At 68.0% G+C, this 55,448-nt stretch carries 56 protein-coding genes, 4 tRNA genes, 3 pseudogenes and 1 riboswitch (2 of these 64 only partly in view); of the genes and pseudogenes, 34 read left to right on the top strand and 29 right to left on the bottom strand.

Annotated features, from left to right (window positions below; all coding sequences use genetic code 11):
• Nucleotides 1–523, bottom strand: the 5' portion of a protein-coding gene (locus G6N07_RS15890) for an MBL fold metallo-hydrolase (protein ID WP_085188601.1). It extends 131 nt beyond the left edge of the window; 523 of the gene's 654 nt are visible here — the first part of the coding sequence; the start codon lies at nt 521–523; its stop codon lies off the left edge, out of view.
• Nucleotides 524–638: 115 nt separating this feature from the next.
• Between G6N07_RS15890 and purS the strand changes: the two genes are divergently transcribed.
• Both purS and purQ read left to right on the top strand, forming a co-directional pair.
• On the top strand, nt 639–878 hold the full coding sequence (gene purS / locus G6N07_RS15885; protein ID WP_085188472.1) for a phosphoribosylformylglycinamidine synthase subunit PurS: 240 nt from the start codon (nt 639–641) through the stop codon (nt 876–878).
• The gene (purQ, locus tag G6N07_RS15880; protein WP_085188474.1) at nt 875–1,549 is read left to right on the top strand and encodes a phosphoribosylformylglycinamidine synthase subunit PurQ; all 675 of its coding nucleotides are present in this window, start codon (nt 875–877) and stop codon (nt 1,547–1,549) included. Before purS ends, purQ begins: the two co-directional genes overlap by 4 nt.
• 47 nt (nt 1,550–1,596) lie before the next feature.
• On the opposite strand, the gene G6N07_RS15875 is transcribed toward purQ, so the two are convergent.
• Nucleotides 1,597–1,830 (bottom strand): hypothetical protein, encoded by a 234-nt coding sequence (locus tag G6N07_RS15875; RefSeq protein WP_085188476.1) that lies wholly within the window; start codon nt 1,828–1,830, stop codon nt 1,597–1,599.
• 37 nt (nt 1,831–1,867) lie between these two features.
• Here G6N07_RS15875 and G6N07_RS20510 point away from each other — a divergent pair.
• The 9 genes and pseudogenes from G6N07_RS20510 to purF all read left to right on the top strand — a co-directional run.
• Nucleotides 1,868–2,010: pseudogene (locus G6N07_RS20510) on the top strand (dicarboxylate/amino acid:cation symporter); the annotation flags it as partial.
• 75 nt (nt 2,011–2,085) lie between these two features.
• Nucleotides 2,086–3,348, top strand: a complete 1,263-nt coding sequence (locus G6N07_RS15865) for a M18 family aminopeptidase (protein ID WP_085188478.1) — start codon at nt 2,086–2,088, stop codon at nt 3,346–3,348.
• Between the two features lie 15 nt (nt 3,349–3,363).
• On the top strand, nt 3,364–3,711 hold the full coding sequence (locus G6N07_RS15860; protein ID WP_085188480.1) for a VOC family protein: 348 nt from the start codon (nt 3,364–3,366) through the stop codon (nt 3,709–3,711).
• 444 nt (nt 3,712–4,155) lie between these two features.
• Entirely contained in the window at nt 4,156–4,293 is a 138-nt protein-coding gene (locus tag G6N07_RS15855; protein WP_163784230.1) for a hypothetical protein, read from the top strand.
• Nucleotides 4,294–4,582: 289 nt separating this feature from the next.
• Nucleotides 4,583–5,815: a cation:proton antiporter gene (locus G6N07_RS15850; protein WP_085188482.1), complete on the top strand. Its 1,233-nt coding sequence runs from the start codon at nt 4,583–4,585 to the stop codon at nt 5,813–5,815.
• A gap of 9 nt (nt 5,816–5,824) precedes the next feature.
• Nucleotides 5,825–8,170 carry a phosphoribosylformylglycinamidine synthase subunit PurL gene (purL, locus tag G6N07_RS15845; protein ID WP_085188484.1) on the top strand — a complete coding sequence of 782 codons (2,346 nt, stop codon included), beginning with the start codon at nt 5,825–5,827 and terminating at the stop codon, nt 8,168–8,170.
• Entirely contained in the window at nt 8,167–9,924 is a 1,758-nt protein-coding gene (locus G6N07_RS15840; protein ID WP_085188486.1) for an alpha/beta hydrolase, read from the top strand. The genes purL and G6N07_RS15840 overlap by 4 nt, the downstream gene beginning before the upstream one ends.
• A gap of 123 nt (nt 9,925–10,047) precedes the next feature.
• Nucleotides 10,048–10,440: a sterol carrier family protein gene (locus tag G6N07_RS15835; RefSeq protein WP_085188488.1), complete on the top strand. Its 393-nt coding sequence runs from the start codon at nt 10,048–10,050 to the stop codon at nt 10,438–10,440.
• Nucleotides 10,441–10,542: 102 nt separating this feature from the next.
• Nucleotides 10,543–12,108 (top strand): amidophosphoribosyltransferase, encoded by a 1,566-nt coding sequence (gene purF / locus G6N07_RS15830; protein WP_085188490.1) that lies wholly within the window; start codon nt 10,543–10,545, stop codon nt 12,106–12,108.
• 37 nt (nt 12,109–12,145) lie between these two features.
• Here the strand turns inward: purF and G6N07_RS15825 are convergent.
• A pseudogene (locus tag G6N07_RS15825) lies at nt 12,146–12,830 on the bottom strand (NAD(P)H-binding protein); the annotation flags it as partial.
• Between the two features lie 254 nt (nt 12,831–13,084).
• Between G6N07_RS15825 and purM the strand changes: the two are divergent.
• Nucleotides 13,085–14,158, top strand: a complete 1,074-nt coding sequence (gene purM / locus G6N07_RS15820; RefSeq protein WP_085188492.1) for a phosphoribosylformylglycinamidine cyclo-ligase — start codon at nt 13,085–13,087, stop codon at nt 14,156–14,158.
• A 13-nt stretch (nt 14,159–14,171) separates the two neighbouring features.
• Here the strand turns inward: purM and G6N07_RS15815 are convergent, their stop codons facing one another.
• Nucleotides 14,172–14,351: a DUF3073 domain-containing protein gene (locus tag G6N07_RS15815; protein ID WP_085188494.1), complete on the bottom strand. Its 180-nt coding sequence runs from the start codon at nt 14,349–14,351 to the stop codon at nt 14,172–14,174.
• A 137-nt stretch (nt 14,352–14,488) separates the two neighbouring features.
• Nucleotides 14,489–15,559, bottom strand: a complete 1,071-nt coding sequence (ygfZ, locus tag G6N07_RS15810; protein ID WP_085188496.1) for a CAF17-like 4Fe-4S cluster assembly/insertion protein YgfZ — start codon at nt 15,557–15,559, stop codon at nt 14,489–14,491.
• A 32-nt stretch (nt 15,560–15,591) separates the two neighbouring features.
• On the opposite strand from ygfZ, the gene G6N07_RS15805 reads away from it, so the two are divergent.
• Nucleotides 15,592–16,470: an aminodeoxychorismate lyase gene (locus G6N07_RS15805; protein WP_085188499.1), complete on the top strand. Its 879-nt coding sequence runs from the start codon at nt 15,592–15,594 to the stop codon at nt 16,468–16,470.
• Nucleotides 16,471–16,742: 272 nt separating this feature from the next.
• Here the strand turns inward: G6N07_RS15805 and G6N07_RS20505 are convergent, their stop codons facing one another.
• The 8 genes from G6N07_RS20505 to lmeA form a co-directional block, all read right to left on the bottom strand.
• Nucleotides 16,743–16,997, bottom strand: coding sequence for a hypothetical protein (locus G6N07_RS20505; protein ID WP_085188501.1), 255 nt, complete (start codon nt 16,995–16,997; stop codon nt 16,743–16,745).
• Nucleotides 16,997–17,671, bottom strand: coding sequence for a heme-binding beta-barrel domain-containing protein (locus tag G6N07_RS15795; RefSeq protein WP_085188503.1), 675 nt, complete (start codon nt 17,669–17,671; stop codon nt 16,997–16,999). Before G6N07_RS15795 ends, G6N07_RS20505 begins: the two co-directional genes overlap by 1 nt.
• A 140-nt stretch (nt 17,672–17,811) precedes the next feature.
• Entirely contained in the window at nt 17,812–17,919 is a 108-nt protein-coding gene (locus tag G6N07_RS20500; RefSeq protein ID WP_235849565.1) for a DUF732 domain-containing protein, read from the bottom strand.
• A 376-nt stretch (nt 17,920–18,295) separates the two neighbouring features.
• A complete protein-coding gene (locus tag G6N07_RS15785; RefSeq protein WP_085188505.1) occupies nt 18,296–18,598 on the bottom strand; it encodes a DUF1416 domain-containing protein in 303 nt (100 codons plus the stop codon).
• Between the two features lie 4 nt (nt 18,599–18,602).
• Nucleotides 18,603–19,436, bottom strand: coding sequence for a sulfurtransferase (locus G6N07_RS15780; RefSeq protein ID WP_085188507.1), 834 nt, complete (start codon nt 19,434–19,436; stop codon nt 18,603–18,605).
• A 130-nt stretch (nt 19,437–19,566) separates the two neighbouring features.
• Nucleotides 19,567–19,656, bottom strand: coding sequence for an Ms5788A family Cys-rich leader peptide (locus G6N07_RS21090; RefSeq protein WP_372507538.1), 90 nt, complete (start codon nt 19,654–19,656; stop codon nt 19,567–19,569).
• Between the two features lie 28 nt (nt 19,657–19,684).
• Complete coding sequence (locus G6N07_RS15775) at nt 19,685–20,107, bottom strand: thioredoxin family protein (RefSeq protein WP_085188509.1); 423 nt, start codon at nt 20,105–20,107, stop codon at nt 19,685–19,687.
• Nucleotides 20,104–20,901, bottom strand: coding sequence for a mannan chain length control protein LmeA (lmeA, locus tag G6N07_RS15770; protein WP_085188603.1), 798 nt, complete (start codon nt 20,899–20,901; stop codon nt 20,104–20,106). The genes G6N07_RS15775 and lmeA overlap by 4 nt, the downstream gene beginning before the upstream one ends.
• A gap of 172 nt (nt 20,902–21,073) precedes the next feature.
• Here lmeA and G6N07_RS15765 point away from each other — a divergent pair, with 172 nt between their 5' ends.
• The 6 genes from G6N07_RS15765 to pstB all read left to right on the top strand — a co-directional run bounded on the left by G6N07_RS15765 (nt 21,074) and on the right by pstB (nt 27,138).
• A complete protein-coding gene (locus G6N07_RS15765) occupies nt 21,074–21,847 on the top strand; it encodes a winged helix-turn-helix transcriptional regulator (RefSeq protein ID WP_085188511.1) in 774 nt (257 codons plus the stop codon).
• Nucleotides 21,844–22,740 carry a mycothiol synthase gene (gene mshD / locus G6N07_RS15760; protein WP_085188513.1) on the top strand — a complete coding sequence of 299 codons (897 nt, stop codon included), beginning with the start codon at nt 21,844–21,846 and terminating at the stop codon, nt 22,738–22,740. The genes G6N07_RS15765 and mshD overlap by 4 nt, the downstream gene beginning before the upstream one ends.
• Nucleotides 22,741–23,237: 497 nt before the next feature.
• On the top strand, nt 23,238–24,380 hold the full coding sequence (gene pstS, locus G6N07_RS15755) for a phosphate ABC transporter substrate-binding protein PstS (protein WP_085188515.1): 1,143 nt from the start codon (nt 23,238–23,240) through the stop codon (nt 24,378–24,380).
• Nucleotides 24,381–24,465: 85 nt separating this feature from the next.
• Nucleotides 24,466–25,434 (top strand): phosphate ABC transporter permease subunit PstC, encoded by a 969-nt coding sequence (pstC, locus tag G6N07_RS15750; RefSeq protein ID WP_085188605.1) that lies wholly within the window; start codon nt 24,466–24,468, stop codon nt 25,432–25,434.
• A complete protein-coding gene (gene pstA, locus G6N07_RS15745; protein WP_085188517.1) occupies nt 25,431–26,333 on the top strand; it encodes a phosphate ABC transporter permease PstA in 903 nt (300 codons plus the stop codon). Before pstC ends, pstA begins: the two co-directional genes overlap by 4 nt.
• Before the next feature lie 28 nt (nt 26,334–26,361).
• Complete coding sequence (gene pstB / locus G6N07_RS15740) at nt 26,362–27,138, top strand: phosphate ABC transporter ATP-binding protein PstB (protein ID WP_085188519.1); 777 nt, start codon at nt 26,362–26,364, stop codon at nt 27,136–27,138.
• Nucleotides 27,139–27,197: 59 nt separating this feature from the next.
• Here the strand turns inward: pstB and phoU are convergent, their stop codons facing one another.
• From phoU to G6N07_RS15710, 6 genes and pseudogenes are all read right to left on the bottom strand, one after another.
• Entirely contained in the window at nt 27,198–27,866 is a 669-nt protein-coding gene (gene phoU, locus G6N07_RS15735) for a phosphate signaling complex protein PhoU (RefSeq protein WP_085188520.1), read from the bottom strand.
• 90 nt (nt 27,867–27,956) lie between these two features.
• A complete protein-coding gene (locus tag G6N07_RS15730) occupies nt 27,957–30,068 on the bottom strand; it encodes an LCP family protein (protein WP_085188522.1) in 2,112 nt (703 codons plus the stop codon).
• 206 nt (nt 30,069–30,274) lie between these two features.
• Nucleotides 30,275–31,450: a tRNA dihydrouridine synthase DusB gene (gene dusB, locus G6N07_RS15725; protein WP_179960047.1), complete on the bottom strand. Its 1,176-nt coding sequence runs from the start codon at nt 31,448–31,450 to the stop codon at nt 30,275–30,277.
• A complete protein-coding gene (locus G6N07_RS15720; RefSeq protein ID WP_085188526.1) occupies nt 31,438–32,433 on the bottom strand; it encodes an acyl-ACP desaturase in 996 nt (331 codons plus the stop codon). The genes dusB and G6N07_RS15720 overlap by 13 nt, the downstream gene beginning before the upstream one ends.
• Before the next feature lie 212 nt (nt 32,434–32,645).
• A pseudogene (locus tag G6N07_RS15715) lies at nt 32,646–32,850 on the bottom strand (TetR/AcrR family transcriptional regulator); the annotation flags it as partial.
• Between the two features lie 162 nt (nt 32,851–33,012).
• Nucleotides 33,013–33,085: transfer RNA gene (locus G6N07_RS15710), tRNA-Lys, on the bottom strand.
• Nucleotides 33,086–33,218: 133 nt separating this feature from the next.
• On the opposite strand from G6N07_RS15710, the gene G6N07_RS15705 reads away from it, so the two are divergent.
• The 3 genes from G6N07_RS15705 (at nt 33,219) to G6N07_RS15695 (ending at nt 33,518) form a co-directional block, all read left to right on the top strand.
• Nucleotides 33,219–33,291: transfer RNA gene (locus G6N07_RS15705), tRNA-Glu, on the top strand.
• Between the two features lie 32 nt (nt 33,292–33,323).
• Nucleotides 33,324–33,400, top strand: a tRNA-Asp gene (locus G6N07_RS15700).
• A gap of 41 nt (nt 33,401–33,441) precedes the next feature.
• Nucleotides 33,442–33,518, top strand: a tRNA-Phe gene (locus tag G6N07_RS15695).
• A 132-nt stretch (nt 33,519–33,650) separates the two neighbouring features.
• Here G6N07_RS15695 and G6N07_RS15690 read toward each other — a convergent pair.
• The gene (locus G6N07_RS15690; RefSeq protein ID WP_085188607.1) at nt 33,651–35,015 is read right to left on the bottom strand and encodes a WS/DGAT/MGAT family O-acyltransferase; all 1,365 of its coding nucleotides are present in this window, start codon (nt 35,013–35,015) and stop codon (nt 33,651–33,653) included.
• A 199-nt stretch (nt 35,016–35,214) separates the two neighbouring features.
• Between G6N07_RS15690 and G6N07_RS15685 the strand changes: the two genes are divergently transcribed.
• Nucleotides 35,215–35,661 (top strand): SRPBCC family protein, encoded by a 447-nt coding sequence (locus tag G6N07_RS15685; protein WP_085188609.1) that lies wholly within the window; start codon nt 35,215–35,217, stop codon nt 35,659–35,661.
• Between the two features lie 35 nt (nt 35,662–35,696).
• On the top strand, nt 35,697–36,143 hold the full coding sequence (locus tag G6N07_RS15680) for an SRPBCC family protein (RefSeq protein WP_085188528.1): 447 nt from the start codon (nt 35,697–35,699) through the stop codon (nt 36,141–36,143).
• Nucleotides 36,144–36,183: 40 nt separating this feature from the next.
• Here G6N07_RS15680 and G6N07_RS15675 read toward each other — a convergent pair whose 3' ends face one another.
• On the bottom strand, nt 36,184–37,362 hold the full coding sequence (locus G6N07_RS15675) for a pyridoxal phosphate-dependent aminotransferase (protein WP_085188530.1): 1,179 nt from the start codon (nt 37,360–37,362) through the stop codon (nt 36,184–36,186).
• 27 nt (nt 37,363–37,389) lie between these two features.
• Here G6N07_RS15675 and G6N07_RS15670 point away from each other — a divergent pair, with 27 nt between their 5' ends.
• The 3 genes from G6N07_RS15670 to G6N07_RS15660 are packed head-to-tail and all read left to right on the top strand — an operon-like array spanning nt 37,390 to nt 41,959.
• Nucleotides 37,390–38,529 carry an alkene reductase gene (locus G6N07_RS15670; protein ID WP_275990559.1) on the top strand — a complete coding sequence of 380 codons (1,140 nt, stop codon included), beginning with the start codon at nt 37,390–37,392 and terminating at the stop codon, nt 38,527–38,529.
• A 49-nt stretch (nt 38,530–38,578) separates the two neighbouring features.
• Nucleotides 38,579–39,790 carry an acetyl-CoA C-acetyltransferase gene (locus G6N07_RS15665; RefSeq protein WP_085188532.1) on the top strand — a complete coding sequence of 404 codons (1,212 nt, stop codon included), beginning with the start codon at nt 38,579–38,581 and terminating at the stop codon, nt 39,788–39,790.
• Between the two features lie 18 nt (nt 39,791–39,808).
• Entirely contained in the window at nt 39,809–41,959 is a 2,151-nt protein-coding gene (locus tag G6N07_RS15660) for a 3-hydroxyacyl-CoA dehydrogenase NAD-binding domain-containing protein (protein WP_085188534.1), read from the top strand.
• 381 nt (nt 41,960–42,340) lie between these two features.
• Here G6N07_RS15660 and G6N07_RS15655 read toward each other — a convergent pair whose 3' ends face one another.
• Nucleotides 42,341–42,766 (bottom strand): pyridoxamine 5'-phosphate oxidase family protein, encoded by a 426-nt coding sequence (locus G6N07_RS15655; protein ID WP_085188538.1) that lies wholly within the window; start codon nt 42,764–42,766, stop codon nt 42,341–42,343.
• Nucleotides 42,767–42,846: 80 nt separating this feature from the next.
• Between G6N07_RS15655 and G6N07_RS15650 the strand changes: the two genes are divergently transcribed.
• Both G6N07_RS15650 and G6N07_RS15645 read left to right on the top strand, forming a co-directional pair.
• A complete protein-coding gene (locus G6N07_RS15650; RefSeq protein WP_085188540.1) occupies nt 42,847–43,836 on the top strand; it encodes an LLM class F420-dependent oxidoreductase in 990 nt (329 codons plus the stop codon).
• A 51-nt stretch (nt 43,837–43,887) separates the two neighbouring features.
• Nucleotides 43,888–44,232 carry a cupin domain-containing protein gene (locus G6N07_RS15645; RefSeq protein ID WP_085188542.1) on the top strand — a complete coding sequence of 115 codons (345 nt, stop codon included), beginning with the start codon at nt 43,888–43,890 and terminating at the stop codon, nt 44,230–44,232.
• Between the two features lie 18 nt (nt 44,233–44,250).
• Here the strand turns inward: G6N07_RS15645 and G6N07_RS15640 are convergent, their stop codons facing one another.
• Nucleotides 44,251–44,805: a hypothetical protein gene (locus G6N07_RS15640; protein WP_085188544.1), complete on the bottom strand. Its 555-nt coding sequence runs from the start codon at nt 44,803–44,805 to the stop codon at nt 44,251–44,253.
• 161 nt (nt 44,806–44,966) lie between these two features.
• On the opposite strand from G6N07_RS15640, the gene eat reads away from it, so the two are divergent.
• On the top strand, nt 44,967–46,370 hold the full coding sequence (eat, locus tag G6N07_RS15635) for an ethanolamine permease (protein ID WP_085188546.1): 1,404 nt from the start codon (nt 44,967–44,969) through the stop codon (nt 46,368–46,370).
• Nucleotides 46,371–46,400: 30 nt separating this feature from the next.
• On the opposite strand, the gene G6N07_RS15630 is transcribed toward eat, so the two are convergent.
• Together G6N07_RS15630 and G6N07_RS15625 are read right to left on the bottom strand one after the other, a co-directional pair.
• Nucleotides 46,401–48,050, bottom strand: coding sequence for a DNA repair helicase XPB (locus G6N07_RS15630; RefSeq protein ID WP_085188548.1), 1,650 nt, complete (start codon nt 48,048–48,050; stop codon nt 46,401–46,403).
• 41 nt (nt 48,051–48,091) lie between these two features.
• The gene (locus G6N07_RS15625; protein ID WP_085188550.1) at nt 48,092–50,347 is read right to left on the bottom strand and encodes a helicase-associated domain-containing protein; all 2,256 of its coding nucleotides are present in this window, start codon (nt 50,345–50,347) and stop codon (nt 48,092–48,094) included.
• A 35-nt stretch (nt 50,348–50,382) separates the two neighbouring features.
• Between G6N07_RS15625 and G6N07_RS15620 the strand changes: the two genes are divergently transcribed.
• Genes G6N07_RS15620 through G6N07_RS15605 form a run of 4 tightly spaced genes read left to right on the top strand, consistent with a single transcriptional unit; the run spans nt 50,383 to nt 51,990 of the window.
• Nucleotides 50,383–50,604 (top strand): hypothetical protein, encoded by a 222-nt coding sequence (locus G6N07_RS15620; RefSeq protein ID WP_085188552.1) that lies wholly within the window; start codon nt 50,383–50,385, stop codon nt 50,602–50,604.
• Nucleotides 50,604–51,089, top strand: coding sequence for a cyclic pyranopterin monophosphate synthase MoaC (gene moaC, locus G6N07_RS15615; RefSeq protein WP_263858045.1), 486 nt, complete (start codon nt 50,604–50,606; stop codon nt 51,087–51,089). The genes G6N07_RS15620 and moaC overlap by 1 nt, the downstream gene beginning before the upstream one ends.
• The gene (locus G6N07_RS15610) at nt 51,086–51,565 is read left to right on the top strand and encodes a MogA/MoaB family molybdenum cofactor biosynthesis protein (protein ID WP_085188556.1); all 480 of its coding nucleotides are present in this window, start codon (nt 51,086–51,088) and stop codon (nt 51,563–51,565) included. The genes moaC and G6N07_RS15610 overlap by 4 nt, the downstream gene beginning before the upstream one ends.
• Nucleotides 51,562–51,990, top strand: coding sequence for a molybdenum cofactor biosynthesis protein MoaE (locus tag G6N07_RS15605; RefSeq protein ID WP_085188558.1), 429 nt, complete (start codon nt 51,562–51,564; stop codon nt 51,988–51,990). The genes G6N07_RS15610 and G6N07_RS15605 overlap by 4 nt, the downstream gene beginning before the upstream one ends.
• Before the next feature lie 6 nt (nt 51,991–51,996).
• Here the strand turns inward: G6N07_RS15605 and G6N07_RS15600 are convergent, their stop codons facing one another.
• The 4 genes from G6N07_RS15600 to G6N07_RS15585 form a co-directional block, all read right to left on the bottom strand.
• Nucleotides 51,997–53,415, bottom strand: a complete 1,419-nt coding sequence (locus tag G6N07_RS15600; protein ID WP_163784228.1) for a transglycosylase family protein — start codon at nt 53,413–53,415, stop codon at nt 51,997–51,999.
• A gap of 9 nt (nt 53,416–53,424) precedes the next feature.
• Nucleotides 53,425–53,592, bottom strand: a riboswitch (cyclic di-AMP (ydaO/yuaA leader).
• Nucleotides 53,593–53,844: 252 nt separating this feature from the next.
• On the bottom strand, nt 53,845–54,111 hold the full coding sequence (locus G6N07_RS15595) for a MoaD/ThiS family protein (protein ID WP_085192582.1): 267 nt from the start codon (nt 54,109–54,111) through the stop codon (nt 53,845–53,847).
• A 1-nt stretch (nt 54,112) separates the two neighbouring features.
• A complete protein-coding gene (gene moaA / locus G6N07_RS15590) occupies nt 54,113–55,165 on the bottom strand; it encodes a GTP 3',8-cyclase MoaA (RefSeq protein ID WP_085192583.1) in 1,053 nt (350 codons plus the stop codon).
• A protein-coding gene (locus G6N07_RS15585) for a YccF domain-containing protein (RefSeq protein WP_085192584.1) crosses the window boundary here: on the bottom strand, nt 55,162–55,448 show its 3' portion. Its footprint extends 118 nt past the window's final position; the window shows 287 of its 405 coding nt (coding positions 119–405); the start codon falls outside the window, past its right edge — the gene reads right to left on this strand; its stop codon occupies nt 55,162–55,164. The genes moaA and G6N07_RS15585 overlap by 4 nt, the downstream gene beginning before the upstream one ends.

The following is a 55,448-nucleotide window of genomic DNA, read 5'->3' as shown; positions in this document are numbered from 1 at the left end:
GTGCGACTGCCCTGAGATAGTCGACCGCTTCGGAGATCTTCAGCCACGGCGCCGCCGCGGGAGTGGCCAACACGTCGACCGGTTCACCCGGTTCGAACAGGGCGTCGCCGGGGTGCATCAGCCGCGCCGGATGGTCACCGTCGCCGACGAGGTACGAGATGTTGTCGATCTCAGGGAGTTCGGGATGGATGATCGCGTGATGGCCGCCGACCCCGCGAACGGTCAGGTGGCCGATCGTGAGCTCGTCCCCGGCGTGCACGGCGCACCACGAGCCCCCCAGCTGCTGGGCAGTCTGCGGATCGCAGTACAGCGAGGCCTGCGGGTTCGCGTCGAGCAGCCCGGGTAGCCGATTGACGTCGGCGTGGTCGGGATGCTGATGGGTGATCAGGATCGCCGACAGCCCCGTGATGCCCTCGAATCCGTGGGAGAACGTACCCGGATCGAACAACACCGTTGTCTCGGACGCGGAACCGTCGGGAAAGCTCGCCAGTAGGCACGAATGGCCGAAATGGGTCAATTGCATGGCTACATTGTTGCGCTCCGGCGCGGCCGGGGGTGCGGTTCGAACGTGGTTGCTGGTGGACAGCGGCTCATTCCGGTAGACGGCGAAGCGCCACGACACCGGTAAAGTCGTCGTCGTGGCGAAGGTGGTGGTGCACGTGATGCCCAAGGCGGAGATCCTCGACCCCCAGGGTCAGGCCATCGTCGGCGCCTTGAGGCGCCTCGGTGTGACCGGTGTCTTAGATGTCCGGCAAGGCAAACGATTCGAATTGGAGATCGACGGCGACGTCACAGACGAGACGGTGGCCGAGATGGCCGAATCGCTCCTGGCGAACACCGTCATCGAGGACTGGTCGGTCACGAGGGAGGGTGCATGAACGTGCGGGTAGGGGTCATCACCTTCCCGGGATCGCTCGACGACATCGACGCCGCCCGTGCGGTGCGGCGGGTCGGGGGTGAGCCGGTCAGCCTGTGGCACGCCGACGCCGACCTCAAGGGTGTCGACGCGGTCATCGTGCCCGGGGGCTTCTCTTACGGCGACTACCTGCGGGCGGGCGCGATCGCCAAGTTCGCGCCGGTCATGGGTGAGGTCGTCCGCGCCGCCCAGGGTGGCATGCCGGTGCTGGGGATCTGCAACGGCTTCCAGGTGCTCTGCGAAGCAGGCCTGCTGCCCGGGGCGTTGACCCGCAACATCGGTCTGCACTTCATCTGCCGCGATACCTGGCTGCAGGTGGCCTCGAACACCTCGGCGTGGACGACGCGGTACGAGGACGGCGCCGACCTGCTGATCCCGCTGAAGTCGGGCGAGGGCCGCTACGTCGCCAGCGAGAACGTGCTCGACGAGCTCGAAGGTGACGGCCGGGTGGTATTCCGCTACCGCGAGAACCTCAACGGCTCGATGCGGGACATCGCCGGCGTCAGTTCGGCCAACGGACGTGTCGTCGGCCTCATGCCGCACCCCGAACACGCCACCGAGGCGCTCACCGGTCCCTCCGACGACGGGCTCGGACTGTTCTACTCGGCGCTCGACGCGGTGCTCACCGTCTGAATTCCGTGCGCTGGAGCCATCCGGACCGGTGTTCGGTTCGAGCGGTGTTAGTCGATCCTGAGGTGCTGCGCGCCGTTGCGGTCCTCACACGTCAAATACCGGCAGCGCGTCGAGCGGCGCTGGTTGAACCGGAACCTGAACCCGTCGCACAGCCAGCCCACCACCTCATCCGGGTCGGTCGACCACACAGGGCGCCCGCGTCCATCCGGCGCCGTGACATCGCCGAGATGTACCGGGCTGCCGTGCAGCCGGGCGCGGGTGATCTTGACCTGTTGACTCACGATGCCAGCACCGCATCCCACTGGTGTTCGATGTAGCGGCGCACACGGGGCCGTGCTCAACTACATGATCGTCGTCATGTTCCTCGCCCAGGCACGTGGCATCGAGCTGAGTTTCGGTCAGATCGCGCTCGGCATGGGGGTCTCGCGATCCTGCTCAACATGGCCACGATCACCGTTCCTCTCCGCTGAGACCTCGCCGGCGGTGAACACGCCCCTCGTTCACGATGAGCCGGTTCGCTGCGTCAAGATGAAACGATGCCAGCCAGCCCGCAAAGCCTGTGCGCCTTCATCGATGCCTCGCCGTCACCGTTCCATGTGTGCGGCACCGTCGCGGATCGACTGCGCGCCGCCGGGTTCACCGAACTCTCCGAAGGCGACCAGTGGCCGTCGGAGGCCGGTGACTATTTCACCGTGCGCGCCGGGTCGCTGGTCGCGTGGCGGGCCGGTGCGGATCCACGCGTGCCCTTCCGCATCGTCGGCGGTCACACCGACAGCCCGAATCTGCGCGTCAAGCAGCACCCTGACCGTTTCGTAACCGGTTGGCGCATCGTAGCTTTGCAGCCCTACGGCGGTGCGTGGCTGAATTCGTGGCTGGACCGGGACCTGGGAATCAGCGGTCGGCTGTCGGTTCGGGTGGGGGACCGGATCGAACATCGGCTGATCCGCATCGACGAGCCGATCCTGCGGGTGCCGCAGTTGGCGATTCACCTGTCCGACGACCGCAAAGGGGTCAGCCTGGACCCGCAGCGGCATGTGAACGCGGTGTGGGGTGTGGGAGCTTCGGCCGCGTCGTTCATGGGTTGGGTCGCCGAGCGGGCGGGCGTGGCCGCGGACGCTGTGCTCGCCGCGGATCTGATGACCAACGATCTGACACCGTCGACGTTGGTCGGCGCGGACCGGGAATTGGTCAGTGCGCCACGCCTCGACAATCAGGCGACGTGTTATGCGGGACTGGAGGCGTTGTTGGCCGCGCGGCCGGGCGACCACGTGGTTCCGGTGCTGGCGCTGTTCGACCACGAAGAGGTGGGCTCCACCTCCGATCACGGCGCGCAGTCGGAGCTGCTGCCGACGGTGTTGGAGCGGATCACCTTGGCGGCAGGCGGACACCGAGAACACCTGTTGCGCAGGATGTCCGGTTCGGTGGTCGCCTCCGGGGACATGGCGCACGCGACGCATCCGAACTACCCGGAGCGGCACGAACCCGGGCACCTGATCGAGGTGAACGCCGGTCCGGTACTCAAGGTGCAGCCCAATCTGCGCTACGCCACCGACGGACGCACGGCGGCGGCGTTCGCGCTGGCCTGCGCGCAGGCCGGTGTGCCGATGCAGCGCTACGAGCATCGGGCTGACCTGCCGTGTGGGTCGACGATCGGGCCGATGACCTCGGCGCGCACCGGTATCCCCACGGTGGATGTCGGCGCGGCGCAGCTGGCCATGCATTCGGCGCGCGAGCTCATGGGCGCGGCCGACGTCGCGGCGTACTCCGCAGCGTTGCAGGCGTTTTTGTCGCCGGCCTGACTTAGGGTCGGTTTCATGGCGATGACTGTGGAGATGATCACCTTCGACTGCACCGACCCCGACGCGCTGGCTCAGTGGTGGGCCGAGGCGCTCGGCGGCGAGGTGACTCCTTTTGCCCCGGGTGAGTTCGTCGTCGTCATCCGGAATGACCGACCGCGGCTCGGTTTCCAGAAGGTGTCGGACGTGACGCCGGGGAAGAATCGTGTGCACATCGACTTCACCGCGGGCGATGTCGTGGCAGAAGTGACCCGACTGATCGGGATGGGCGCCTCGGAGAGGGGCGCGCACAGCTTCGGCGACGACTTCAGCTGGGTCGTGCTGGCCGACCCCGCGGGCAACGAGTTCTGCATCGCCGGTGCATGATCTTTGCTGTATGCCGCCTCTGGGTACTTTTCCGTTGCGGAAGTGTGTTTGGCTGGCTCTCGGCTCTCACTGTCGGTTCCATTCGTGAGCGTTCATGGACAGGGGTTCAGCGAAGCCGCTGAAGAATGCTCAATATTGCCCATCGCGTAGGTATGCCCATCGCGTAGGTATGCCCATCGCGTAGGTAATTGCGAGTGGCCGCGGTGGATTGGCGCGCCGTGAGCCTGACGAAGTCGCTGAGCTGCGCGCGCAAGGATCATGAGGGCCTCTGGTGTGCGCATTCGCGAGCACTCTCTGAGCGTGCGCGGCCGATAGAGGTTGGCACGTCGCGATGACGATGGGCCTCACGGCTCCGTCGGCCAGCGCGCTGCCTCTTATCGAAGCGAGGGCGGGTACCGCCGAGGTGCAGAACTTCGCGTTGACCGACCCGCTGAACCTCGGTATGTGCCGGCATTCCCGTCGCTCATCGTCGATGAGGTGACGTTCACCGACACGGTGGTCGACGGCGCTGCGCTGACCGCGTCCTCGGTCCGCTGCTGTCGCAACTCCTCGGCCCGGAAGGTGCCGCGTTGGCGCCCGTGATCGGTGGGCTTCTCGGGGGCGCACGTGTTCCGATCGTGGTCGGCTTCGGTCTCGGGCCGCGATACCGGCACGCAGGACAACAGTGACACCAGTACCAGTGACACCAAGTACCGGTGACACCAAGTACCAGTGACACCAGTAACAGTTACATCAGCAACAACGCGGCGGCGCAGCCGCCTCCGCGAGGCACCAGGGCCTCCTGCCACCGACTCGGGGGAAGAGTCGGACCGGCAGGAGGCCTTGTCGCGTTCCGGTCGACAACCGTGCTCCTCCTGGAAAGATCGCCGTCGTGCTGCTGTCCCTGATCGCCGTATCGGCGGTGCTGGCCGGGTGGGGGGTGCTGGCCAGCCGCATGGAGCGGTGGCGCGTCACCGCACCCATGGGGATCGTCCTGGCCGGCGTGGTGATCGGACTGGCCACCTCCGATCGCGTCGCGGACGGACTCAACACCGAGGTCGCCGAACACGTCGCGGAGATCATCCTGGCCATCCTGCTTTTCGTCGACGCCACCGACGTCCGCGGCGGGCTGTTCGGCTACGAACCCAAGGCCGCCATGCGGATCCTGTTCGTCGCGCTGCCGCTGGGTGTCGCCCTCGCCCTGGTGTTCGGACTGTGGCTGCTGCCCGGTTCGTCGTGGGCGGTGCTGCTGGTCATCGCATGCATCGTCGTGCCGATCGACTTCGCGCCGGTGTCGTCGATCCTGCGGGACCGCCGGGTGCCCGAACGTGTGCGTGACCTGCTCAACGTCGAGGCCGGCTACAACGACGGCATCATCTCGCCGCTGTTCATCTTCGCCCTCGTGCTCGCCGACCAGCAATCCCGCGCCGACACTCCGCTGCAGGCCCTCGAAGCGGCGATACCGCAGGCCGCCAAGGCCATCACCGTCGGCCTGGTGGTCGGCACCCTCCTCGCCCTCGCCGCCAACACCGCGCAACGGCGGGCCTGGGCCACCCACCAGTCCAATCGACTGGTCCTGGTCGCCGCGCCGCTGCTGGCTTTCGGCCTGAGCCTGTCCATCGACGGCAACGGCTTCGTGTCGGCGTTCGTCTGCGGCATCGCCTTCAAATTCCTGCGGCACTCCCACGACATCCGCCGGGATCTCGAACTCGTCGACGACGTCGGCTTCCTGCTCACCGTTGGCATGTGGTTCGCCTTCGGCGTGGCCGCGGTGGCGATCTTCGAAGTCGGCATCACCCTGGGCGCCGTCGTGTTCAGCCTGCTGGCGCTCACGGTGGTCCGCATCGTCCCGGTCCTTATCGGCATGCTCGGCACCCGCTTCAACCGGCCCGAACGCCTCCTGGTCGGCGCACTCGGACCCCGGGGGACCACCACGATCGTGTTCGGCCTGCTGGCGTTCAACGTGCTGGATCAACCCGATGAACACACTGTCGGCCTGGTCGTCGTGCTGTGCGTCCTTGGCAGCGTCATCCTGCACGGCGTCGCCGCACCGGCGATCGCCCATGCCTATGCCGCGCGGCGCCCGTCCTCCCGCGACGCGGAGCACAGTGGCCCGGGGAAATAGACTGTCTGCGTGACGCAGGAGCTTGCCCCCACGCTGGACACCGTCGAGCGTGCCGCAGCCACCCCCGACCAGCCCCAACCATTCCGCGAACTCGGCCTCAAGGACGACGAGTACCAGCGTATCCGCGAGATCCTCGGCCGTAGGCCCACCGACGCCGAACTGGCGATGTACTCGGTGATGTGGAGCGAGCACTGCTCGTACAAGTCCTCGAAGGTGCATCTGCGCTATTTCGGGGAAACCACCACCGAGAAGATGCGCGCGACGATGCTCGCCGGCATCGGCGAGAACGCCGGGGTCGTGGACATCGGCGACGGCTGGGCGGTGACCTTCAAGGTCGAGTCCCACAACCACCCGTCCTACGTCGAGCCCTATCAGGGCGCGGCCACCGGCGTCGGCGGCATCGTGCGCGACATCATGGCGATGGGCGCGCGCCCGGTCGCGGTGATGGATCAGCTCCGCTTCGGCGCCGCCGACGCCCCCGACACCAAGCGGGTGCTCGACGGCGTGGTGCGCGGTGTAGGCGGATACGGCAACTCGCTGGGCCTGCCGAACATCGGTGGCGAGACCGTCTTCGACCCCTCTTACGCCGGCAACCCACTCGTCAACGCGCTGTGCGTCGGCGCCATGCGCAAGGAAGACCTGCACCTGGCGTTCGCGTCCGGGGCGGGCAACAAGATCATCCTGTTCGGGGCGCGCACTGGGCTCGACGGCATCGGTGGGGTGTCCGTACTGGCCAGCGAGACGTTCGGCGGCGACGAAGGCGACGGACACGAAGCCGGAGGCGGAGCTGGACCGTCGAGGGCGCCGGGTCGCAAAAAACTCCCCTCCGTGCAGGTCGGTGACCCCTTCATGGAGAAGGTGCTCATCGAGTGCTGCCTCGAGCTCTACGCCGCGGATCTGGTGGTCGGCATCCAGGATTTGGGTGGCGCCGGCTTGTCTTGCGCCACATCTGAACTCGCATCGGCCGGCGACGGTGGCATGCATGTCGAACTCGACCAGGTCCCGCTGCGTGCGGCCAATATGACTCCCGCCGAGATCCTGTCGAGCGAGTCACAGGAACGGATGTGCGCGGTCGTCACGCCCGACAACGTCGACGCGTTCCTCGAGGTATGCCGTAAGTGGGACGTGCTCGCCAAGGTGATCGGCGAGGTCACCGATGGGGACCGACTCGTGATCACCTGGCACGGCGACACCGTCGTCGACGTCCCCCCGCGCACCGTCGCGCATGAAGGACCGGTCTACGAGCGCCCCGTCGCCCGCCCCGACAGCCAGGACGCCCTCAACGCCGACAGCTCCGCCAATCTGCCGCGACCTGCCACCGGCGATGAACTGCGCGCCACCCTGCTCGCCATGGTCGGCAGTCCGCACCTGTGCAGCCGCAGCTACATCACCGAGCAGTACGATCGCTATGTGCGCGGCAACACCGTGCTCGCCGAACAGGCCGACGGCGGTGTGCTGCGCATCGACGAGGCCACCGGTCGCGGTATTGCGGTCTCGACCGACGCCTCCGGCCGCTATACCGCACTCGATCCGTACACCGGCGCACAGCTCGCGCTGGCGGAGGCTTACCGCAACGTCGCGGTCACCGGCGCGACACCCGTCGCGGTGACGAACTGCCTGAACTTCGGCTCCCCCGAGGATCCTGGTGTGATGTGGCAGTTCAGCCAGGCGGTGCGCGGCCTGGCCGACGGCTGTACCGCCCTTGGTATCCCGGTCACCGGCGGCAATGTCAGCTTCTACAACCAGACTGGGACGACCGCGATTCTGCCCACCCCGGTCGTCGGTGTGCTGGGAGTGCTCGACGACGTCAAGCGGCGTGTTCCCACCGGCTTGGGCACCGAACCGGGCGAGACGCTGATCCTGCTGGGCGAAACCCGCGACGAATTCGACGGCTCGATCTGGGCGCAGGTCACCGCCGGGCACCTGGGCGGGCTTCCTCCCAAGGTGGATCTCGAGCGGGAGAAGCTGCTGGCCGATGTGCTCACTGCCGCGTCTCGTGACGGGTTGATCAGCGCGGCACACGATCTCAGTGAGGGCGGGCTGATCCAGGCGGTCGTCGAGGCCGCCCTGGCCGGTGAAACGGGTTGCCGCATCCTCATTCCCGAGAACGTGCAGGACGGCACAGGTCCGTTCACGTTCCTCTTCAGTGAGTCCGCCGGCCGCGTGGTCGTCGCGGTGCCCCGCACCGAGGAGAGCCGCTTCCGCTCGATGTGCGAGGCCCGCGGCCTGCCCACCACCCGAATCGGTGTGGTGGACCCCGGAAGCGACGCGATCGAGGTGCAGGGCCACTTCACGGTGTCGCTGGCGGAGCTGCGCACGACCTCCGAGGGCGTGCTGCCCGGACTGTTCGGGTGAGAGCGCAGACCCACCACATCGTCGGTGACACCGTCACCGACACCCCCGAACCCCAGCGCCGCCGGCCCGTGTTCCTCTGGGCGTGGGACCTGATCCGGCTCGACTTCGCCGGCGTCACCGTCGGTGCCCTGTTCTTCTGCCTGTCCCTGACTCCGTCGCTGTTACCGCGGGACTGGCTGTTCCAAGGCCTCATCGGCGGGGTGAACGCCGCAATCGGATACGGCATCGGCGTCTTCATCGCCAAGATCACGGCGCGGTTCGTCTTACGAGGCAGACGCTCGTGGCGGCCGTCGCAACGGAGGCCGTACCTGCTCGAGGCGGGCATCGTCGGGCTGGCGATTGCCGCGTGCGTCCTCATGCTGGTGCCCGCCGCTGCCTGGCAACGGCAGATCTCGACGGAGATGGGTCTACCGGGCCCGGAGATCTCCGGTTACCTCCGTGTGCTGGTTGTCTCGGCGCTGGTCGGCGGGGTGTGCGTGGCGGTCAGCCGGGTGCTCCTCGCCATCGTCAAGACGCTGGCCCGCTGGCTGATCCGCCGGTGGCGGTTGAGCGACGAGATGGCGTTGCTGATCGGCACCGTCGTGATCGTGGTGCTGCTCGTCACCTTGATCAACGGCGTCCTGATGCAGGGGTTCCTGGCCGCCGCCGGCCGCGTTTTCCAGCCGCAGAACTCCACGACCCGCGAGGGCGTCAGCCAGCCCGTCGAGCCCGAACGATCCGGCAGCCCGGCGTCGTTGGCGGCGTGGGACAGCCTCGGCTACCAGGGCCGCAACTTCGTCGCCAGCGGCCCCGACGCAGAGGATATCGAGCGGGTGAACGGCAGGCCCGCACAGGAACCGATCCGGGTCTACGCCGGTCTGCAGACGGCCGACACCGACGAACAGCGAATCGCCGTGCTGCTCAGTGAACTGGAGCGGACCAGGGCCTTCGACCGTGAGCTCTTGGTGATCGTGCCGACCACGGGGACCGGATGGGTCAACCCCGTCGCCGCCCGCGCCATCGAGCTGATGTACGACGGTGACACCGCCATGGTGGCGATGCAGTATTCCTATCTGCCGAGCTGGATCTCGTTCCTCGTCGATCAACAGCGGTCGATGGAGTCGGGTCGCATGCTGATCGACGCGGTCCAGCAGCGATGGTCGCAACGGCCGCCGCACCAGCGGCCGAAACTCGCCCTCTACGGCGAGAGTCTGGGTTCGATGGCCGGCCAGGCCGCGTTCGCGTGGCTACCAGATATCGCCGACATGGGATTCTCCTCGGTGCTGTGGGTGGGACCGCCCAACGCCAGCCCGCTGTGGAAGGCCATCACGGAGCGTCGCGATCCCGGCACCCCGGAGGTCGAGCCACGCTACGACGGGGGCCGCACCGTGCGGTTTTCCCAGGCGTCCGATCCGGACGAGATCGCGCGCGACACAGCCGCTCCGTGGGAGGGCACCCGCGTGCTGTTCCTGCAGCATGCGTCCGACCCGATCGTCTGGTACTCACCGGATCTGCTCACCGCCCGCCCCGACTGGCTGCGCGAGCCGGCGGGTTCCGACCGCACCGCGTCGATGCGCTGGTACCCCATCGTGACGTTCTGGCAGGTCGGTGCGGATATGACCAATGCGTCCAGCGTGCCAGGCGGACACGGCCACAACTACGGCGAATCGGTGCTCGACGGGTGGGCCGCCGTGGCACCGCCGCGGGGGTGGACCCCAGACGACACTGCACGTATCCGCGCGGTCCTCCGGGAATCGGACGGCCCGGAATACTGATGCTGGGCAACCTACCGCGTTCGCACTCGCCACTGCGCTGGTCGCGTTGCCGCGGTGATCCTCGGCAGTCTTCCCGGGCCACACGGTCGGCGGCGGTGGCTGTCGGCTTTGCGACACTGAGGTATGGCAGCCCGCCGCAACACCGATCCTGCGCAGACCCGCGCGGCGGTGGCCGCTGTCGTGGACTGGCTGCGTGACGACACCGCGCCGGCCCCCGAACGCAACGGGATCGCCGAGGCGGTCAGATTGACCGCGCGCACCCTGGCCGGCTTGGCCCCCGGCGCCAGCGTGGAGCTGCGGGTTCCGCCGTTCGTCGCCGTGCAGTGCGTCGCGGGGCCCGCTCACACCCGGGGCAATCCGCCCAACGTGGTGGAGACCGACCCGCGCACCTGGCTGCTCGTCGCCACCGGGTTGTTGCCCTTCGACGAGGCAGCGGCGACCGGTGCGCTGCGGCTGTCCGGATCTCGCGCCGCTGAGCTGGGCAATTGGCTGCCTGTGGTGGCCCTGGGAATGTAGTGGCGGAAATAGGTGTTTCATGACGTGGCGCTGATTCCCCTAACCGGGTATGTAGCCGTAGACTCAGCACGTCACCCACAGCCCCTTGGGAGCAGCCATATCGTGAGCGCCCACGACGACATCGAGCCCGAGAACGATCCCCGTGAAGAATGCGGCGTCTTCGGCGTCTGGGCGCCCGGCGAGGATGTGGCCAAGCTCACCTATTACGGCCTTTATGCGCTACAACACCGTGGCCAGGAAGCGGCGGGCATCGCCGTGGCCGACGGCTCGCAGGTTCTGGTGTTCAAGGATCTCGGACTGGTCAGCCAAGTGTTCGATGAACCGACGCTGGCCGCCATGCAGGGTCACGTCGCCATCGGGCACTGCCGCTACTCGACCACGGGATCAACCACCTGGGAGAACGCCCAGCCGGTCTTCCGCAACACCCTCGCCGGCACCGGAGTGGCCGTCGGTCACAACGGCAACCTGGTCAACACCACCGAACTGACCGCCCGCGCGCGCGAGGCAGGCCTGATCAACGGCCGCACTCCCGGCGCGGCGACCACCGACTCGGACATCCTGGGTGCGCTGCTGGCCCACGGCGCCGCCGACGCCACCGTCGAACAGGCGGCGCTGGACCTTCTGCCGACCGTGCGCGGCGCGTTCTGCTTGACCTTCATGGACGAGAACACCCTCTATGCCGCCCGCGACCAGTACGGCGTGCGCCCGCTGTCGCTGGGAAGGCTGGACCGTGGCTGGGTGGTGGCGTCGGAGACCGCTGCGCTCGACATCGTGGGCGCGTCGTTCGTCCGCGACATCGAACCGGGCGAGCTGCTGGCCATCGACGCAGACGGTGTGCGGTCGACCCGCTTCGCCAACCCCACTCCCAAGGGTTGCGTCTTCGAATACGTCTACCTGGCTCGGCCCGACAGCACGCTGGCCGGCCGTTCCGTACACGCCACCCGCGTCGACATCGGCCGCCGGCTGGCCAGCGAGATGCCGGTCGAGGCCGACCTGGTGATCGGCGTCCCCGAATCGGGAACGCCCGCCGCCGTGGGCTACGCGCAGGGCTCGGGTATTCCGTACGGCCAGGGGCTGATGAAGAATGCTTACGTCGGCCGGACGTTCATCCAGCCGTCGCAGACGATCCGCCAGCTCGGCATCCGGCTCAAGCTCAACCCGCTCAAGGAAGTCATCCGCGGTAAGCGGCTGATCGTCGTCGACGATTCGATCGTGCGCGGCAACACCCAGCGTGCGCTGATCCGAATGCTGCGTGAGGCGGGAGCCGTCGAAGTGCACGTCCGGATCGCCTCCCCGCCGGTGCGCTGGCCGTGCTTCTACGGCATCGACTTTGCCACACCCGCCGAGTTGATCGCCAACGGTGCCGAGGACGAGGACCAGATGCTCGATGCCGTCCGCCGCGCGATCGGGGCCGACACCCTGGGCTACATCTCGCAGCAGGGCATGATTGCGGCCACCGAACAGCCTGCGTCACGGTTGTGCTCGGCCTGCTTCGACGGCAACTACCCGATCGAACTTCCGAATGAGTCGGCACTGGGCAAGAACGTCATCGAGCACATGCTCGCAGCGGCCGCCCGCAGTGGCATCCCGCTGGAGAAGGTCGACGACGACAACGCTTCCTATTCGGCCTCCTATTCGGCGACCGCGGGACTGAACCGCACCAGGTGACGCCTGCCGCCCTTCGCCGCTGTTCCAGTCTCCTGGAGCGCATGGCCTCCCCGTACTTGAGCACGTCCGGTCCGCCGATGTCCCACGTCCGCGATGTGGGTACCGCCGCGGTGGCCGCCGCCACCAAGTAGTGCCGCCACCAAGTAGTACAGGGTGTCGTCGATGGAGATCGGCTGAATCTTGTTGTGCACCCACTTCGGTGCGGTCATAACGGGCAGGCGCTCGGTGAGGTGGCGGATCATCTGGAACGAGGCGGAGCCTGATCCGATCACGATGCCGGCCTGTAGCACCACGGTCTCGATGCCCGAGTCGACGAGGATGTCGCCGACTGCAGCATGCGATGCCAGGTGCCGCGAGAGCTCCGCGCCGTCCGGGTGCAGGCCACCCAGGTAAACCACCCGGCGGACCCCCGCGGCACGGGCGGCCCCCACCACGTTGCGGGCGGACTCGGCCTCCTCGGCGACGAAGTTCTTCGACGTGCCCATCGAGTGCACGAGGTAGTAGACGACGTCCATCCCGTCGAATGCCCCCGCCAACGACTCGGGTTCGGTCAGGTCGCCCTGCGCCACCTCCATCTGTGAGCGCCATGCGGCGTCTTCCAGCTTGGCAGGAGTACGAGCCATCGCGCGGACCTGCAAGCCACGGTCGAGCAATGCGGGCACGAGTCGACCGCCGATGTAGCCGGTAGCGCCCGTCACCAAGCACCGGATGTTGTCAGGCACTCCAAATCTCCGTTCGTTGCCGTCTCGTGTGATTCGGACCGGTAGGCGCACGGATGATCGCAGAACCGCTCAGGCAAATCCACACCCGGGATCGGGCGCGTCCACGGCGAGCGGCGCACCGGCCGGTTTGATGTGGAACCTGCAGGACCAGTCGACGGTGTCACACCGGTGGCGCCGTTTCGGGGAAACGCGCTGGCAGGGATGAGGATGGGCGTTTACCCTCGCGAAGGGCGCGACCGGTAGCCTTTCCTTCGATGACCGAGCGCACCGAACAACACGGCTTTTCCTATGCGTCGGCCGGTGTCGACATCGAAGCCGGTGATCGCGCAGTCGAACTGTTCAAACCGCTGGCGGCGAAAGCCACCCGTCCGGAGGTGCGTGGCGGGCTCGGTGGGTTCGCGGGCCTGTTCGCGTTGCGCGGCGGCTACCGCGAACCCGTGCTGGCCTCGTCGACCGACGGTGTCGGCACCAAGCTGGCCGTCGCCCAGGCGATGGACAAGCACGACACGGTCGGTCTCGACCTGGTGGCGATGGTCGTCGACGACCTCGTGGTCTGCGGTGCCGAACCGCTGTTCCTGCAGGACTACATCGCCGTCGGGCGCACGGTCCCCGAACGGGTCAGCCAGCTGGTCTCCGGTATCGCGGAGGGCTGCGTGCTCGCCGGATGCGCGCTGCTGGGCGGCGAGACCGCCGAGCACCCCGGCCTGATGGCCCCGGACCACTACGACATATCGGCAACCGGTGTCGGCGTCGTCGAGGCCGACGACGTGCTGGGCCCCGACCGGGTCCGCCCCGGCGACGTGATCATCGCGATGGGATCGTCGGGCCTGCACTCCAACGGCTACTCACTGGCCCGCAAGGTGCTGCTGGAGATCGATCGGATGAACCTCGCCGGCCATGTCGAGGAATTCGGCCGCACACTCGGCGAGGAACTGCTCGAGCCGACCCGCATCTACGCCAAGGACTGCCTCGCGCTGGCCGCCGAGACCCAGGTGCGCACGTTCTGCCACATCACCGGCGGCGGGCTGGCGGGGAACCTCGTGCGCGTGGTGCCCAACGGCCTGATGGCAGAACTTGACCGCGGGACGTGGACACCGGCGCCGGTGTTCCAGATGATCGCCCAACGCGGCCGCATCGAGCGCAGCGAGATGGAGAAGACGTTCAACATGGGCATCGGCATGGTGGCCGTCGTCGCGCCGGAGGACACCGACCGGGCCCTGGCCATCCTGACGGCCCGCCACATCGACAGTTGGACGCTCGGGACCGTCGAGAAGGGTGGCAAGGACGAGCCGCGGGCAATGCTGGTGGGTCAGCACCCGCGATTCTGATGCGCCAGAACGACTAGCGGCGCCAGTCGTCCTCGGGCGCCCAGGGGTCGTCGGCTACGCCGTCGCTGGGATCCAACTCGTCGGACCCGCCGGCCAGCTCGCGCTGTAGCCGTTCGAAGTCAGTTTGGGGCGAGCTGTACTTCAGGTCACGAGCGACCTTTGTCTGCTTCGCCTTCGCCCGGCCGCGGCCCATAGGGGACCCCCTTGCGCAATAACGGAGCGGCCCTGAGAACTGGCGGCTCCGATTCTCCGATGTCGTTATTGTCCTGCCAACACTTTAGCGTGCCAGCCCGCCAAGTGCTGGCAGGCCCTCGCCAGCGGTGACCAGGTTCACCGACCGCCGCCGCGAAGCCGCTCGACCGCAAGCCGGCCGGCGCGCAGGTGGTCGGCGCTCGGTATGGAGTCGGCGTCGATCACCGCGCTGGCCTCGGCGTCTCCGCCGGTGCTCAGCGGCGTGTCGGCGGGCAGCCCTCGCTTCACGAGTGCGAGCGCCACCGGACCGTCGTCGATGTGTTCGACGACCGTGCCCAGCCGGCCTACTGTGCGACCGCCGGCGAGCACCGGATCACCGGTCGACGGGCGATCGGTGGTCCCGTCGAGTTGCAGCCGGACCAGCATGCGGGGCGGTTTTCCCAGGTTGTGGACCCGGGCAACGGTCTCCTGCCCGCGGTAACAGCCCTTGTCGAGATGCACCGCACTGCCGATCCAGCCGACCTCGTGCGGGATCGTGCGCTCGTCGGTGTCGACCCCCAGCCGGGGCTGCAGCGCCGCCACCCGGTGCGCCTCATAGGCCCACACTCCCGCGGGCCGGACACCTGCGGCGGTGACCCGGTCCTGCCAGTCGGCGGCCTGCGCACGCGGCACCACGAGGTCCAGTTCGAGTCCGTCGGCGGGCAGGCGCTGCGCGAAACCGCCGCCGGGCAGGGGCACCGCGGTCGATTCCGCCGGAAGCGAACCGAGCCGGAGCGCGTCGAGCACCGGCGTGTCGGCCAGCGCGGGACCCAGAAGGGACAGCACCGCGAGGTCGGCAGCCTCGATCGTCACGTCGGCCCAGAACACCATCTTGCGGAGGTAGTCGAGCAGCGGGGCGCCGCGCCAGGGCTCGGTGTCGAGATAGAGGACGCCGCCGAGTTCGGTCTGCCACCAGTGGTCCTCGACCCGCCCCTGACCGTCGAGGCTCAGGTTCTGGGCGACCGTGCCGTCGGGCTGCTCGCTGACGTGCTGGCTGGAGATCGTGTGCAGCCAGGACCGGCGTTCACCGCCCGTCAGGGTGAGGGTGACGCGGTGCGAGCGGTCGACGACCACGGCGTCGTCGGTGGCGGCGCGCTGTTCGCCGAGCGGGTCGCCGTAGTGCCACACCGAGCCGGCGTCCGGTCCTTCGGGCACGGGAACTGCTGACATAGGTCAACTCTACGGGTCTAGGCTGATGGGCCATGGCGAGCGGACCTGCTGTGGTCGTCACCCTCGACGGTGCCGTCCACGACGCGCAGAAACCCCTGTTGTACGCCGACGACCTGGCCGCCGTCCGCGGCGACGGGATCTTCGAGACACTGCTGGTCCGCGACGGCCGTCCCTGCCTGCTGAAGGCGCACCTCGGGCGGCTCACCCATTCGGCGCGACTGATGGATCTGCCCGCCCCGGATCCCGCGCGCTGGCGTTCGGCGGTCACCACCGCGGTGCACCGCTGGGCGGCGGACGGCGGCGGTGAAGGGGTGCTGCGGTTGGTGTACAGCCGCGGCCGCGAAAGCGGGGGAGGCCCAACCGCATACGTCACGATCGGCGCCCTGCCGCCCCGGGTGGCGGCCGCCCGCCGGGACGGGGTGGCGGCGCTGACGTTGGCGCGTGGCTTGCCGACGGCGGCCGCCGAGCTGCCGTGGCTGCTGGCGGGGGCCAAGACGCTGTCGTACGCGGTGAACATGGCCGCGCTGCGGCATGCCGAGAAGCATGGTGCCGGAGATGTCGTCTTCCTCAGCTCCGACGGACACATCCTGGAGGGGCCGCGATCGACCGTGGTGATCGCCGCCGAGATGGAGGGCGGCGGCCTCGGGCTGCTGACCCCGCCACCGTGGTATCCGATCCTGCGTGGCACCACTGCGCGGGCGTTGTTCGAGGTGGCGCGCAACAAGGGTTACGACTGTGACTACCGGGCGCTGCTGCCCGCTGATCTGTTTGCGGCGCAGGGCGTTTGGTTGGTCTCCAGCGTCACCCTGGCGGCCCGCGTGCACACGCTGGACGGGGTGCCGCTGCGGCCGACGCCACTGGCGACGGAGGTGGCGGCGCTGGTCGACGCGGCCATCGTCAGTGATCGCTGATGGCGAACCGAAAATTCCTTGTCGGTGTGGGTGTACGCGGGTACGGTCGCTCGTACACAGGGAAGGAGGTGGTCCGGCAAATTGAGTGACTTATGGACATGTGAGGTGGCTGCCCGCTAGCAGCACCGGGGAAGTCGAGCACCGACCTCAGTGCGCTGGCGAATTCCCCGCAGTCACCCGGCCCCCGAGCCCTTCGGTCCGTCCACCCAGGAACCAACGGCTCGGGGGTCGCCCACATCTAGGGCTTCGTGTATCTGGGGCTTCGTGCCGCGTCAGCCCGGTCCCGGTGCGAGCGAGGCGCAGGATTTCAGCGCCTCGTCCCATGCCGCTCGGTCAACCCCCGCAGGCGGTCCCGTGTTCGGACCCGGCGCGGCGGGCACACCGTGCTCGTTGAGGCACTCCGCGTACGAGCCGTGTCCACTCGGGCTCGACGACGGCGGACCGGTTTCCGGCGGCGACTCTTCGGATGTACAGGCCGCCAACATCCCCGCGGCGGCCAGGGCCGCCGTGACCTTTCGCAAGCCCACTATCCGACATACCTCGACAGTCTCGCCGACAGATGCGGCACCAGCCCCCCGTCGGCGTCCACGCGCTCTTCGACGTAGGCCAGATCGCCGCCCTCGACGATGCCGTAGAGCCTCTTCGCGCCGCCGACCAGCATCCCCGACTTGCTGCGGGCCAGCGCATCGGTGACCAACTCCCACGACGACTGATTGCGTGGGCGACCGTAGAACAATTCGACGTAGCCGGCCGAGTGCGCCAGCAGGAGCTCGATCGCCTGCGATTCGGACGGGTCGGCGGGATCGTCGACGAAACGCCAAAATCCAGTCTCACGCAAGCCCGCCCGGTCGTAGCCGCCGGACTCGGTGAGCCGCCAAGACCGGGCTTCCCAGTTCAGGTAGTCGCCGCCGTCGTGAGAGACGACGATCTGCTGACCGAACCGGTAGTCGCCGTGCGGCCCGCGGCCCTCGCCCTCACCGCGCCATACGCCGACCAGCGGCAGCAGCGCAAGAAGCGCGTCGTTGAAGTCGGCACCCTCGCGCAGATTTGCCGTGTCCTTGGGCATCGGGAGGTCGTCGAAGCCCGGGATGTTGCGTGCGGCAGTGATCTTGGCGCGTTCGGCGGCATCGGCGACGGCGCGGTCACCGGACGTCGAGAAAATGGAACCGGCGGCGTCTTCGGGTTCGTGCGGTGACGTCACGAGTCGTCGGTGACGAGGCGGTAGAGCGCATAGAGCGCAAACCACGTGATCACCAGGGTGCACACCACCAGCAGGATTTCGTAGAACAGGACCACCGGATCAGTCTAACCGCCGGAGGTGCGCGGTTGGCGCCCGGCCGGTCAGCCGATCTTGTTCTCGAACTGGGGACAGAACGCGCCGGTCACCGCACCGATGAAGACGCCGGCCTGATAGTCGGTCCAGTCGGTGACGCCGACGAGATCGGCCACCTCGTCGGCAAAGTGGCGCCGTTGCTCGAGTCGGTGCACACGGCATGGCCGGTGTCGAGGACGGCCGAGGGTCCGCTGGCTCCCACACGATGCCCTCGTTGCCGATGCTGGTGAGGAAGTCCTCCTCGGGCCCCGCAGGCGGCGACGGGGGCGGTTGCCAACGCAACGGCGCCGATTGCGGAAGCGGCCGCGCACACGAACGACACGTTCATGGTCAGTCCTGTTCACCCGCGGTGAACTCCCGGCGAAAAACCCAGGAGCTGACCACATCGTGCTCGACCGCCGTGGGCTGTGCAGCGGATTTCCGGAAAATGCGCACGCCGCCGACGCACACGCCGGGGCGCGGCCGCCTCGGCGTGACCAACGAGCAGCCCGGTCAGGCGACCTTGACGTCGACCTCGTGGATCCCGGCACCTGACGGAGCGACGGTGGCGTCGCCATTGCCCACCTTCGACAGCGCGCGCAGCGTCCAGGTGCCCGGCGCGGCGAAGAACCGGAAGTCGCCGGTGGCCGACGCGACCACCTCGGCGGTGAACTCATCCGAGGCGTCCAGCAGGCGCACGAACGCGCCGCCGACCGCCTGTCCGGAGCCGTCCACCACACGACCGGTGATCACGGTTTCCTTCTCCAGGTCGACACCGGCGGGCAGTGTCTGCCCTTGCTTAGGAGGAGTGCACATGTGTCTAACTTCCCAACTCGATCGGGGCCCCCACCAGGGAACCGTATTCCGTCCAACTGCCGTCGTAGTTCTTGACGTTCTTGTGCCCCAACAGTTCGTGCAGGACGAACCACGTGTGTGAAGAGCGCTCACCGATGCGGCAGTAGGCGATGGTTTCCTTCTCACCGTCCAGCCCGGCGCCGGCGTAGATCTTGGCGAGGTCCTCATCCGACTTGAAGGTGCCGTCCTCGTTGGCGGCCTTGCTCCACGGCACGTTGATGGCCGTGGGGATGTGGCCGGCGCGCTGGCTCTGCTCCTGCGGCAGGTGCGCCGGGGCGAGGATCTTGCCGGAGAACTCGTCGGGGGAGCGCACGTCGACCAGGTTCTTCTCGCCGATCGAGGCGATCACCTCGTCGCGGAAGGCCCGGATGCTGTTGTCGGGCTGCTTGGCGGTGTAGCTGGTCGCGGGGCGGTTCACCGTCTCGCTCGACAGCGGACGTCCCTCGAGTTCCCACTTTTTGCGGCCGCCGTCGAGCAGCTTGACGTTCTCGTGGCCGTAGAGCTTGAAGTACCAGTAGGCGTACGCGGCGAACCAGTTGTTGTTGCCGCCGTAGAGGATCACCGTGTCGTCGCCCGCGATCCCGCGGTCAGACAGCAGCTTCGAGAACTGCTGGGCGTCGACGAAGTCACGACGGACCGGGTCTTGCAGGTCGGTCTTCCAGTCCAGCTTGACCGCGCCTTCGATGTGTCCGGTGTCGTAGGCCGAGGTGTCCTCGTCGACCTCGACGAACACGGTGTTGGGCGCGTCGAGATTGCTCTCGGCCCAGTCAGTGGTGACCAGGACGTCGGAGCGAGCCATCGATGATCCTTTCGTTGCGTTACTGCGAAGTCATGCAGGGATGGGCAAGTCATACTCCTGTTGCGATCAATGTCTGGTTGTGGACAGCCCGCTGGCCCGAGTGAGCGCGACCACGGCGGCGCGACAGCGCTCAGCGACAACAACGACAGCAACAACCCGCGGTGCGGCACAGATCGACTGCGCGGCGCTTGGTGAGCATCAGCTCGAGGCGGGCGAACACGCGGCCAGCCTACCCAATGACAGGGTGCTCAGGCCAACAGCGGTTCCAGCACGGACCGCAGGTCAGCGGCCTTCGGCACGCCGGAGGTGCGATAGCGCGGGCGGCCGTGGGCGTCGAAGACGATCGTTGTCGGCAGGGACAGCACCGAAAGCCGCCTAGCCGCTTCGGGATTGGCGTCCATGTCGATCTCGACATGGGCCACTTCGGGCATCTCTCGGCACACCTGGTCGACCACGCGGCGCACGGCGTCGCAAGGCCCGCACCACACGGCGCTGAAGTGCGCGACGGTGGGGCCGGTCTCGGACAACCCCAGTCCGGAGGTGTCGACGTTCATCGCGGCGGCCTCGGCCTTGCGCAGGCCGGCGCGCAGGTTCATCAGGCGTCCCGCCACGAAGGCGACGCCGAACACTGCGATCAGGACGGCGATCACGACGATCCACGACGAGCTCATGACTGCCTGAACCCGCCGAGTGTGATGGTCATGTCGTCGGTGATGCCCTCGATGATGACATCCGAACCGCGCGCACCCTGGGCGGTCGGTGCGATGCCGAACGGCAGTTTCTGCCCCGGCATGGGCGCGCTGAACGCGTCGAGGACCGCGGCGGTCTTGTCCACGGGCACTGCCTGGCCGGCCGTGCCGGCGCCGGTCAGGATGTCGGTGGCCGTCATCACCAGCGTGGTGTGGTCGGGTCCGCTGATGGACAGGTCCACGGCGACCGACACCCGCTCGTCGAAACCCGCCGACTCCGGGGTGCCGGTGAAGACGACACCCTTGTTGCTGGAGATCCCGGATTCGGTGGTACCGCCCGTCGCGTCGTTGGTCTCCCCGGTCGGGGCTTCGACGAGCAGATCAGGGATGCCGATGAAGCGGCCGACGTGCGTGGAGTTGATGATGATGCGGCTCTCGACCTTTCCGACGGCTATGGGTTCGCCGGGCCGGACCAGCCAGGATGTCTCGCTGACGTCGACGTCGTGCAGGGTCGCTTCCAGCGACGCCTTACCCACCACGGGGTGATCAACACCACTGGCGCGGATTTCCATCTCGCCGTAGTGGTGGTCCATCGCCTGTGGGACGAACGGGAAGCCGATGATGCCCACCCACGGGTCGGCATCCAGGTGTGCGACCTCGCGCAACACCCGTGACCAGCGGTATTCGGCGTAGACGGCCGCGCCGAAATCGACGCCGACCGCGCCGACGACCACTGCGGTCACCGTCGCGAGGAGCCCGATCAGCAGCTTGCGCATCGCCACATTGTGGCTTACCGGTCGTTCCCTGAACCGGCTTGACGCGGCTGATCTGCCGCCGGCGCGCTATCGTTACTTTGCCAACGGTCGGTAACGGCCGTGTGTCAGGCACAAATCTGGGAGATCACCGCACATCGACGTCGGGCGACGCCCCCGGACTGCTGGAGGGCCTGTGGATCTGCTGCTGTTGACCGTCGACCCGCACCCCGAGTCGGTTCTGCCGTCATTGTCGCTGCTCGCGCACAACGTGCGTGCCGCCCCGACCGAGGTCTCTTCGTTGCTGGAAGCCGGTACCGCCGACGTCGCAATCGTCGACGCCCGCACCGACCTGGCCGCCGCCCGTGGCCTGTGCCGGTTGCTGGGAACGACAGGGACGTCGGTTCCCGTGGTCGCGGTAGTCAACGAGGGCGGCCTGGTGGCGGTCAATCACGAGTGGGGCCTCGACGAGATCCTGCTGCCCGCGACGGGTCCCGCCGAGATCGATGCACGCCTGCGGTTGCTGGTCGGGCGTCGCGGTGGTGCCGCGAATCAGGAGAACGCCGGCAAGATCAGCCTCGGCGAACTGGTGATCGACGAGGGCACCTACACGGCCCGGCTGCGGGGTCGCCCGCTCGACCTGACCTACAAGGAATTCGAGCTGCTGAAGTACCTGGCCCAGCACGCCGGCCGGGTGTTCACCCGCGCCCAGCTGCTGCAGGAGGTGTGGGGCTACGACTTCTTCGGCGGCACCCGAACGGTCGACGTGCACGTCCGTCGACTGCGCGCCAAGCTCGGCCCCGAATACGAATCGCTGATCGGCACCGTTCGCAACGTGGGATACAAGGCGGTCCGGCCCGCCCGTGGCCGGCCGCCGGCACCCGAAACTGAACTCTCCGACGACGACGACGACTACGAGACGCCCGACAGCGTGCCGCCGTCGCTGGTGCATCCGTTGCGCGCTCCGTGACGTCGATCGACTGGCGGAGCGCACTGACCGAGGGCGAGCAAGCCGCGATCCGTGACGTCATCGCCGCCGCCACGGACCACGACGGCGTGGCCCCGGTCGGTGATCAGGTGCTCAGGGAGCTTCCCGCCGACCGGACCCGGCACCTGCTGGCCGTCGACCCGGACGCCGCCGACGTCGTCGGCTACCTCAACCTCGCGCCCGCCTCCGACACCGCACCGCCGATGGCCGAACTGGTGGTGCACCCCGACTTCCGGCGGCGCGGTACCGGGGCGGCGATGGCGCGCGCCGGGCTTGCCGAAGGCGGTGCGGCTGCCCGGATTTGGGCCCACGGCAACCTGGAAGCCGCGCAGGCAACCGCCCGCACGCTGGGCCTCCGAGTGGTGCGCGAGCTGCTGCAGATGCGTCGTGGGCTCACCGATCTGCCCCCGGTGACAGTGCCCCGCGGGATACGCCTGGCCAGCTACACCGGGTCACAGGACGATCCTGAGTTGTTGCGGGTCAACAACTCAGCGTTCTCCTGGCATCCCGAGCAGGGCGGCTGGACCGGCGCCGACATCGCCCAACGGCGTGCCGAACCGTGGTTCGATCCCGACGGCTTGTTCCTGGCGTTCGACGACGAATCGGGCAAACTTCTCGGATTTCACTGGACAAAGGTGCACGACACCGATCTCGGTGAGGTCTACGTCGTCGGTGTCGACCCGACGGCCCAGGGCCGCGGACTGGGCGCGACGCTCACGCTGACCGGACTCCATCATCTGGCCGAGCGGCTGTCGACTTCCTCACAGCCGACCGTGATGCTCTATGTCGAAGCCGACAACAACGCGGCGGTCAGAACCTACCGGCGCTTGGGATTCGACATTTTCTCCGTCGACGCCGCGTACGCCGCCGGGTGAGTCATCGAAGGTTTCGCCTGACTCTGCGGCGATCGTCGCGCATGGCGCCACCGGTGTGAGCGCGCTACGCGGTTGCGTAGGACGCGCTACGCGGTTGCGTAGGAAGTGAGCCGGAACCGCTCGATGGTTTCCTCGGCGAACATCACCGAGCAGTTCCCACGGTGACGCGTGACTGTGGCGAAGTCGATCGACGATCGCCGGCTGTGCCCGAACTGCGAGCGCAGAACTTGGATCGTCAGGGCCAGCCACCTCAATCACATCGGGGGTCGATAGTTGCTGAGCTGACGCCGCCAGTGAATCACCGCCGGTGGGGCGGGCCAGGGCCCCATGTCGGGTTCATGTTCCGTTCACCAAGCAGGGGCCGACCGTTCATAGCGGCCGCTTAGGTTCAGCTGCGAGCAGGCAGGGCCCTGCTCGACGGGACGATCGTTCCGACGCTACTGCCCGCGAACACGGTGGTCGATTGTCGATCACCGCCACTTCCTTGAAGGAGCTACGTGAAGCCCAATCGATCCGGCGTTGCGCTTGGCCTGCTGGCCGCCAGCGCCCTGTTCTTGTCGGCATGCGGCAGCGACAACAACGCCTCGTCGGGATCCGGCGGGGACGAGGGCACGGGAGGCACCGCAGGCGACACCGCCGCGGGCATCGAGTGCGCTGGTAAGGAGTCGCTCAAGGCAAGTGGATCCTCGGCCCAGGCAAATGCGATGACCCGCTTCGTGAACGCCTACGAGACCGCCTGCCCCGGTTACACCCTGAACTACACCTCCTCGGGATCCGGCGCCGGTGTTTCCGAGTTCATCGGCGGTCAGACCGACTTCGGTGGCTCCGACTCACCGCTCAGCCAGGAGAAGGGCGAGTACGACAGGGCGAAGGAGCGGTGCGGCGGCAGCGACGCCTGGAACCTGCCGACTGTCTTCGGGCCCATCGCGGTGACCTACAACCTCGCGGGCTTGGACGGGTTGGCGCTCGACGGCCCGACACTCGGCAAGATCTTCAACGGCGCGATCACCAACTGGAACGCCCCTGAGATCGCGGCGCTGAACGAGGGCAAGGCGCTGCCCGACCAGCCGATCCGCGTGCTCTTCCGCAGCGACGAGTCCGGCACGACCGACAACTTCCAGTTGTACCTCGACGCTGCCTCGGACGGCACATGGGGCAAGGGTGCCGGGAAGACGTTCGCCGGCGGTGTCGGCGAAGGCGCCAAGGGCAACGAGGGCACCTCCGCGGCGATCAAGAGCACGCCCGGTTCGATCACCTACAACGAGTGGTCCTACGCCAAGAGTCAGGGGCTGCAGATCGCCGACATCGTCACGTCCGCCGGCCCCGAACCGGTGACGCTGAGCGCCGAGTCGGCCGGTAAGTCGATCGACACGGTGAAGATCCAAGGCCAGGGCAACGACCTCGTCCTGGACACGTCCTCGTTCTACAAGCCGGCCGATGCGGGCGCCTACCCGATCGTGCTGCCGACCTACGAAATCGTCTGCTCGAAGTACCCCGACGCCGCGGTCGCCCCCGCGGTCAAGGCATTCCTGACCGCCGCCGTCGGCCCCGGCCAGCAGGGTCTGGAGGACAACGGGTACATTCCGATCCCTGATCAGTTCAAGGCCAAGCTGACCGACGCGATCAACGCGATCTCGTAGTCGGACGATGACGGTACGACCCGAACCGACTGCTGTGGGCTCGCCGGAGGCGGCGAGCCCACGGCAGACCGGACAAACCACTCAGATGCCTACTAAGCCAACCGGGGGATCTTTGCTCGGCGGTGGCAGCGGTCGATGGGGCGACCGGATCTTCTATTCCGTCGCAGTGGCAGCAGGCGCGACCATCATCGGTGCCATCGCGCTGATGGGCTTGTTCCTGCTCATCAGGGCGATTCCGTCGCTGCAGGCCAACAACGCCGACTTCCTGACCAGCTCGGAATTCGTCACCTCCGATTCCAGTGACCTCAGGTTCGGTATCGCCGACCTGTTCCGGGTCACGGTCCTGAGTTCGATCTTCGCGCTGATCGTCGCGGTGCCGATCGCGATCGGCATTGCGACGTTCCTGACCAATTACGCGCCCAAGGCGATCGCGAAACCGTGTGCCATCCTGGTGGACCTGCTGGCAGCAGTGCCGTCCATCGTCTTCGGCCTGTGGGGCATTTTCGTGCTGGCGCCGCGCCTGGAACCGGTCCAACGTTTCCTGAACGATAACCTCAACTGGATCTTCCTGTTCGCGGACGGGAACGTGTCGATCGCCGGCGGCGGTACTATTTTCACCGCGGGCGTGGTGCTGGCGGTGATGATCCTTCCGATCATCACCTCGGTGGCGCGAGAGGTGTTCAGCCTGACTCCGAAGGGTCATGTCGAGGCCGCGCAGGCGTTGGGCGCCACCAAGTGGGAGGTCGTCCGCATGACGGTGTATCCGTACGGCCGCAGCGGCATGATCGCCGGTTCCATGTTGGGACTCGGCAGGGCGCTGGGCGAGACCATTGCGGTGTTGATCATCCTGCGGACGGCCGCGCAACCGGGGAACTGGTCCCTGTTCGACGGCGGCTACACGTTCGCGTCGAAGATCGCCTCGGCGGCAGCCGAATTCAGCGCACCGCTGCCGACGGGCGCATACATCGCCGCCGGCCTGGTGCTCTTCATCCTGACTTTCATCGTCAATGCGCTCGCCCGTGCGGCGGCCGGAGGGAGGGTGAGCGGCGGATGACCTCGACATTGGAAGCGTCGGTCAAGGGGCCGACATTCCACCCCATCAGCCAAAAACGAAAGCTCACGAACAGCATCGCCATGGTGCTGTTCTGGACCTCATTCGTGATCGCCATGATTCCGCTGGTGTGGCTGCTGTACACAGTGGTATCCCGCGGCTTCAGCGCGGTGATCAGTTCGGCATGGTGGAGCAGGTCGCTCTCGGGGGTATTGCCCGAACAGTTCGGCGGCGGCGTCTACCACGCCATCTACGGCACCATCGTGCAAGCTGCGGCGGCGGCCATCCTCGCCGTCCCGCTGGGCATCTTCGCCGCGATCTACCTCGTCGAGTACGGGCGCGGATGGTTCGCCAAGACCGTGACGTTCATGGTGGACATCCTCGCCGGCGTCCCGTCGATCGTCGCGGCCCTGTTCATCTTCGCGTTGTGGATCGCGACGATGGGTTTCCCGCAGAGTTCGTTCGCGGTGGCGCTGGCGTTGGTGTTGTTGATGCTTCCCGTCGTGGTGCGCAACACCGAGGAGATGCTGAAACTGGTACCCGACGAACTTCGCGAGGCCTCTCTCGCGCTCGGCATTCCGAAGTGGAAAACCATTGCACGGGTGGTTGTTCCGACGGCACTGCCGGGCGTCATCAGCGGGATCATGCTGGCGCTCGCGCGGGTGATCGGTGAGACCGCACCCGTTCTCGTGCTGGTCGGGTACGCGCGGTCCATCAACTACGACGTGCTTGAAGGCAACATGGCGTCGCTGCCACTGCTGATCTATACGGAGTTGGTCAACCCGGAAGAGGCGGGCCGCATGCGGGTATGGGGTGCGGCGCTGACCCTCATCCTGCTGGTGGGGGCGCTGTACGTGGGCGCCGCCTTCTTCACGCGCTGGCTGAACCGCAATCGGGCTTGAGAAGTGACGAGGAATTAGGAGCACAGTCATGGCCAAACGCCTGGATCTCAAAGATCTCAACATCTACTACGGGTCCTTCCATGCGGTCGCCGACGTGGGGTTGGCCGTCCCGCCACGTAGTGTGACCGCGTTCATCGGGCCGTCGGGCTGCGGTAAGTCCACGGTGCTGCGCACACTCAACCGGATGCACGAGGTGCTGCCCGGGGCCAGCGTGAAGGGCTCGGTACTGCTGGACGGAGAGGATATCTACGGCTCCGGCGTCGACCCGGTGAGCGTCCGCAAAACGATCGGCATGGTATTCCAGCGGCCGAACCCGTTCCCGACCATGTCGATTCGAGACAACGTGGTCGCCGGCTTGAAGCTGCAGGGAGTCCGCGGCGGTAAGGCGCTCGACGAGGTGGCGGAGCGCTCGCTCAAAGGTGCCAACCTCTGGAACGAGGTCAAGGATCGGCTGGACAAGCCGGGCGGCGGTCTGTCGGGTGGTCAGCAGCAGCGCCTGTGCATCGCACGCGCCATCGCCGTGCAGCCCGACGTGCTGTTGATGGACGAGCCGTGCTCGGCGCTGGACCCGATCTCCACGCTGGCGATCGAGGATCTGATCGCCGAGCTGAAGCAGGATTACACGATCGTCATCGTGACTCACAACATGCAGCAGGCGGCGCGCGTGAGCGATCAAACGGCGTTCTTCAATCTGGAGGCGACGGGCAAACCGGGCAAGCTGGTCGAGGTCGACGACACCGAGAAGATCTTCTCCAATCCGACCCAGAAGGCCACCGAGGATTACATCTCGGGTCGGTTCGGCTGATCCGACCCAGACGAAAGGCCCCGCCGCGGCGGGGCCTTTCGCTCTCGGCAGCGTGCCGGTCAGCGCGGCGTCGGGACGACTTCCTCGGTCGGGTACACACCGGTCACCTGGAAGATCACCCGGCGCGCCACCTCCACGGCGTGGTCGGCGAACCGCTCGTAGAACCGGCTCAGCAGTGTCACGTCGACCGCCGCAGTCACGCCGTGTTTCCAGTCCCGGTCCATCAGGACGGTGAACAGGTGACGGTGCAGGTCGTCCATCGCATCGTCTTCCTCCTGGATGCGGGCGGCCTTGTCGGGGTCCCGGGACTCGAGCGCCTCCTGTGCGGCGTTGCCGAGCTCGACCGCGACGCGGCCCATCTCGGCGAAGTAGCCGTTGACCTCCTCGGGTAGCGCGTGCTGCGGGTGGCGGCGGCGCGCGATCTTGGCGACGTGGAGTGCCAACGCCCCCATACGGTCGACGTCGGCGACGATCTGAATGGAACTCACCACGGCGCGCAGGTCACCGGCGACCGGCGCCTGCAGCGCAAGCAGGACGAACGCTGCCTCCTCGGCGCGTGCACTCATCGTGGCGATTTGGTCGTGGTCAGAGATGACTTGTTCGGCCAGGACAAGGTCTGCTTGCAGCAGTGCCTGTGTCGCGCACTCCATCGCTTTGCCGGCCAAGCCGCACATCTCGCCGAGCTGACTCGTGAGGGCCTGTAGCTGCTCGTGGTACGCGCTGCGCATAGAGCCAGCCTAGAGCTAATACGGCGCGCCGTCACGGAGTCGGAAGTGAACTCAAGGTGAATGCCGCCTGCCCGGATGCCGCCGGGCGGGTCACTCGCAGGTGGTGTCGGCGGCGTTAGTGACGTTGAGATCCTCCGGCAGGGGAGCGGGCGTGCTGCCGGTGTCGTGCGACACGTTCACCTGGACCGGCGAGCCGCTGGGCGCGGGCGCGCTGACGGCATCGAAATCGGTGCCGAGCACCACTTGGACGACGTCGCCCATACCGGACACTCGTTCGATCGCCGGGTTCGCGAACGAGGATGCGACGGTGGCGGCGGCCTGCTCGTTTCCCGGCGAGAAGAACACCGTCGTCTCGGTCAGCGCACTCGGGTAGTCGTCCGGCGTGGTGACGTCGAAGCCGTATTGCTGCAGTTCATCGGTGGTCGTGGCGCCCAGCGCCGGCTGTCCGGTGGAGTTCGACACCTGCACGGTGACGTCCTGCGGTTCGGTGGTGACCGCGTTGACCAGTTCGGCGTTCGACTCGTCGGCGGGTTCGGTGGCCCCGGCTTCAGGGCCCGCCATCGTCGATTCCGGGGTTCCGGGTACGGGCGTGTTGTCGGCGTTCTTCTCCCCGGGCAGCGGGTCGTCGTTGATGATGGCGGCGAACAGCGCGCGCATGTCGTCGGTGCGTGGGATCTCGTTGCCGTATTCGTCGGCGTAGCCGGTGGTCGGCACCGTGACGAAGGTGATCCGTCCCGCGGTCACGCCCTGGATCGACTGGCCCAGCGTGACCAGATCCCGGGTGTCGATGTTGTCGACGTAGCTGTCGTCGATGAACATGTTGACCACGTTGTCGAGCTTCGACAGCGAGAAGAACACTTCCTTGGAGATCAACGAACGCATCAGCGAGGACAGGAAGCGCTGCTGGCGTTTGATTCGGCCGTAGTCGCCGTTGATCTCCGTGGTGACCTGTCGAGCGCGCACGTAGTTCAGCGCGGTGTGTCCGTCGACCATCTGCCGGCCGGCCGTCGGCAGCACCGTGCCGAGTTCGTAGTCCTCCAACGGCTCGGTGCTGCAGACCTCGACACCACCCAGGGCGTCGACCATCTTGGAGAACCCGGCGAAGTCGACGGCCATGAATCGGTTCACCGACAGGCCCGAAAGCTTCTGCACGACTTTGACCAGACACTTTGGTCCGCCGACCGCGTACGCCGAGTTGAGCTTGTACTCGGTGTAGACGGTGTCGCGCCCGTACATCGGCGACTCCGGGTCGGTGATCGGACCATAGGCACCCGTTTCCGGGTTCCACGGCTCGCATTCCATGGGATCGATGTACAGGTCGCGGGGAAAGGACACCGCCACGACGCGTTCCCGGTTGGCCGGGATGTTGACCAGCATCACGGTGTCCGACCTGGCGCCGGCGGCGTCGTCGGTGGTGCCCGCGCCCATGTCGCTGTTCTCGCCGATGCGGCTGTCCACACCGACGATCAGGAAGTTCTCGTCACCGAACTGGGCGTTGGGATCGACGATGTCGCGGCTGTCCCGATCCAGCGCCGACACCCTGTTCATGAGGCTGTTCTTCGACGACTGCCACTGCCATGCACCGCCGGTGAGCGCCAGCGCGAGTACCGCCAGCAGCGCGGCTGCGGCGCGTCCGGCCAGGATGATCCGGCGGCGCCGGTGCGGCTGCTCCTCGGCGACCACGGTGCCGCCGTTCCCGACCCGGCAGGGTGGCACCCGCTCACCCGGATTCTCGGCAAGGACGGGCAGTTCCCCGGCGTAGGCGCCGGTCGCCGCAGGGATGATCTCGGTGTCCTGGCGGTCGGAATCGGCCGGTTCGCGGATCGCCTCCATGACCTCTGTCGCCGGAGTGGGCGGTTCAGGTTCGGGTTCGGGTTCGGCGCGTCGGCGTTTGGGCGCCAGCTCCGCCGGCGCGGTACCGTCGCCGTTGATTTTGGCGATCAGGTCGGCGACGGTGACGACACCCGCGGCATGACCGCCCCCGGCCTCGCTGGACGCCTCGGCGGCCTCGGCGGCGTCGGTGACACCGGGAGCCGGTTCGGGCTCGCGGCGTTCGAGGGGTCTACTGCGCTCCCACGGCGCGGCATCCGGCGATCGCCGTACCGATCGGGTAAGCCATTCGTTGTCCCAGTCGGACCGTGGGTCGCTTGGACGCCGAGGGTCACGAGTGGCATCAGCTCGCGGGCTGTCGCCGTCACTCATGTCCAACCGGCCTCCGACTTCGTCAAGCGTGGCGCGTCGAGAACGCGCGCAGTGCTCACCCTCTTATGAGTGCTCACCGTCTTGTAGCAGCGCCTCGGTAACTCCGCCACCGGAGCCGGGCTGCGACGAGACCCACATCGTACTGAGCATTCCTGTGAGACGACCAGCCGGAGAACGTCTCGAGAACGTCTCGGTATAGCGACTCGTCAGCCACCGGAGTGCATGACGTCCGCACCCGCTGGCACCGTGCAGTCGTCCGGGTCGGTCAGCCAGCCCTCCGGCAGGGACACCGACGCAGCGGACCCCTGCCGTCCGCGCGGACCCGTCGCCGCCGGCGGGAACGGGACATCGGGGTCGAGCCGGTCGAGCAGTTCGGAGAGCTCACTGCGCGTCTTGACCAGCGCGAGCGCCCGGCGCAGATCCGATCCGGCCGGGAATCCGTGCAGGTACCACGCGATGTGCTTGCGGATGTCTCGCATCGCCTTGTCCTCGCCGAAGTGGTCGGTGAGCAGTTCGCCGTGCCTGCGGATGATGTCGGCCACCTCACCGAGGGTGGGCGGCACCGGCAGCGGGCGGCCGGTGAACTTCGCCGACAGCTCGGCGAACAGCCACGGCCGGCCCAGGCAGCCGCGCCCGATCACGACGCCGTCGCACCCCGTGGCGGCCATCATCGCCAGCGCGTCGTCGGCGTCGAAGATGTCACCGTTGCCAAGAACGGGAACGGAAGTGACGTGCGCTTTCAGTGCGGCGATCTGCGTCCAGTCGGCGGTGCCGGAGTAGCGCTGCGCCGCGGTGCGGGCGTGCAGGGCAACCGCAGCCGCACCTTCCTCGGCGGCGATCCGGCCGGCGTCCAGGTGGGTCTGGTGGGCGTCGTCGATGCCGATGCGGAACTTCACCGTGACGGGGATGCCGGTGCCTTCGGTGGCGCGCACCGCGGCGCCGACGATCTGGCCGAAGAGTTTGCGCTTGTAGGGCAGCGCGGCACCACCCCCGCGCTTCGTCACCTTGGGCACCGGGCAGCCGAAGTTCATGTCGACGTGGTCGGCCATGCCGTCGTCGACGATCATCTTCGCCGCCGCATAGGTGGTGGCGGGGTCGACGGTGTAGAGCTGTAGCGACCGGGGCGACTCGTCGGGGGCGAACGCGGTCATGTGCATGGTGACCGGGTGGCGCTCGACGAGCGCTCGCGCGGTCACCATCTCGCACACGTACATGCCGCTGACGGTGCCTGCCCTGGCCACTTCAAGCTCACGGCACAACGTGCGGAACGCGACGTTGGTCACCCCGGCCATCGGGGCCAGCACCACGGGGCTGGTCAGCGCGAGGCGCCCGATCCGGAGTGCGGATCGGGCCGTGTCGACGGTCGTGGCTACGACGCTGATGACGCCAGGACCTTACCGGCCTTCTTCTCGGCCATCTTGGCTTCGCGTTCCAGACGCTTCTGCTTGGCGGTCTCGAACTTCTCGCAGGCCGCCTCGAGTTCCTCGACCAGCACGCCCAGGTCGTCGCGCATGCGGGCGGCCTCACCGGTGAAGTCCTCGCGCTCGAAGATTCGCCACTTCTTGAGCACCGGCATCACCACGTCGTCGAGGTGGATTCGCGGGTCGTAGACACCGCCGACGGCGATCACGACGGCCTTGCGGCGGAATTCCGGCACGGTGTACCCGGGCATCTTGAAGTTGCGCAGAATCCGGTGCAGCGAGTGCATGGCCTGGTCGGGGGCGATGTCTAAACCAGCCTCGGAGACGTCGCGGTAGAAGATCATGTGCAGGTTCTCGTCGGCCGAGATGCGCTGGAGCAACTGGTCGGCGACCGGCTCCGAACACGCCTTGCCGGTGTTGCGGTGCGAGACGCGGGTGGCGAGCTCCTGGAAGGTCACGTAGATGACCGAGTCGAACAGGCTCTCGGCGAACAGATCGCCCTGCTGGTTCTGGCCCGGCGAGAAGCCGCGGGTCATCTGCTCGACGCGCAGTTCCTCGAGTTCCACCGGGTCGACCGCGCGGGTGACGACAAGGTAGTCGCGCAGCGCGATGCCGTGCCGGTTCTCCTCGGCCGTCCAGCGGTTGACCCACTGACCCCAGGCTCCGTCCATGCTCATGTTCATCGCGATCTCGCGGTGATACGAGGGCAGGTTGTCCTCGGTCAGCAGGTTCTGCACCATCGCGGTCTGCGCGACCTCCGAGAGCTTCGACTGCTCGGGGTCCCAGTCCTGACCGCCCAGTGCGTAGAAATTCTTGCCGTCCGACCACGGAATGTAGTCATGCGGGTTCCAGTCCTTGCGCATCCGCAGATGCCGGTTGAGCAGCTTCTCGACCACCGGTTCCAGCTCGCGCAGCAGGTGTAGGTCGGTCAGGTTCTCGTGCATCGGCGCTCATCCTCCTCGCGGTGCAGGGCTCGTCGGAGTTATCTGTACCTGTTGGTCGCACTCAATATATGTGTGTACCCGAGTGACATTCAAGTTCCGTCCGCGAGTGTCACGCGGGTCAGGACGTCCGGCTCGTGCAGCGGGGACCACCTTTTCGGCCCTCGGTCACGTCCGTTTCGGGTACCCCCGATCGCGGCCGCCCACCCCTCGCGTCAGTGACTGGTGACCCTGCTGAGCAGCATGTCGACGCAGTAGTCGATGGACTGTTCACGGGTGGCGCTCAGTCGGCCGTCGAGGTACGCGGTGAACAGGGCCAGCAGCAGCACCCGCCCGGGTACAGACGTCGTCGTAGGCGGCCCGGACGAATTCGTCGCGGTCTGCGAAGCTCTCGTAGAAGTAGCGCTCGGTCAAACCGGCTGGCACACCCCGGCCCGCAATGTGGCGCCGGTCGAGTGTCGGGACCACTCGAGCCGCTGAACTTACCGAACCAAATCCCCAAGACGGCGGAAGGTCCTCCGAAGCGCTATGTATCGAGTAGCCTCCTTCGAACGGCGAAGGCGCTCACCATGTGATCCGAAGTGCCCCCACCAGGGCTCGAACCTGGGACCTGCGGATTAAAAGTCCGTAGCTCTACCAACTGAGCTATAGGGGCAGTGTGGACGGAGACTACTAGAGGATACCGAGACGGGTAACGGGCCCCTCGTTTGAGGATTCAGGTGTCGGTGCCCTAAGCTATCGAAGCTCCTAACGGAAACGTTGCGAGTACCCCGGAGAGATTCGGCTTGGCCCCCTTCGTCTAGCGGCCTAGGACGCCGCCCTTTCAAGGCGGTAGCGCGGGTTCGAATCCCGTAGGGGGTACCCGTGGCTCGTCTGTTCGGGTCACACAGCAAGGCCCTGTGGCGCAGTTGGTTAGCGCGCCGCCCTGTCACGGCGGAGGTCGCGGGTTCGAGTCCCGTCAGGGTCGCCATCACGGCGAGGCATTGCGGTTCTCACGGGCCGGTGCCTTCCGGCCAGGTAGCTCAGTTGGTACGAGCGTCCGCCTGAAAAGCGGAAGGTCGCCGGTTCGATCCCGGCCCTGGCCACCAGGACGTGGTTTCATTCGCCGGGGACGGCTGTCAGAAGACCCTGTCGCCGACATCGTCCGGCGCCCCCGCACCGCGCGGCCCCGGTACAACGCCGACCGCGCGGCCCTGGCGAACATCGACTGAGCCGTCACGTCACGCCGCGACCGCGCGCTCCAGTTCCGTGAGCGAATCCTCGAGGTGCGCGAGTAGCCGCTGCAGGTGGGGGACGCTGCCTCGGGCGCCGACCAGCCCGAAGTCCAGGTTGTCGCCGTTGTTGGCCATCGTGATGTTCAGCGCCTGGCCGTCGAGCACGATCGAGAAGGGGTAGTTGCCGTCGAGGCGGGCGCCGCGCCAGTACAACCGAACCCGGCTGCCCGGCACGTTGGAGATCACGATGTTGAACGGTGGGGGAGCGGCCGAAACGAATCCCGGGACCGCACCCAGACCGAGGGGCGCGATCATCGATGCGGACAGCGCCAGCTGCTGCACCCGCGGCAATTGGGAGAACACCTGCTTGTTCCTGCGCATCGACAAGCTGATGGTGTCCAGCCGGCGAGCCGGATCGTCGTCGTCGGTCGCGAGGTTGCACAGCACGACGCCGGTCATGTTGCCGCCGGCGTCAGCCTCCTCTTCGGTGCGAAGGCTCACCGGCACCATGGCGATGAGCGGCGCGTCCGGGAGCGCATGCTGCTCGGTGAGGTAGAACCGCAGCGCGCCGGCGCACATCGCGAGGATGACGTCGTTGACCGTCGCGCCGGTGGCCTGTTTGACCGAGCGGATGCGCGCCAGCGGCCATGACTGCGCTGCGACTCGTCGGGCGCCGCCGATCGGGACGTTGAACATCGTCTTGGGCGCGCCGAATGGTAGCTGCAGCTGTTGCTCGAGCAGCGCCGCGCGCGCCAGCCCGAGTGTCGACGGGACCAGTGCGGCAACGGAACCCACGCGCTCGGTGACGCTGCGCAGCACCGACTTCGACTCCTGATCCCGGTTCCGCCGTTTGTACGGCAGATTCCACGGAACCCGGACCTCGGTGTCGTCGGGATCGGCCGACAGTGTGCGTTGGGTCAGCTTGAGCGCCGACACCCCGTCGATGAGGGCGTGATGGAACTTGACGTACACCGCGAAGCGTCCGTCGCTGAGCCCTTCGACCAGGTGCGTCTCCCACAGCGGCCGGTGCCGGTCCAGAAGCCCGCCGTGCAGCCGCGACGTCAACTCCAGCAGTTCGCGTACCCGACCCGGCGTGGGCAGCGCCGACCGGCGCAGGTGGTAGTCGAGGTCGACGTCGTCGTCGACGGCCCACGTGAGGTTGGCGACGCCACCGAGCACCGTGCCGGGATGCTTGCGGAACGTCTCCTGGAAACCGGTCTGCTGCGACATGGCCTGATGGATATCGTGCAGGAACTCCGCGCCCGAGACGCCGTCCGGCGGTTCGAACAGTTGCAGCCCGCCGACGTGCATAGGATGCTCCCTCGACTCGACGAGCAAGAACATCGAATCGGTCGGCGAGATCAGCTTCATCGCGGGTCCCTTCGGGTTGCGGATCACCTTTGTATGCCCACTCCCGGGCTATAGCACGCTTCCCCGGACACGAACCGGGAACTTCTCCCGCACGTCACGGCGCGTCGCCGTCACTGGACCCACGGGGACATCGGTGATCTCAGCAATCGGGGCGCTGGAGGACCATCCCGACGTCGGGCACCCGAGTAGGGTCGCCGTCGTGGCTATCCGTGAGTTCCGCGAGGTCGTGATCGACGCCCGGGTCGACGAGATCCTGCCTGTCATGCTGGATCTCGAGGCGCTGCCCGAATGGTCTGCCGCCCACCGCAGTTCGGTGGTGCTTGAGCGCGATGAACACGGAAGGCCGACGCGAAGCCGCGCCACCGTCACCACGGTCGGGATCACCGACGTCCAGGAGATCGCGCTCACCTACCACGACGACGGCTACGGTTGGACGCTTCTGAGCTCGACCTATCAGCGTTCCCAGGACGCGCGTTACCGCCTTATCCCCGACGGCGACCGGACCCGGGTTGTATTCGAGGTCACCGTCGACCCGATCATGCCGATGCCGGGTTTCCTGTTGCGCCGCGCCGCCAAGGGTGTCCTCGACACCGCCACCGTCGGACTGCGCGAGCGCGTGCTGGCGGTGCGCAAGCACGCCGAGTGATTCCGCGGCGCCGACACGGTGGCTATGGTGAGCGCATGACAGTCAGCGATTCACGCGAAGTGGTCATCGAAGCAACCCCGGCCCAGATCCTCGACGTCATGGCCGACGTCGACTCGGCCCCCTCCTGGACGCCGCAGTACCAGAGCGCCGAGGTGCTCGAGTCCCACGCCGACGGCAGACCGCGCCGGGTGAAGATGAAGGTCAAGGCCGCGGGTCTGACCGACGAGCAGGTCGTGGAGTACACCTGGACGGACAGTTCCGTCAGCTGGACGCTGGTCAGTGCCAGACAGCTCAAGAGCCAGGACGCCACCTACACGCTGACCGCGGACGGGGATAAGACCAGGGTGCGGTTCGACATCGCCGTCGACCCCTCCGTCCCGCTGCCGGGGTTCGTACTCAAGCGGGCGATGAAGGGTGCCATGGAAACCGCGACCGACGGTTTGCGCAAACAGGTCTTGAAGGTCGCGGGGGATCGCAACTAGGCCCTGTCACCCCGCGGAGCGAGGATGACAGCCCGACAGGCTAGCGGCGCAGCACCTGCAGCCGACGGACGGCTTCGTCCAAGGTGTCGTCACGCTTGCAGAACGCAAAGCGCACCAGGTGGTTCCATCGGTCGAGGTGCGGTGATTCCGGGTCGCAGAATGCTGCCAGCGGAATCGCCGCGACGCCAGCCCGCTCGGGTAGATCTGCGCAAAACGAGGTGCTGTCGCTGTAGCCCAGCGGCCGGGGGTCGGCGCACACGAAGTAGGTGCCCGCGCTGTCGTGCACCGCGAATCCCAGATCCGTCAGCGCCGCACCCAGTCGATCGCGCTTGGCCTGGAACGCATCCCGCAATGCCGTTACCCAGGCGTCCTCGTGGTCGAGGGCGTGGGCGACGGCCGGCTGGAAGGGCGCACCCCCGACATATGTGAGGTACTGCTTGGCGGCCCGGACCCCGGCGATGAGATCGGCGGCACCGCAGGCCCATCCGACCTTCCATCCGGTGACGTTGAACATCTTTGCCGCACTCGAGATGGTGACCGTGCGCCCGGACATCTCCGGGTACGCCGCCAGGGGGCGGTGACGGTGTCCCGGCGGCTCCGAGTACACGAGGTGTTCGTAGACCTCGTCGGTGATCACGAGCAGATCATGCGCGACGGCGAGTTCGGCTATCGCCGTGAGCTCGGCCTCGGAGGCCACCATGCCGGTCGGGTTGTGCGGGCTGTTGACGATCAGCGCCTTCGTCCGCGGGGTGATCGCGCGGCGCAACCCGTCGACGTCGATCGCGAAGCCGCGGCCGTGCTCGATCATCGACACGGCGACGCGGTGACAGCCGGCCATGGTGAGCACCGGGGAGTAGGAGTCGTAGAACGGTTCGATAACCAACACCTCGGAACCGGGCTCCACCAGCCCCATCACGGCGGCGGCGATAGCCTCGGTGGCGCCGTTGGTCACCAGCACCTCGGTGTCGGGGTCATAGTCGACGCCGTACTTGCGGTTACGGTGTGCAGCAACGGCTTTCCGCAGCGGTGCGATGCCCAGCCCGGGTGGGTACTGGTTCACCCCGGCGGCGATGGACTCCTGCGCGACTTTCAGCATCGCCGGCGGGCCGTCCTCGTCGGGGAAGCCCTGACCCAGATTGACCGCGCCGACCCGGGCCGCGAGCGCCGACATCTCGGCGAACACCGTCACCGCGTACGGCCGCAGCCTGGACACCGTCATGGTCCCGAGCGTAACGACGTGACGGGAATGAATTCCGGTGCCGGTGACGTCTACTGCGAGGTGACTTTCAAACTCGACGGCGACGCCGCCCTGCTGAAACCCGTCCAGATCGGCGACACCGCCGCCGCGAACCGGATCTTCATGGCCCCCCTGACCCGTTCGCGCGCCGACTCCGACGGCACGCCGTCCCCGCTGGCCGCCCGCTACTACGCGCAGCGCGCTGCTGCGGGCCTCATCATCAGCGAGGCCACGGCCGTGTCGGCGCGAGCCAACGGCGCCTACCTGAACACCCCTGGTATGTACACCGAGCGGCACCAGGACAGGTGGGCCGAGATCGCGTCGGGGGTGCATGCGGTGGGCGGGAAGATGTTCGTGCAGCTGTGGCACGTGGGCCGCATGGCGCACCCGGACATCAGCGGCTACCAATCCGTGGCTCCTTCGGCGATCCCCGCCGACGTGCTGACCCACACGCCCACCGGTAAGAAGCCGCTGCCCGTGCCGCGGGCGTTGTCGGTCGGCGAGATCGGGGCCATCGTCGAAGACTTCCGCGCCGCCGCGCGACGCGCCGTCGACGCAGGCATGGACGGCGTGGAGATCCACGGCGCCAACGGCTACCTGCTGCACGAGTTCTCCTCGGACGTGGTGAACCAGCGCATCGACGACTACGGCGGCTCGCCGGACAACCGGGCACGGCTGACCGCCGAGGTGGTCGAGGCCGTCTCCGCGGAGATCGGTGCCGGCCGGGTCGGTCTGCGGATCTCACCGGGCAACACCGCGGGCGACATGCGGGAGAACGACACCGTCTGCACCTACCAGGCGCTGCTGGAGCGCATCGCCCCGCTGGGCGCGGCCTACCTGCACCTGCTGATCCACCCCGAGGACGCCGCGTTCGGCGAGCTGCGCGGGGCGTGGCCCGGCCCCGTGGTGCTCAACACCGGCCGCGACACCGACACCCGATTCTGCCAGCTCGAGGAGCTTGCCGAGTGGGGAGTCATCAGCGCTGCCGCGGTGGGGCGGGCGTTCCTGGCCAACCCCGACCTCATCGACAGGCTCATCGTGGGCGCCGCACTCAACGAACCCGACGTCGGCACCTTCTACGCGCCCGGCCCGGCCGGCTACGTCGACTACCCGACGCTGGCCGAGCTCGAGGGGCGCCAGTCCGCGTAGCGCGCCCCCGGCCAACCAACAGGTTGGTTTGGACTGTTACGCTCGCGCTATGTCTGAAGAAGCCTTCATCTACGAGGCGATCCGTACGCCTCGCGGCAAGCAACGCAACGGTTCGCTGCACGAGGTCAAACCCCTCAACCTCGTCACCGGCCTGATCGACGAGCTGCGTCGTCGTTTCCCGGACCTGGACGAGACACTGATCAGCGACCTCATCCTCGGCGTCGTGTCACCGGTCGGCGATCAGGGCGGCGACATCGCCCGCACCGCGGTGCTCGCGGCCGGATTGCCCGACACCACCGGTGGTGTACAGCTCAACCGCTTCTGCGCCTCCGGTCTGGAGGCGGTGAACACCGCTGCGCAGAAGGTGCGTTCGGGCTGGGACGACCTCGTGCTGGCCGGCGGCGTCGAGTCGATGAGCCGCGTCCCGATGGGTTCTGACGGCGGCGCCTGGGCTACTGACCCGGAGACCAACTACCGCCTCGGTTTCGTGCCCCAGGGCATCGGCGCCGACCTGATCGCCACCATCGAAGGTTTCTCGCGTGAGGACGTCGACGCCTACGCCGCGCGCTCGCAGGAGCGCGCCGCCGCAGCCTGGTCGGGTGGCTACTTCGCCAAGTCGGTCGTCCCGGTGCGTGACCAGAACGGCCTGCTCATCCTCGACCACGACGAGCACATGCGTCCCGGCTCGACCGTGGAAAGCCTCGGCAAGCTCAAGACCGCGTTCGACGGCATCGGCGCCATGGGCGGGTTCGACGACGTCGCGCTGCAGAAGTACCACTGGGTCGAGAAGATCAACCACGTCCACACCGGCGGCAACAGCTCCGGCATCGTCGACGGCGCCGCGCTGGTGCTCGTCGGCTCAGAGAAGGCCGGCCAGTCGCAGGGCCTGACCCCCCGGGCCCGCATCGTGGCCACCGCCACCAGCGGCTCCGACCCGGTCATCATGCTCACCGGTCCGACTCCGGCGACGAAGAAGGTGCTCGACCGCGCCGGCCTGACCGTCGACGACATCGACCTGTTCGAACTGAACGAGGCCTTCGCGTCGGTGGTGCTGAAGTTCCAGAAGGATCTGGACATCCCCGACGAGAAGCTCAACGTCAACGGTGGTGCGATCGCAATGGGGCACCCGCTGGGCGCCACCGGCGCCATGATCACCGGAACCATGGTCGACGAGCTCGAACGCCGAAATGCGCGGCGCGCGCTGATCACGCTGTGCGTGGGCGGCGGCATGGGCGTGGCCACCATCATCGAGCGGGTCTAGAGGAAAGTGCACTCAAAGATGAGCACCGAGAACACCATCAAGTGGGAGCAGGACTCCGACGGCATCGTCACCCTCACGCTCGATGATCCGACCGGGTCGGCCAACGTGATGAACGACCACTACAAGCAGTCGATGCGCGACACCGTCGGACGCCTTGTCGCCGAGAAGGATTCGATCACCGGCGTGGTCATCACCAGCGCGAAGAAGACCTTCTTCGCCGGCGGTGACCTCAAGAGCATGATCAACATCGGTCCCGACGATGCGGCCGCAATGTTCGAGAACGTCGAGGAGATGAAGGCCGACCTGCGCAAGCTGGAGACCCTCGGTAAGCCGGTCGTCGCGGCCATCAACGGTGCCGCGCTCGGCGGTGGCCTGGAGATCGCGCTGGCGTGCCATCATCGCATCGCCGCCGACGTCCGGGGGTCGGTGATCGGTCTGCCCGAGGTGACGCTGGGCCTGCTGCCCGGCGGCGGCGGCGTCACCCGCACCGTGCGGATGTTCGGGATCCAGAAGGCGTTCATGGAGGTGCTCTCGCAGGGCACCCGGTTCAAGCCCGCCAAGGCCGCTGAAATCGGGCTTGTGGACCGGGTCGTCGACTCCGTGGACGAGTTGATCCCCGCCGCCAAGGCGTGGATCAAGGCGAACCCCGAGGCCCACACGCAGCCCTGGGATGCCAAGGGCTACAAGATGCCCGGCGGCACCCCGAGCTCTCCCGGCCTGGCGAGCATCCTGCCGTCGTTCCCGGCGCTGCTGCGCAAGCAGCTCAAGGGTGCACCGATGCCCGCACCGCGCGCCATCCTCGACGCCGCGGTCGAGGGTGCTCAGGTCGATTTCGAATCGGCCAGCCGCATCGAGAGCCGCTACTTCACCAAGTTGGTCACCGGGCAGGTCGCCAAGAACATGATCCAGGCGTTCTTCTTGGACCTGCAGACGATCAACGGTGGCGGTTCGCGCCCGGACGGCATCGCAAAGCAGGAGATCCAGAAGATCGGCGTCCTCGGTGCCGGCATGATGGGCGCGGGCATCGCCTACGTGTCAGCCAAGGCGGGCTTCGAGGTCGTCCTCAAGGACGTCAGCCTGGAGAACGCGCAGAAGGGTAAGGCGTACTCCGAGAAGATCGAGGCCAAGGCGCTCGAACGGGGCAAGACCACGCAGGAGAAGAGCGACGCGTTGCTCGCCCGGATCACCCCGACCGGTGACCCGGCCGACCTCAAGGGCGTCGATTTCGTGATCGAGGCCGTCTTCGAGAACCAAGAACTCAAGCACAAGGTGTTCCAGGAGATCGAGGACATCATCGAGCCCAACGCGCTGCTCGGGTCGAACACCTCCACGCTGCCCATCACCGGTCTGGCGACCGGCGTGAAGCGCCAGGAAGACTTCATCGGCATCCACTTCTTCTCACCGGTCGACAAGATGCCGCTGGTCGAGATCATCAAGGGCGAGAAGACCTCCGACGAGGCGCTGGCCCGCGTCTTCGACTACACGATGGCCATCGGCAAGACCCCGATCGTGGTCAACGACAGCCGCGGCTTCTTCACCAGCCGCGTGATCGGCACCTTCGTCAACGAGGCCCTGGCCATGCTCGGTGAGGGTGTGGAGCCGGCCAGCATCGAGCGAGCCGGCAGCATGGCCGGGTACCCGGCGGCGCCGCTGCAGCTGTCCGACGAGCTCAACCTCGAGCTGATGCAGAAGATCGCCACCGAGACCCGCAAGGGCGTCGAGGCCGCGGGCGGCACCTACGAGCCGCATCCGGCGGAGGGCGTCGTCAACAAAATGATCGAGATCGGCCGGCCGTCACGCCTGAAGGGTGCCGGCTTCTACGAGTACGTCGACGGTAAGCGGACCGGTCTGTGGCCGGGTCTGCGCGAGACCTTCGGGTCCGGCAAGGCCGACATCCCGCTGCAGGACATGATCGACCGGATGCTGTTCGCCGAGGCGATCGAGACGCAGAAGTGCCTCGACGAGGGCGTGCTCACCTCGACTGCCGATGCCAACATCGGGTCGATCATGGGCATCGGCTACCCGCCGTACACCGGCGGCAGCGCGCAGTACATCGTCGGCTACGAGGGCGCTCTGGGAACCGGTAAGGAGGCCTTCGTGGCCCGTGCCCGTGAGCTGGCCGAGCGCTACGGCGACCGGTTCACCCCGCCGGAGTCGCTGACCAAGTAGTTCGCGCCCCCGCGAGCCCCCGCGACGATTTCCGTCGCGGGGGCTTCGTCGTGTGCGGTGCAAGAACTCCACGTCAGGCTGTAGTTTCCCCGGCGGTCGGCGGATCCGCCCGCCGTCGCGCCGATGGCGGCTTCAGATTTCGCTCGAGACGGTGCGGCTGGTCTTGCTAGATCACCCGCGGATGCACGACGCCTGCGTGGTCGGTGTAACCGACGACCGGGGCCGCACCCGATGTCAAGCGAGGTGCCCGGCGCAAGCGCACCGTCGCATCGACCGGCTCCGGTAGGCTCGCGGCAGTGGAAGTCCGTCCAACGGCGTGCACCCGAGGCGGTCGAGCGCCGTGAGCGACCGGTGCCGCGATGGGCATCAGCGCGATGGGCATTAGAAGGAGCCGAGGTCCGACGAAATCCAGTGCTGCGGGCGGAGGTGAATCACCACGCTCTCCCCGTGCTCACGGCGGGCCATCTCCAGATACGTTTCGACCGCTTCGGGCGGGAGATACCGCTTGGCCACTTCGACGAGGTGATCATCGGTGCCAGGTTCGATGCGGCTGACCGGGCCGTCCACCGTGACATAGCGCACCGTCGGCTCAAGGCGTTCGACCATCATGGAGAAGTATCCCGCCGCCTCGATCAGCCGGTGTTTACGTGAACCTGCGCCGGTGAGCACCCACGGCTGCCCGCCGGCGGAGTACTGATACCAGACCGGGACGGTCAGCGGGCCGCGCTCGGATCCGGCGGACACCGATAGCGCGGCGACATGCGGTTCGGCGAGAAACTGCTCGCGCTGCTCTTTCGACAGGGCCATGTTCGTGAGCGTAATGACGACCACCGACAACTGGTCTGAGTTTGCCGGAATCCCGGCAGCCCACCGCTACAGTCGGGGTCATGCAATTTGGACTGTTCATCCCGCAGGGCTGGCGGCTCGATTTGGTCGGCATACCGGTCGACCGACACTGGCGGGTGATGTCAGAGCTGGCCACCTACGCCGACGGCACCGCATGGGACTCGCTGTGGGTCTACGACCACTTCCACACCGTGCCGGTGCCGACCGACGAGGCCACCCACGAAGCGTGGTCGCTGATGGCCGCCTACGCCGCGACCACCTCACGCATCAAACTGGGACAGATGTGCACGGCGATGAGCTACCGTAACCCCGCCTATTTGGCGAAGGTGGCCTCGACGGTCGACGTCATCTCCGGCGGCCGGGTGCAGATGGGGGTCGGCGGAGGCTGGTACGAGCACGAATGGCGCGCCTACGGTTACGGTTTCCCGTCGGCCGGCGCGCGGCTGGGCAGGCTCGACGAGGGTGTGCAGATCATGCGTGACGCGTGGCGGTACGGACGCGCCACCCTCGACGGCAAGCACTATCAGGTCACCGACGCGATCGTGCAACCCAAACCACTGCAGAGCAACAGTATTCCGCTGTGGATCGCCGGCGGTGGCGAGAAGGTCACGCTGCGCATCGCCGCGAAGTACGCGCAGTACACCAACTTCACCTCCGAACCGGAGGGCTTCCGACACAAGTCGGAGGTGCTGGCCGGGCACTGTCGCGAGGTCGGCACCGACTACGGCGCGATCGTGCGCTCGGCCAACTTCAACGCCGTGATCGGCGACTCGAACGACGACGTCGCCGCGCGGGTGGAGCGCGTGCGGGAACGGCAGGTCGCAGTGGCCGACAAGGACGCTGTGGAGGCGATGCTGGCGACCGCGACGGCGCCGGAGTCGGCCAGCGGCACACCGGAGCAGGTCATCGAGAAGCTGTCGCGGATGCGCGATCTCGGGTGCGAATACGCCATCGTGTATTTCCCCGAAGCGGCTTACGACCGGTCGGGTATCGAGATGTTCGAGCAGCTGGTCATCCCGGCGCTGAGCTGAGTGCCGCGACGCCGTGATTGCACACACACGAAGCGGGGAACACCACCTCCCATGGAGAAGATCTCACTCACGGCCCTGGTCCGCGAACACCTGGAGACCGCCCGGTCCCACAACAGCGGCCGCAGTGCCCACACCGTCTACGGTGGCCACGAGCACTCGCTGCGGCAGACGCTGATCGCGTTGGCCGTCGACCAGGACATGGGCGAGCATGAGGCCCCCGAGGAAGGCACGCTGCAGGTGCTGCACGGCCGCGTCCGCCTCCACGCCGGCGACGCCGGCTGGGAGGGCAGCACCGGCGACCTGATCGTCATCCCGAAGACGCGGCACGGATTGCACGCACTGGAAGACTCCGCGGTGCTGTTGACGGTGATGAAAGCCGTCGGACCGCACGCCTAGACACGGACGCGGCTCAGCTCAGGGCTGCCCAGCGATGATCTTCGGCGGTGCCGGCGGCGGCCCCGGTGGGGGAGGCGGCGGTGGGTCGAAGTACCCCGGCGGCGGCGGACCGTCCAGCGGGTAGTAGCCCGGAGGGAGCGGCGGGCCTGCGGCCTGCGGTCCCTCGGCGGGCCCGACAGCCGGCGTGGACGATTCCGGCGCGGTGAACGACGTGTATCCGGGCGGCAGCGGGGGTGGGGGACCGGCGCCCGGCGGCGGTGGGGAGACCGCCGGCATCTGATCCGGCATCCCCATGCCGTACGGGTTCTGGGCCTGATGCCAGGCGTCGCGCAGGAAGCCGAGCGGCCCGTCGCCCGAGCCGTAGACCGGGTTCTGCACCTGCGGGACCGGCGGCGCGCCGACCGGCGGCGGCGCCGGCGGCCCCGGAACCGGGGCAGGCGCCGGAGGGAAGCCGGGTTGGGCGGCCGCGGGGCCCGCCAGCCAGAGTGTGCCGAGGCCGACGGCCACGCACGCCAGCGAAAGCCTGGCCCCGCGGATTGTCGCGACAGCGCGCGTGCGCGGACGTCCGGTCATGGGTGTCGAGGCTAGCGTGTTCGGGCCTGCGCTGTCACGGGTGCGGCCAGATGGCCGTGGCGGCCTGGTAGGACGCGATGCGCCAACCGGTGCCGATTCGAGAGGACCGGCACATCGATGTTTGACCGGCGGCAGATCCCCGCCCGGTCTAGCATCGGCGGGTGGACACCGCACAGAGCGAATCCAGCGACTATCTCGCCAAACGGACGCTCAAGCAGGGCACTGCCGGCTGGGTTCTCCTCGCCGGCCTCGGCGTCGGCTACGTCATCTCCGGCGACTACTCGGGATGGAACTTCGGGCTCGCCGAGGGCGGCTTCGGCGGGCTTCTGATCGCCGGCGTGATCATCGCCGGCATGTACCTGGCGATGGTGTTGGGGATGGCCGAGATGTCCTCAGCACTGCCGGCCGCGGGCGGCGGCTACACCTTCGCCCGCCGCGCGCTCGGACCGTGGGGCGGATTCGCCACCGGCACAGCCATTCTCATCGAGTACGCAATCGCCCCGGCCGCCATCGCGACGTTCATCGGCGCCTACGTCGAATCGCTGGGACTGTTCGGCATCACCGACGGCTGGTGGGTGTATCTGGCGGTGTACCTGCTGTTCATCGGGATACATCTCGCCGGCGTCGGTGAAGCGCTCAAGGTTATGTTCGTGATCACGGCGATCGCGCTCGCCGGCCTGGTCATCTTCGCCATCGCGGCGGCCGGGAGCTTCGACGCCGCCAACCTCACCGACATCGCGCCCACCGACGCGGCGGGCGCCTCGTCGTTCCTGCCGTTCGGCTACCTGGGAATCTGGGCGGCCGTGCCGTTCGCGATCTGGTTTTTCCTCGCCATCGAAGGCGTGCCGCTGGCCGCCGAAGAGGCCAAGGATCCGTCCCGCAACGTCCCGCGGGGGATCCTCGCGGCGATGGCTGTGCTGCTGGTGACCGGCAGCGCCGTGCTGGTGCTGGCGGCCGGCTCCGGCGGGGCCCAGCTGATCAGCGCGTCGGGCAACCCGCTGGTGGAGGCACTCGGCGACACGACGATGGCCAAAGTGGTCAACTACATCGGCCTGGCCGGGTTGATCGCGAGCTTCTTCACCATCATCTACGCCTACTCGCGTCAGCTGTTCGCGCTGTCACGCGCGGGGTACCTGCCCAAGCGGCTGTCGGTGGTCAACTCCCGTAGGGCGCCGACGCTGGCCCTGGTGGTGCCCGGTGTCATCGGCTTCATTCTGTCGCTGACCGGTCAGGGCGCAATGCTGCTCAACATGGCGGTGTTCGGCGCCGCGCTGTCCTACGTGCTGATGATGATCAGCCACATCGCGCTGCGGGTGCGCGAACCGGGCATGCCGCGGCCGTACCGCACCCCGGGCGGCATCCTCACCACCGGTTTCGCGCTCGTCATCGCCGCCTTGGCCGTGGTCGCGACCTTCCTCGTGGACAGCACGGCGGCCACCTGGTGTCTGGTGGTGTTCGCCGCATTCATGGCCTACTTCGGGATCTACAGCCGCCACCACCTGGTGGCGAACTCGCCCGACGAGGAATTCGCCGCGCTGGCCGATGCCGAGAAGGACATCAAATGACGAGCCGTGTGAGCCATCGCCTCACGGTGTTCAGATCGCCGGACCCAATAGGTCGTCGGCGTCCTTGATGACATAGCCGTAGCCCTGCTCGGCGAGGAAGCGCTGCCGGTGCGCGGCGTACTCGGCATCGAGGCTGTCCCGTGAGACGACGGAGTAGAACACCGCCCCGCCGCCGTCGTGCTTGGGCCGCAGCAGCCGGCCCAACCGTTGCGCTTCTTCCTGCCGCGAGCCGAAAGTGCCCGAAACCTGAACCGCCACAGACGCTTCCGGTAGGTCGATGGAGAAGTTCGCGACCTTGGAGACCACCAGCGTCGAGATCTCGCCGCGGCGGAACTGGTCGAACAGCAGCTCACGCTCGGCGTTCTTCGTCGAGCCCTGGATCACCGGGGCGTCCAACTCCTCGCCCAGCTCAGCGAGCTGATCGAGGTAGGCGCCGATCACCAGGGTCTGTTCCCCCTGGTGGCGCTCCAGGATCGACCGGACGACAGCGATCTTCGTGTGCACCGTCGAGCACAGCTTGTACCGTTCCTCGGGTTCGGCGACCGCGTAGAGCATGCGCTCGTTGTCCGTCATCGTCACCCGCACCTCGATGCACTCCGCCGGCGCGATCCAGCCTTGCGCCTCGATGTCCTTCCACGGCGCGTCGTAACGCTTCGGTCCGATCAGGCTGAACACGTCGCCCTCGCGGCCGTCCTCGCGGATCAGCGTGGCGGTCAGCCCCAGCCGGCGGCGCGACTGCAGGTCGGCCGTCATCCGGAACACCGGCGCGGGCAGCAAGTGCACCTCGTCGTAGATGATCAGCCCCCAGTCGCGGCTGTCGAACAGCTCGAGGTGGCGGTATTCACCCTTGGTGCGCCGGGTGATGACCTGGTACGTGGCGATGGTGACCGGCCGGATCTCCTTCTTCTCACCGGAGTACTCGCCGATCTCCTCTTCGGTCAGCGTCGTGCGCGCGACCAGTTCGCGTTTCCACTGCCGCCCCGCGACGGTGTTGGTGACGAGGATGAGCGTGGTGGCACCGGCCTTGGCCATCGCCGCCGCACCGACGAGTGTCTTACCCGCACCGCACGGCAGCACGACCACGCCGGACCCGCCCGACCAGAATGAGTCGGCGGCCATCTCCTGGTAGTCGCGCAGCTGCCAACCGTCCTGGAGCAGGTCAATCGGGTGGCGCTCGCCGTCGACGTAGCCGGCGAGGTCCTCGGCCGGCCAGCCGATCTTGAGCAGCATCTGCTTGACCCGGCCACGCTCACTGCCGTGCACGATCACCGTGTCGTCGTCGATGCGGGCGCCGAGCATCGGGGCGATCTTCTTGTTGCGAAGCACTTCTTCGAGCACCGCCCGGTCCAAGCTGACCAGGACCAGGCCGTGCGCCGGGCTCTTCACCAGCTGCAGGCGGCCGTAGCGGGCCATGGTGTCGACGATGTCGACGAGCAGGGGCTGGGGGACGGCGTAGCGGGAGAATGACACCAGCGCATCGACCACCTGCTCGGCGTCATGGCCCGCGGCACGGGCATTCCACAGCGCCAGCGGGGTGATGCGGTAGGTGTGGATGTGCTCCGGGGCGCGTTCCAGCTCCGCGAACGGCGCGATCGCGGCGCGGGCCGCCTGCGCCTGCTCGTGGTCGACCTCGAGCAGCACCGTCTTGTCGGACTGCACAATCAAAGGGCCGTCAGTCATGCGCGATCCCGCTCCGCTTCTCGCTGGAAGTCATTGCTCCATTATTCGCTCTCGGCCGACACCACCGACGTCACGCGATGGATGGCGAATTCGCGCACTCGACCGGATGCCGGATCGTAGGCGGTCAACTGGCCGCCGCGGACGTTGACCGGGTCGACCACCCGCTGCGTGGCCACCCCAGCCGGGTCCACGTAGCCGATCACCACCGACGTCTGCTGAACAGCCGCTTCCTGCAACTGCGTTATCGCAACGCCGGGATCGAGCCGCATGTTCCCGGACGGCGCGGCGGCGACCTTGCGGAGCACCGCGACGATCGCGCCGAGCGTCTGGCCGCTGGGCGTGGGCACCGGCCGGTAGACCCGCCGCCGACCCGGGGCGGGCACCCGCGACCCGCGAGTGCGGATGTCGACGATCGCGCCCGACGCATCCTCGGCCGCGGGGGCGAGCCCGGCGTTTCGGAGGGCGGCGAGCACGTCGGCGATCGGCGCCTGGGACACCGCCACCGTCGGGGCCAACAGCCGCAGCTCCACGGCGTCGGTGGCCGGTGCGGCCACGGCCTGCGCCAGCAGCGCCGGGTCCTCGCATCGCACGAACGACGCCGCGATACCGACCCGCAGCTGGCCGTGGCGGCGCGCGACGTCGTCGATCAGATACGTCAGACCCTGCGGCACCGCGGTCTTCGAATGACGCCCGAAGAACGAGTGCAGTTCGCTGGCGGTCCTGCCGGTGTCGAGCGCGCGCCGGATCGACGCCTCGCTGACCCGATACACCATCGCCGCGCCCGCCGACTCCACCGCTGCGACGGCCGCCAGCTGCTCGGCGAGGTCGCGTTCGAGCGGCCCCGGCACGACCACGGTGAGGTCGGCTTGCACCAGGAAGTGGTCGATGGGTGCGGGCAGCACCTTCGCCATGGCCGCCACGACATCCTCGGGCGCCTCGCCGCCCAGTAGTTTGCGGCTGGGCGTCGCGATCGCGCCGCGACCCACCATGCCGAGGGTGTGTGCCTCGGCGAGCAGGCCGCCGACCGGTTCGGGCTGCAACCGGACCGCCCAGCGCGGTCGGCGCCAGATCATCGCCCGTGACGCCGACGCCGCGTCGACCCCCGAGCCCGCGGGCAGGTCGGCCAGCACACTCAGCAGCAGCCGGCGGTCCAGCGGCGCCGCCGTCGAGTACAGCGAATCGGACAGCGCGCCATAGGGTTTGCCGTCGGGACCCCGGCTGCCGATGAGCCCCGGCCGAGCGGGCAGATCCAGCCACGTCGAGGCGAGAAGGTGCCAGCGTACCGCGGTCGGCGATTCGGTGAACCGGTCGGCCGCCACCGTCGGCGCCCAGAACGGGCCGGTTCCCTCGCCCGGATCGGGTTCCGGCGATCCGGCCGCGATGAGGCCCGCACCCAACGCGACCTCGAGGATCAACCCCAGCCGTCGCTCGTCGATACCGGTGGCTTTCACGAGGCGTTTGAGGTCGCGCACTCCGAGACCGCCGCTACGCCGTTCCGGCACCGGGGCCGCCGACAGCGCCTCGAGCAGTACGTCGACTTGGCGCAGCAAGTCGATGGCCGCACCCGCGGCGACCGCGTCGACATCGGACATCTTCGTCGAGGTCGTGACCGGATCGGGTGCGGTCAGCTCCGTCGGTCCGGGCACCTCGCCGCGCAGCGCCTGGCCGACGAGGCGGGGCAGGATCACGGTGTCGTCGTCGACCTGACGCAGCAGTCCCGCCGCCAGCAGGCGCTGCACCGGTCGGTCGGCCGGCGTTCCGGGCGCCGCATCCCGCGTGCGTCCCACCGGCGACCCCTCGAGGAGCCGCTCGAGCAGGTCGCGCTGAGCGGTGTCGAGTCCGGCCAGTTCGTGTGCGATGGCGTCGGCGCCGTGCGCGGCGGTCTCGATGACCGCCTGGCCCGGATACCACGGCAGCCCGGACGCAAGCTCGGCCGCCACTCGTACCTCGTCGTGACCCCACATCAGCGCGCGGGTGCGCAGGTCCTCGACCGCGGCAGTGATGGTGCTCTCGTCGGCACGGGCCCCGATCAGCTCGAACAGCTTCGTCAACGGCACCGCGGTGGTGTCGGCGTGCAGCACGAGCAGCGCATCCAGCACGGCCAACCGCAGGAAATCCAGGCCGTCGGTGGCGGCTTTCACCGACTGCCGCGACGTCGCCCGCGCGGCCAGCGCGGCGATCGTGCCCGGCGGCGGCTGGGTGAGGTCAGGGCGCAACTCCAGCAGCCGGATCAGCCGCTCGTCGGGTAGTTGGGCCAACCAGGCGGCCAGGGGGACGCCCGGAATCTGTGCTGTCATCGCTGACCAGCGTAAACCAGCCACCCCGCCTCGCCATGCGCTGCGGCGTTTGCCACAATGTGGGCGTGGCTGACAAGAAATCGAAGAAGCAGTACATCGATCCGGGGTGGCCCACGCATCTCGACGGTGACGAGCACGCCGTAAGCGAGCTGGCCACCGATCGCGTCGGGGCGCTCTCGCCGTTCGGTGACCTGACCTTCCCGCTGCCGGCCGAAGAGCTGCCGTACCTGCATCCCGTCACCGTCGTCAACAGATAGTGACCACGGGCTCGGGCCACGGGCTTTCGCACGTCGACGAGTCCGGCGCGGCGCACATGGTCGACGTCACCGCCAAAGACGTCACCAAACGCACCGCCGCCGCCGCGGGCACTGTGCATACCCGACCCGACGTGGTCGCACTGATCGCCTCCGGCGGGCTGCCCAAGGGTGACGCGCTGGCGACCGCCCGCGTCGCGGGCATCATGGCCGCCAAACGCACCAGCGAGCTTATCCCCCTGTGCCACCAGCTGGCGCTGACCGGTGTGGACGTCGACTTCGGCATCGGCGAGGGCCACGTCCGCGTGACCGCCACCGTGCGGACCACCGACCGCACCGGTGTGGAGTTGGAAGCGCTGACCGCGGTGAGCGTGGCGGCCCTGACCATCTACGACATGATCAAGGCGGTCGATCCGGCCGCCCGCATCGATGACATCGCGGTGCTGCGTAAAGAGGGCGGCAAGACCGGCACCTGGACACGGACGTGACGCGCACCGGCCGCGTGGTCATCGCCTCGACCCGAGCCGCCGCAGCCGTGTACGAGGATCGAACCGGGCCCCTGATCGTCGAGTGGTTGACCGGCCGGGGTGTCGAGGCGCCAGATCCGGTCCTAGTGGCCGACGGGGAGCCCGTCGAAACGGCGTTGCGCGGCGCGGTCGCCGACGGTGTCGACGTCGTGATCACCTCAGGTGGCACCGGCATCTCCCCGACCGACGCCACCCCGCAGGCGACCGCGGCCGTCATCGACTACGAACTGCCCGGCCTGGCCGAGGCCATTCGAAGGGCCGGGCTGCCGAAGGTGCCGACCGCGGTGCTGTCGCGGGGGATCTGCGGTGTGGCCGAGCGCACACTCGTGGTGAATCTGCCCGGCTCGCCCGGTGGGGTCAAAGACGGCCTGTCGGTGCTCGGCGACATCCTCGACCACGCTCTTGATCAACTCGCCGGAAAGGACCATCCGCGATGACCGCCGTCGTGCTCCGCGCCGCCGTGACCGAGGAACCGATCGACCTGACCGGGCACGCAGAACTCGTGGTACATGGGTCCGCGGGCGCCGTCGTGAGTTTCGCCGGTGTGGTCCGCGACCACGACGGCGGGCGCGGGGTCACCCGGCTCGAATACACCGCGCATCCCACCGCCGCGCATGTCCTCGAGGAGGTGGTCGCCGAGATCGCCGCAGACGCCGACGGAGTGCGTGCGATCGCCGTCAGCCATCGCGTCGGACCCCTCGAAATAGGCGACGCCGCCCTGGTGGCCGCTGTGGCAGCGGACCATCGCAGGGCGGCGTTCGACACTTGTTCCCGGCTCGTCGACGCCGTCAAGGACCGGGTACCGGTGTGGAAACACCAGTTCTTCGGCGACGGCTCCGACGAGTGGGTGAACTCGGCGTGACCTGACTCAAGCGGGCGGCAGGACCGGAGCGCCCGGCGCGGGGGGCGGACCTGCTGCGGGCGCCGGGGCCGGTACGGGGGCCGTGCCAACCTGGATGGGTGCCGGGCCACCGGGGGTGTCGGGCGTGGTCAGCGGCCGCTGGGTCAACGCCAGCAGCGCATCAGCACCCGAGACCTCCTGGGTCTGGATCGCGTGCCAGAGCTCTTTGAGGTAGGTGACGTTCGGACTCTGCCCGGGCACCTGCCCGGGGTTCACGGTGGTCCCCGGCGGCAGGTTCTCCGGGCTGGCGAGATGCGCCACCTCGGCGGGCACCTGAGGCAGACCGGCGGGCATGGCCGGAACCTGACCGCTGGCCACCTGATTGGCGGCGTCGAAGACCGGCGGTGGGATGTCGACCGCGTTCAGCGGGGCCAGCGGGTCGGGGGCCGGTGCGGCCACCGGCGCGAGAGCAGGCCCCGGCGCGGGAGCAGGGGGAGCAGGGTGCGGCGCGGGAGCCGGGGGAGCGGGCTGCAGCGGCGCCGGCACGCCGAGCGACCAGTTCTGCGGCTGCGGCTGATCCGGTGCCGGCGCCGCAACGGTGTCCCAGTTCGCGGCGGCCGCGGCGACGGCGCTGTCGACCGGCGCGGCCGGCGGAGGGATATCGGCGGGTGGGGGCAGCGGCACACCGGCAGGCGCCGGAGCCGGAGCTGGGGCAGCCCAGGCCGCGGGGTCTACCGGTGCGGGCGGAGGCGGCAGCGGCGCGTCGAGCGGTGCCGCCGCGGGCGGGGGCACCGGAGCCGCGGGCGGGGGTACCGGAGCGGGCGGCAGCGGAGCCGCGGGCGGGGGCGCTGCGGCGGGTGCAGCCAGCGCGTCGATCGGTGCGGGCGGCGGCGGAGGCACCGGAGCCGGAGGCAGGGCCCCGGGCGGCAGCGGGGCGGGTGCGGGTGCCGGTGCGGCCAGCGCGTCGAACGGCACCTGGGCCGGAGGTGGCGGCGGCGCGAAAGGATCGATCGGCGGCAGAGGCGCCACGATGCCGTTGAGTGGGGCCGCGTCGATCGGCCGGTCGACGATGTTGCGCGGCGTCGCGCCGGACAGCGGACCTCCGCAGGACGGCCATGCGCCCTTGCCCTGGCTGGCGAGCACCCGCTCGGCGACGGCGATCTGCTCTTCCTTGGTGGCCAGGTAGGCCGCGGGTGCGAACTCACCGCCGCCGTGGCCGGCCCACGTGCTGGGCGAGAATTGAAGGCCGCCGTGGTAGCCGTTGCCGGTGTTGATGGCCCAGTTGCCGCCGGATTCGCAGGACGCTACCCGGTCCCACTCACCGTCGGTGGCGGCACCGGCGTGGCCGGCGAGGGCGAGGCTTCCGCCACCGATGACAGCACCGGTGAAGGCGATCTTGGCGACACTGACCGTGGAGTTCGTGGGCTTGCGATGCCGTCCACTCATAAGTGCGATAGGTCCTCTCGTCGGCGCCCGCGAGGTCAGCTGTCGGGTTCGGGTGGGAGAGGTCACCCGGCCGGTCTCGGTTGCCCGATCTCGGCTTCACCCCAAGGGGCCGCTGGCAGCCCCGGGTCCTTCGGTGGACCGGTGGGTCCCCCGCCTCCATCCAGGTGGTTTGTGGTCCCCGCGTCGACGGATGGAGCTCGGCGCTATCGGGCGGGGCGGGCCAGTTGATTAGGGTCGTCTGGCCTGGGACAGAACCGTAACCGCTGACCGCCCACCAGTCACCTTTTCGCCACCGCCGCGTTTTCGGCGAGAGCAAATCTTAAAGGGGCTCTAAAGGTGCAGTTGGCTCGTCGTTTTCGCAGGAGTTTGCGGGCGTGAAGTCGGCTATAGCCAGCTTGTGACCATATCGTTATGTGATGCAAATCACGCTTATCCGCCGGCGAACGGGGGAAGCACATCGAGCGTCTGCGCGTTGATCAGCGCCATTCCAGCATCCCGCACGGCGACACCGTCGCAGAGGTACGAACACCGAGCCAGCACCCGGCCGAATTCCGGGCTGCGCGACGCCAATCCGTCGACCAGGGCTTGAACCGTCGTGCCCGTGGGCACGGTGAGATCCTCGGATTCCGTGCCGGCGGCGGCCCGTGCGGCGGCGAAGTAGCGGACCGCGACGCGCACCGTTGTCGTGGTCGACACGTCACCCTCCGATCGCGCTCATCGGCCGGGAGGGCTGTTCGAAATTCGGATCGTTGATCCCGTGACCAACGGCCTTCGTCCACATCGCCGCGCGCCAGGCCTGCTCGATCACCTCGTCGTCGGCGCCGTCGCGCAACAGCCGTCGCAGATCGCTCTCCTCGCGAGCGAACAGGCAGTTGCGCACCTGACCGTCGGCGGTGAGCCGGGTGCGGTCACATGCCGCGCAGAAGGCCTCCGACACCGACGCGATCACCCCGACCGTCGCGGTTCCGCCGTCGACCCGCCACAGCTGTGCGGGCGCGGCGCCCCGCGGCGCGGGGTCGGGGACCAGGGTGAAGTGCTCACCCAGCGCGGCGAGGATGCCGGCGGCCTCCAGTGAGCGTCCGCGCCGCCACCGGTGTTCGGCGTCGAGCGGCATCTGCTCGATGATGCGCAGCTGGTAGCCGTGGTCGATACAGAAGCGCAGCAGCGGGACCGCGTCGTCGAGGCCGGTGTCGGGGTCGAGGACCGCGTTGACCTTGACCGGGGCCAGACCCACCTCCTTGGCGGCGGCCAACCCGGCGAGCACGTCGTGCAGCCGGTCGCGCCGGGTGATGCGCGCGAAGTGCGCGGCGTCGACACTGTCGAGTGACACATTGACCCGGTCGAGTCCCGCCGCCTTGAGCGACTCGGCGCGCCGGGACAGCCCGATGCCGTTGGTGGTCATCGCCATCTCAGGGCGGGGCCGCAGCGCACCCGTGGCGGCCACCACTTCTTCGAGATGGCGCACCACCAGCGGTTCACCACCGGTGAAGCGCACGTTGGTGATGCCGAGGCGGGTCACCGCGATGCCCAGCAGCCGGACGAGTTCGTCTGCGCGCAACAATTGCCCACCGGGGAGCCAGTCCAGGCCGTCGGCAGGCATGCAGTAGGTGCAGCGCAGGTTGCAGCGGTCGGTCAGCGACACCCGCAGGTCGGTGGCGATGCGGCCGAAGGTGTCGACGAGCGGTCCGGTGGTGGGCATACCGGCGGCAGGGCGCTGGATGGTCGGGACGCCGAGTGCAGTCAAGGTCATACGGTGGCTCGCCGGTCGGTTCTTACCTGGTCGACCGGCACGATCTCCTTGCCGAGCGGCACCAGCGAGATGGGGACCATCTTGAGGTTGGCCAGCGCCAACGGGATGCCGATGATCGTGACGGCCATCGCCGCCGCGCTCACGATGTGGCCGATCGCCAGCCAGATCCCGAACACCAGTACCCAGATGACATTGCCGACCAGCGCGCCGGGTCGGGGGCCCGGCTTCTCGACGATGGTGCGGCCGAACGGCCACAGCGCATAGGACGCGATCCGGAAGGCCG

This window comes from Mycolicibacterium doricum (assembly GCF_010728155.1).
GTDB classification, from domain to species: Bacteria; Actinomycetota; Actinomycetes; order Mycobacteriales; family Mycobacteriaceae; genus Mycobacterium; species Mycobacterium doricum.
Note: the sequence above shows the minus strand (reverse complement) of the source record. Positions and strands in the feature narration are given on the sequence as shown.

Bases quoted from the DNA above. Each gene is read 5' to 3' on its own strand.
- purQ (WP_085188474.1), top strand. From the start codon at position 875: ATGAACGTGCGGGTAGGGGTCATCACCTTCCCGGGATCGCTCGACGAC.
- G6N07_RS15865 (WP_085188478.1), top strand. From the start codon at position 2,086: ATGCCAGCCAGCCCGCAAAGCCTGTGCGCCTTCATCGATGCCTCGCCG.
- G6N07_RS15860 (WP_085188480.1), top strand. From the start codon at position 3,364: ATGGCGATGACTGTGGAGATGATCACCTTCGACTGCACCGACCCCGAC.
- G6N07_RS15835 (WP_085188488.1), top strand. From the start codon at position 10,048: ATGGCAGCCCGCCGCAACACCGATCCTGCGCAGACCCGCGCGGCGGTG.
- purM (WP_085188492.1), top strand. From the start codon at position 13,085: ATGACCGAGCGCACCGAACAACACGGCTTTTCCTATGCGTCGGCCGGT.
- G6N07_RS15815 (WP_085188494.1), bottom strand. From the start codon at position 14,351: ATGGGCCGCGGCCGGGCGAAGGCGAAGCAGACAAAGGTCGCTCGTGAC.
- ygfZ (WP_085188496.1), bottom strand. From the start codon at position 15,559: ATGTCAGCAGTTCCCGTGCCCGAAGGACCGGACGCCGGCTCGGTGTGG.
- G6N07_RS15805 (WP_085188499.1), top strand. From the start codon at position 15,592: ATGGCGAGCGGACCTGCTGTGGTCGTCACCCTCGACGGTGCCGTCCAC.
- G6N07_RS15785 (WP_085188505.1), bottom strand. From the start codon at position 18,598: ATGTGCACTCCTCCTAAGCAAGGGCAGACACTGCCCGCCGGTGTCGAC.
- G6N07_RS15780 (WP_085188507.1), bottom strand. From the start codon at position 19,436: ATGGCTCGCTCCGACGTCCTGGTCACCACTGACTGGGCCGAGAGCAAT.
- G6N07_RS15775 (WP_085188509.1), bottom strand. From the start codon at position 20,107: ATGAGCTCGTCGTGGATCGTCGTGATCGCCGTCCTGATCGCAGTGTTC.
- lmeA (WP_085188603.1), bottom strand. From the start codon at position 20,901: ATGCGCAAGCTGCTGATCGGGCTCCTCGCGACGGTGACCGCAGTGGTC.
- pstC (WP_085188605.1), top strand. From the start codon at position 24,466: ATGCCTACTAAGCCAACCGGGGGATCTTTGCTCGGCGGTGGCAGCGGT.
- pstA (WP_085188517.1), top strand. From the start codon at position 25,431: ATGACCTCGACATTGGAAGCGTCGGTCAAGGGGCCGACATTCCACCCC.
- pstB (WP_085188519.1), top strand. From the start codon at position 26,362: ATGGCCAAACGCCTGGATCTCAAAGATCTCAACATCTACTACGGGTCC.
- phoU (WP_085188520.1), bottom strand. From the start codon at position 27,866: ATGCGCAGCGCGTACCACGAGCAGCTACAGGCCCTCACGAGTCAGCTC.
- G6N07_RS15730 (WP_085188522.1), bottom strand. From the start codon at position 30,068: ATGAGTGACGGCGACAGCCCGCGAGCTGATGCCACTCGTGACCCTCGG.
- G6N07_RS15720 (WP_085188526.1), bottom strand. From the start codon at position 32,433: ATGCACGAGAACCTGACCGACCTACACCTGCTGCGCGAGCTGGAACCG.
- G6N07_RS15690 (WP_085188607.1), bottom strand. From the start codon at position 35,015: ATGAAGCTGATCTCGCCGACCGATTCGATGTTCTTGCTCGTCGAGTCG.
- G6N07_RS15680 (WP_085188528.1), top strand. From the start codon at position 35,697: ATGACAGTCAGCGATTCACGCGAAGTGGTCATCGAAGCAACCCCGGCC.
- G6N07_RS15675 (WP_085188530.1), bottom strand. From the start codon at position 37,362: ATGACGGTGTCCAGGCTGCGGCCGTACGCGGTGACGGTGTTCGCCGAG.
- G6N07_RS15670 (WP_275990559.1), top strand. From the start codon at position 37,390: ATGAATTCCGGTGCCGGTGACGTCTACTGCGAGGTGACTTTCAAACTC.
- G6N07_RS15665 (WP_085188532.1), top strand. From the start codon at position 38,579: ATGTCTGAAGAAGCCTTCATCTACGAGGCGATCCGTACGCCTCGCGGC.
- G6N07_RS15660 (WP_085188534.1), top strand. From the start codon at position 39,809: ATGAGCACCGAGAACACCATCAAGTGGGAGCAGGACTCCGACGGCATC.
- G6N07_RS15655 (WP_085188538.1), bottom strand. From the start codon at position 42,766: ATGGCCCTGTCGAAAGAGCAGCGCGAGCAGTTTCTCGCCGAACCGCAT.
- G6N07_RS15650 (WP_085188540.1), top strand. From the start codon at position 42,847: ATGCAATTTGGACTGTTCATCCCGCAGGGCTGGCGGCTCGATTTGGTC.
- G6N07_RS15645 (WP_085188542.1), top strand. From the start codon at position 43,888: ATGGAGAAGATCTCACTCACGGCCCTGGTCCGCGAACACCTGGAGACC.
- G6N07_RS15640 (WP_085188544.1), bottom strand. From the start codon at position 44,805: ATGACCGGACGTCCGCGCACGCGCGCTGTCGCGACAATCCGCGGGGCC.
- G6N07_RS15630 (WP_085188548.1), bottom strand. From the start codon at position 48,050: ATGACTGACGGCCCTTTGATTGTGCAGTCCGACAAGACGGTGCTGCTC.
- G6N07_RS15625 (WP_085188550.1), bottom strand. From the start codon at position 50,347: ATGACAGCACAGATTCCGGGCGTCCCCCTGGCCGCCTGGTTGGCCCAA.
- G6N07_RS15620 (WP_085188552.1), top strand. From the start codon at position 50,383: ATGCGCTGCGGCGTTTGCCACAATGTGGGCGTGGCTGACAAGAAATCG.
- G6N07_RS15605 (WP_085188558.1), top strand. From the start codon at position 51,562: ATGACCGCCGTCGTGCTCCGCGCCGCCGTGACCGAGGAACCGATCGAC.
- G6N07_RS15600 (WP_163784228.1), bottom strand. From the start codon at position 53,415: ATGAGTGGACGGCATCGCAAGCCCACGAACTCCACGGTCAGTGTCGCC.
- moaA (WP_085192583.1), bottom strand. From the start codon at position 55,165: ATGACCTTGACTGCACTCGGCGTCCCGACCATCCAGCGCCCTGCCGCC.